This is a genomic window from Allobosea sp. P1_A7, from assembly GCF_056406775.1.
The window spans coordinates 1-50543 of sequence record NZ_JBFTZN010000078.1 but is presented as its reverse complement, the minus strand read 5'-3'; the positions used below and the strand labels follow the sequence as shown (position 1 = coordinate 50543).

Genomic DNA, 50543 nt, shown 5'->3' with positions numbered 1-50543 from the left:
ATCCAGCAGGAACTCGGCCTCGGTCTGCTCTTCATCAGTCACGATCTCAAAGTGGTCAGGCAGGTCAGCCATCGCGTCGCGGTGATGTATCTCGGCCGGATCGTCGAAGAGGGCGAGGCCGATCTGCTGCTCTCCAATCCGGCACATCCCTATACCGAGGCCCTGGTCTCGGCCGCGCCGGTGCCCGGCCGCCGCACGCGCCCCCGAATCGTGCTGCAGGGCGACCCGCCGAATCCTGCGGCGCGCCCCTCGGGATGCGCCTTCCACCCACGCTGCCATGCGGCGCGCGAGCGCTGCAAGGTCGAGAGCCCGTTGCTGAAGCCGATGCCGGACGGCCGGCTTGCTGCCTGCCATGTCGCGCATGACCAGGCCAACTTCCTGAAGGCGGCGAGCTGATGCTGCGTTTCTTCTTTCTGCGTCTCGGGCGCGCGGCGCTGACCGTTGCCCTCGTCGTTACTTTCGCCTTTGTCGTGCTCAGGCTTTCGGGCGATCCGGCGCTGATCATCATGAGCGTGGATGCGCCGCCCGAGGCCATTGCCGCCTTCCGCAAGGCCTGGGGCCTCGATGATCCGATCTGGCTGCAATATCTGCGCTATTTCTCGGCGATTGGGCAGGGTGAGCTTGGCCAGTCGATGCGCGACGGCCGGCCGGCTCTCGAACTCGTCGCCGAGCGCATTCCGGCCACGCTGGCGCTGACCCTGCCGGCGCTTGCGCTCAAGCTCGGCATCGGCATCCCCGCCGGCATCTATGCCTCCCTGCATCGCGACAGCCTGATCGACCGCATCGTCATGGTCACGGCGGTCGCGGGCTTCACGGTGCCGAGCTTCGTGCTCGGCCTGGTTCTGGTGCTGATCTTCTCGGTCCAGCTCGGATGGCTGCCCTCCGGCGGCCAGGAGAGCTGGCGCCACGCCATCCTGCCGGTGTTGACGCTCGGCATTGGCGGCGCCGCAGTGCTTGCCCGCTTCACCCGCAGCGCCATGCTCGAGGTGCTCGGCCAGTCCTATATCCGCACGGCCAGCGCCAAGGGCGTGCCGTGGCCTGCCGTAGTGCGCGGCCACGCGCTGCCCAACGCCGCAGTCCCGACCGTCACCATCGTCGGCTTCATGGTCGGCAGCCTGATCGCCGGCGCAGTGGTGGTCGAGAGCGTGTTCTCATGGCCGGGCGTCGGGCGGCTGCTGGTGGTGTCGGTCGCCAACCGCGATCTTGCCATCGTGCAGTGCATCCTCCTGCTGGTCGCGATCACCATGGTCAGCGCCAATCTGATCGTCGATCTGCTCTACGGTGTGCTCGATCCACGCCTGCGCAGCGGCGCCAAGGCGGGAGGGCATTGAGATGGCCGATATCACAGCCACCGGCGCCACCCCTACCTCCGTCGACAAGACTGCCCCGCAACCGAAGAACCGCATCCCGCTGCTGGTCTGGTTCGGGCTGATCTGGATCGGCTTCATCCTGATCGTGGCGCTGACGGCGGACTGGATCACGCCCTATCGTTTCACGGCCTACGATCTGCGCAATCGGCTTTCGCCGCCCGGCCATGTGCTGCACTGGCTCGGCACGGACGAACTCGGCCGCGACGTGCTCTCGCGCCTGATCATTTCGATCCGCATCTCGCTGCTGGTCGCCTTCGGGGCGACCGTGATCTCGGCGGTGTTCGGCACGGTGATGGGCTTTCTCGCCGCGCATTTCCGCGGCTGGGTCGAGCAGTTCGTGCTGATGCTGGCCGATTTCCAGGCGGCGATGCCCTTCCTGATCCTTGCGTTGTCGGTGCTTGCCTTTTTCGGCAATGCGCTGCCGCTCTTCATCGGGCTGATGGGGCTCTACGGCTGGGAGCGCTATGCCCGCATCTCGCGCGGCCTGGCGATCTCGGCAGGGGCGCAGGGCTATGCCGGGGCTGTGCGCCAGATCGGGGCAAGCCCGGCACGCGTCTACCTGCGCCATATCCTGCCGAATATCGCCTCGACGCTGATCGTCTCGATGACGCTGACCTTTCCTGAAGTCATCCTGCTCGAGAGCGGGCTCTCCTTCCTAGGGCTCGGCGTGCAGCCTCCGATGACCAGCCTCGGCAATATGGTCGGCTATGGTCGCGAATATCTGACCCGTGCCCCCTGGATCATGCTCGCGCCAGCCTGCACCATCGTGCTGACGACGCTGGCGGTGAGTCTCGTCGGCGACTGGCTGCGCGACCGGCTCGATCCGACCCTGCGCTGATCCTGGAGAGACAACATGCATCCCAATGGCGTCCGCGGTTTCGGCATCACGGCTCCGCGCCCCAAGAGCGACCTCTCCGATTTCGCGGCGATCCTCGACAAGGTCGAGACGCTCGGGGTCGAGTCCACGGAATTGCCGATCTTCGACATGGACCTGATCATCGGGGGGCGCATCCGCCGTCCGCATCTCGATCTGCTCAAGCGAGCCTGTGCCGGGCGCAAGCTCGCCTATTCCGCGCATGGTCCGCTGGCGATCAATTTCTTCGATGATCCGGCCCGCCTGCCGCGCCATTTCGAGGTGCTGAAAGCCTCGCTGGAGATCGCGGCCGAGGTCGGCGCCGTGCATTACGTCATGCATTCCGGGGTCATGCCGGCCCAGCCCGGCGAGGTGGTCGAGGCTGCCTATGACCGCCAGCGCGAATGGCTGTCGAGGGCCGGGGATGTGGCGCGCGAGCTCGAGCTCCTGCTTTGCGTCGAGACCATGTTCGGTGGCCACCACGGCAGGATGCACGCCTCGATGCCGTCGCGGCTCGCCGAGGAACTCGTCGAGATCGGCCACTCCCATGTCTGGGCGACGCTCGATTTCAGCCATTCCTACCTGCGCACAGGCTATTTCGGCGGCGACTATCTCAGCGAGATCAAGGCGCTTGCCCCTCTCGCCAAGCATCTGCATGTGCACGATTCCTTCGGCCGGGCTGATGCGATCGAGACCTACAGCCTGAGCGAGAAGCTTGCCTTCGGACACGGCGACCTGCATCTGCCGGTCGGCTGGGGCGACATTCCCTGGCAGGAGCTCATGGAGGCCTGTGTCTTCCCGGACGGTGTCCTCTTCAACATCGAGCTCAATCCGCGTTTCTGGTACGCCGCCGATGAGTGCGTGGCTGCAACACGGGCGCTTGCGATGCAGGCGCTGACCAGCGGCCTGAGGAAGAGCGCATGAGCAAACCCGCCAAGGCTGCAGCCGCCCGCGTCGTCATCGGCGTCTTCGATGGCCTGCGCCCGGACTTCATCACGCCCGAGCTGATGCCGAACCTGGCGCGTTTCACAGGGCAGGGCACCTGGTTCCGCGAGGCGCGCAGCGTCTTTCCGTCGATGACGCGCGTGGCCACCACGTCGATCGCAACGGGTGCGCCGCCAAAGGTGCACGGCGTCGTCGGCAACGCCTTCCTGTTCCCTGAGGTGACCCGCGAGCACGCGCTCGACATGAGCCGCGCCGACGATATCGCACTGGCGGAGGCTGCGACCGGTGGAGGCCTGGTCGAGGCCGAGAGCTTCGGCGATGTGCTGGCGAAGGCCGGCAAACGGCTCGCCGTGGTCCATACCGGTTCGGCCGGCTCTGCCTATCTGATCAATCCGCGTGCCAGGGCCAACGGCCACTGGACCTTCTCGATCCTCGGGCGCGAGCACAGCCAGACGCCGGACGCGGTGGACGAAGTCGTCGCGCGCTTCGGGGCGCTGCCGCCGCGCAGCCTGCCCCGCTTCGAGGAAATCGATTACGCGGAACGGGTGCTGCGCGAGCATGTGCTGGCCGAGATGAAGCCCGACGTCGCGCTGATCTGGTTCAATGAGCCCGACACCTCCTTCCATTACCGCTTTCTCGGCTCGCCCGAGACGCTTGCGGTACTCAGACATGTCGATGCCGCCTTCGGCAGGCTGCTTGAATGGATCGAGGGGCAGCCCGATGCCGAGCGCTATGCCGTCGTCGCGGCCTCGGATCACGGCCAGATCTCGACCAAGGGCGAGCTCGCTCTCTCCGAGTTGCTGCGTGGGCAAGGCCATGCCGGTCGCCGTGCCGCCGAGCGCACGCTGGCCGGCGCCTGCTTCTCGATGACGGGCGGCAATATGGGGGAAATCCGCATCCTCGAGGGAGGAGCGGCCCGGCGCGACGCGATTGCCGCCTGGCTCCGGGAGCAGGACTTCCTGGGCATGCTCTTCGCGAAGGCCCGCAACGAGGTCGAGGGCGAGGTCGAGGGAAGTTTTGCGCTCTCGCTGGTCGATCTCGATCACGCGCGCCAGCCCGATCTCATCTATGTCCTGCGCTCCGGCGACGAGCCCGACAGCTATGGCAATCCCGGGCTCGGGCTCCTGACCAAGTTCGATGTGCCGGTTGGCGGCGGCATGCATGGCGGGCTCAACCGGCACGAACTCAACACCGTCCTGGCCGTCCGCGGTGGCGGCTTTGAGTCCGGGACGAAGGATGACCGCGCCTGCGGCATCATCGATATCGGCCCCACCGTGCTCGGCCTGCTCGGCCTTTCACCGGCTCAGACGATGCTGGGCCGGAATCTGGCGCAGCCGGCGACGGAGCAGCGGACCCGTTCGTTCGAGACCGGCACCGGCGGGTTCCGTCAGCGCCTCGAACGCGTCGACCGCGAGGGATCGCGCATCATCCTCTCCGGCGCGCGAGGCTGACCTCGGGGGCGGGAGCACGTTCCGCTCCTGTCCGAAGCGCATCGAAGCGAGGCGCCCGGCCCCTTCGACATGCTTGCCGTCGTGCCGGTCATCCCAGCCACCGGGATGAGCGGGCAGCTAGAGTTCGCGCTCCGTCTCACTCTCCTCCCGCACCGGAGCGACCAGGAGATTGGGGCCGAGGGGGCGCCCGGCTGAGGGATGCTTCGGCCCCTCAGTTCGCATGGCCATAGGCATCGGCGGCGTCGTCCGCGCCAGGATCATCCGCCCCAGCATCATCCACACGCCGCTCATCATGAGCGGAGATCCAGGCGGAGAGCCCGGGCAGGCGCTCGCCGGACGCCGCGAGTTGGCGCAATGTCGCCCGCACGGCGTGACGCGCAAACCGATCCTGTGGGGCGGGAACGGTGGAGGGGGCGGCTCCTGCGGCAATGGCCGCGAGCACGCTCTCCTTCAACCGGACCAGTTCGACATCGCCATAGCGCATCAGCAGGTCCTGGAACTGCTTCTGGGCCGTCGCATAGAACGGTGTCGGCCGGCCCATCGCATCCTTGACCGGATGCGCCGGCACGAGATGAGCACAGGGCACGAGGCCTGCCGGTACGAGCTCGGTGGCGGCATGCGTCCGGCCGGAGCGCATCAGCTTGGGCAGGACATGGGTATGCGGCCCCTCGGGGCTCTTGCCGTCTGCCGGGGGGATTGGCTGGTAGACTTCACAACGGCCGAAACGGGTGATGAAGACGCGATGCGGCCCGGCTGCGACGATGGCGGCCATGGTGGTGTTGCCGGCCTCGAAAAGCGGGCGGCCGCATGCGGCGCGCAAGGCTGCGATCAGCCCCGGGGTGCTGGTTCGGATGCAGATGTCGACCTGCAGGGTATCGAGGCCCATGTCGAAGAGAAGGCCCTCGCGATCCTGCTCGCGCAGCGCGTCGCCGTCGGGGCCGAGCTCGGTCAGAACCGTGCGCCGGCTCATCGCGCAGGCGGTCTCGGGCAGGCAGAGCGCGAGGCGGTGGCTCCAGCCCTGGCCGGTCGCGGATTCCGATGCGAAGGGCGTCACGCCGGTCAGATTGCGAAAGCCAATGCCGCCGCGCGCAGTCGTGGCCGCAAGGAGATGAGTCTTATCAGTCAGCTGAACGGGTTCGTTCGAATCGCGCATGAACTCGGCGATGGCGCCAAAGGTGCCGAGATTCCATTGCGAGGCTGGATCGGCGAGATGAGCGCGCAGGAGCGCACGAATGTCGTCAGGGGCTGTCATGTCACGACTGTTCCGATGTAAGGCGCCGCCAAGGCAGCAGGTAGGGTGCGCCGGCTTCCGAACCGCGGGCCGCGGTAATGCCGAAGACGGCAGCAAGGTTGGCGTCGTTGAGGACGATTCCGGGCGAGCCATCGGCAATGAGCCTGCCGCGATCGAGCAGGATCAGGCGATCGCAGAAACGCGCGGCCAGCGTCAGATCATGCAGGATGACCGCTACCCCGGTGCCGCCGGCAGCCGTCCGGTGCAGAAGCTCCATGACCTCGAGCTGGTGTAGCGGGTCGAGCGCCGCGAGAGGTTCGTCGGCGAGCAGGATCGGCGCCTCGACGGCGAGCGCACGCGCCAGCAGCACGCGCATGCGCTCGCCGCCCGAGAGCGTCTCGACTGTCCTGTCGGCGAACGCCGTGGCGTCGGCCGCTGCGATGGCGCGCGTGATTGCGGCGCGATCGGCCTCGTTCTCGCCGGCAAAGGGCTGGCGATGCGGCAGCCGCCCAAGCCCAACGAGGGCCTCCGCGCGCATCGACCAGTGTACCGCGCCGCCCTGCGCAAGGAAGGCGATGCGCCGCGCCAATTCCTTGCGCCCGAGCGACTTGGCGGTCAGCCCGTCGTAGCGCACCTGGCCGGAATCGGGCGTGACCAGGTCGGAGAGCACGCGCAGCAAGGTCGTCTTGCCAGCACCGTTGGGGCCGATCAGCCCGACCATTTCGCCTGCCGAAAGCGCGATATCGATGTCGCGCAGGATCGGCTTCCCGCCGAGCGTGAGCGAAACTCCCGAGGCTTCGATCTTCATCAGACCTCCCGCCGCAGGCGATGGATCAGGTGGAACAGGAAGGGGGCTCCGATCAGCGCCGTGACCACACCGAGCTTCAGCTCGGGCCGGATCGGGGCGAGGCGCAGAGCGGTATCGGCTGCGAGCGTCAGGATCGCTCCGCCAAAACCGCTGACGAGCAGCAGCCGGCCCGGTCGGTTGCCGACCAGCGGGCGCAACAGATGCGGCACGACGAGGCCGACGAAGCCGATCGCGCCGGTGACCGCGACCGCGCTGCCGACGGCGAGTGCAGCTCCGCCGATTAGTCGGGCGCGCAGCCAGGTCAGGTCGAAGCCGAGACTCTTGGCCGTGTCCTCGCCCAGGGTGAGAGCGTCGAGGGCAGGTGCGGTCGAAAGCAGCAGCAGCCAGCCGAGGAGCATCGGCGGCAGCACGAGCCAGACATGGAGCAGGCTGCGATCCGCGAGCGAACCCATCAGCCAGAATACGATTTCCAGCGCGGCGTAGGGATTTGGCGCGAGGTTGAGCGCAAGCGCGGTCATCGCACCGGCGAAGCTGTTGATCGCAACGCCCGCGAGGATCAACGTCATCGTTCCGGCGCCGCGCCCCATGAAGGCGTAGAGCAGAAGCGTTGCCAGTGCGGCGCCGGCCATGCCGCCCAAGGGGAGGGCGAGCGCCATCGTCGCCGACAAGCCGCTGTAGAAGACCACGACCGCGCCGAAGGCGGCGGCGCTTGAAATTCCGAGGATTCCGGGTTCGGCAAGCGGATTGCGCAGCAGGCCCTGCATGGCGGCGCCGGCAAGCCCGAGACTGAAACCGACGAGCGCGCCCAGCAGCGCGCGCGGCAAGCGCAGCTCGACAAGGACGAGCGCCGGCAGGGTCTTCCGTCCGGCGAGGGCGTCGGCGAGGGCCGCCTTGATGTCGAGTGGGGCATACCCCACCGCCATGGAAACGAGCATCATGGCCAGCATCAATAGGGCCAGCATGACAATGAGCCGCGCCAGCTTCGGCGTCGTCGCTCGTACCGTTTCCTGAACCGCCAATGTCATGAGCGCGATCCTTGCGTACGGGAGGCGGCAAGCAGCTCGATCGCATCGAGCACGGCCGGTCCGGCGCAGGTCCAGAGTTTCGAGGGGAGGGCGACGAGCCTGACCCGCTCGCCGAGCTTCGTCAGGAGCGGATGATGAAGGATCTCATGGGCGAGCGAGGGCGGCCCGCCCGGCGTGGTGTTGAGGATCAGCATGTCGGCCTGTCCGAGCGCGACGGTCTCCAGCGCGATCTGGCCGTAATTGTCGATGCCGAGTTCGGCGGCGAGATTGGTCAGGCCGGCGCGGGTCAGGATCTCGTCCACCAGCGAGCCGCGCCCGACCGTGAACCCGTTCGGCCGCAGGACCAGCGCCCTGGGATGGCCCGCGCTTTGGTTGGCGGCGAGCGTGTCGAGGCGCCGGTCGATCGCTGCGATCAGGGCCGCGCCGCGTTCTGGCTCGCCGAGCAGGGCCGCCATCTCGGCGATCTGGGCACGCATTTCAGCGAGATTGCGCGGCACCCCGAATTCGCGGACGGGAACACCGGCCTTCTTCAGCAGCGCGACCGTGCTGCGCGTCGTGTAGGCGCCAGCGATGATCAGATCGGGCTTGTAACTCAGCACCTCCTCCACCAGACCGTGATTGGCCGGGATGGTCTTGGCAATCTCGGCCATGTTGGCGTTGCGCGGGTCCTGCGAGAGCCAGGTGTTCGGCGGCCGTCAGGCCGCCGAAACCGAGCAAGAGGCCAAGCGCCAGAACGGCGCCGCGAGTCATCGCGCGGGCCGCCCAAGGCTTCACAGCGTTACCTTCAGGCCGCCATAGGCGCTCAGACCCGGCACCAGGAAGCCGACGGGGTTCTCGTAGCGCTTGTCCAGCAGGTTATCGATGCGGCCGAAGACACTGAGCCTGTCCGTCGCCTTGTACTCGGCGGCGAGATTGACGATGGCCGCACCCGGCGCCCGCATGCGCGAGATCGAGAAGTCACGGTTTCCGTCGACGCGCTCACCCACATAGATCAGCGTCGCCGAAAGGGTGAGCTTGTCAACCGGGGTCCAGCTCGCCGTCACGCTGGCCTTGTGACGGGGACGGCGCAGCAGTTCCTGCCGGGCGATGTCGTCCTTGGCGATGGTGAAGGTGTAGTCGGCCCGCACCTTGAACTGCGGCGAGATTTCGAGCGCGGTAAAGGCCTCCACCCCCTTGGTCGTGGCCTTGCCGATATTGGCATAGGAGTTCCGCGCCACGTTGGTGACGATCAGGTTCTCGATGTCGTTGTGGAAATAGGTGGCGCCGAACCGGACCTTGTCATCGAGGAGAGGCTGCTCGAAGCCAAGATCCCAGCCGCGGCTTTCTTCCGGCTTCAGGTTGGGATTGCCGAAGAAGTTGAAGGCCGGGCGAGAATCGCTGAAACGCTCGCTCAGGGTCGGGGCCTTGAACCCCGTGCCATAGCTCCCCTTCAGCTTGGTTTCGATTTCCGGCACGATATAGGCTGGCGCGAAGCGGTAGGTCGTGTGGCCGCCAAAGGTCTCGTCATCGTCGTAGCGGATGTTCGAGACCATGAAGAGCCGGTCGCCGAAATTCGACTGGAGTTCGGCAAAGGCGCCCGTATTGCCGTTGGATGCCGTGAGCGCGCGGGTTTCCAGCCGTTCGCGCTCGTATTGCAGACCCATCACCAGGGTCTGCCCCTTCATCAGCTCAAGGTCGCCGCGCCAGTCGACCTTGGTGCGCTCGCCGAGATTCTCCGTCGGCAGGCCGAGGATACCAATCGCATTCGGCGTGCGGCCGGTGCGGTCCTGATTGCTGTAGGACAGGCCGAAGCGATTGACGAAGCGCCCACCAAGCGGATCCCAGACGACCTCTCCGCGGGTGAAGGCCTGCTTGTAGTCCTGGCTGCTGCGGAAGCTGCTGGGCGTGCTCGGAAAGCCGGAATCGCCGGTGAAGAGCAGGTAGCCGTCAGTGTAGCGGCCGACCCAGTTCAGCGACAGCGTATCGGACAGCGCGACGCCGAACCGGGCCGAATAGGTCCAATTGTCGTAGGAATTCGGGTTGACGCGGCGCCCCGACGGCACGAGCCCGGGAGGCGTCACCGGGGTCGAATCCGATTTGAAATGGGCGATGCTGAGGGCGTAGTTGAAGCGGTCATCGCCGCCGCTGAGGCCGACCGACTGGTTGAAGGTGCCGTATGAGCCGGCCTCGGCTCGGGCCGTGAGCTTCGGCGGACCCTCGCCACGCTTGGTGGTGATCGAGATGACGCCGCCCAGCGCGTTGGCGCCGTAGAGGCCGCTTTGCGGTCCGCGTAGCACTTCGATGCGCTCGATGTCGTCGGTCAGCATCGAGCCGAAATCGAAGGAGCGGTTCGGGGTCGACGGGTCGTTGGCCTCGATGCCGTCGATCAATACCTTGACGTGGTTGGAGTTGGTGCCGCGGATGAAGACCGAGGTCAGCCCGCCCGGCCCGCCGGTCTGCACGATATTGAGGCCGGGAACGGCGGCGAGCGCCTGCGGCAGGGTCCGGCGCTGCTCGCGCTCGATATCACCGGCAGTGATGACGGTCACGGAATTGGCGATCTCGCGCGCTGGCGTGGGTCGCGTCGTCGCGCTGACGACGATTTCGTCGAGGGCAATCGATTCGGTGGCTGACTGGGCGGATGCCTGGTTGGCGGGGAGGGAGCCGGCGGAGACAAGGAGCGACAGGGTGATGAGCAGCCGGCTGCGCCGGGCAACCTTGGGAGGACGGATCACGATGGAACCTCGGGCGTTGACGTCTGTGGCACGTCACCGCGAACGCGAGGCCCCGTCCGCTGCCCTTAGCCAGCGTGCAGTTCAACAAGCGATCGAAACACCCCGTCCGAACGTGTTCGCGTGTGACCACGGCTGACGGCAGGTCTCCTGGCTCGCGGGTCGGTGCCTTGTCGCCGCCTTCCCAGGTCCGAGGGCCCCAGTGGCGTGTGGCGAAAGGCTCGCCGCTTACAGTTGCGGGGGCAGCCACGGCATTGAATGGCGAACCATCCGCACCGCATTCCCTTTTGATCCCCTAAGGGAACCGTCGCTGGCGAGGTAAGGCCGGAACGGCCGCTGCGTCAATGATCGTTGGTGCGGGTGTCCCCAGGCGAACGCAGGTCGTCATCCCTCAAAATGCGCCAGCTCGGTCCCTCGAGATCGCTGAACTGGCCGGTGCGCATGCACCAGAAGAAGGCCGCCAACCCCAGCAGTCCGAGACCGAGTGCCAGGGGGAACAGGATCACCAGGATATTCATGACGCCACTCCCGTATTCTGCCGCGGCAGGCCGCGTCCCGCGCGCAGCGCGTTGAGCGTGACCACCAGTGACGAGCCCGACATCGCGACGGCTGCGACGAGCGGCGTCGCGAAGCCCGCGACGGCAATCGGCACCGCGACGGCATTGTACAGCACCGCAAACCAGAGGTTTTCCAGCATGAGGTTGCGCGCCCTGCGGGCGATGCGCAGGCTGTCGGCGACCGGCATCAAGCTGTCGCCGATGAAGACAATGTCGGCCGAGGCCTGCGCCAGGTCGGTCGCGCTGATCGGCGAGATCGAAACATGGGCCTTGGCAAGGGCCGGAGCGTCGTTGAGCCCGTCGCCGATCATCAGCACCTTGCGCCCCTTGGCGCTGAGCCGGTCGAGCGCCTTGAGCTTCTCGTCGGGACGCAGGCCGGCTTCGGCCTCCGTGATACCGAGGGCCGAGGCGACCGGCGCGACAGCTTCGCTTCGGTCGCCGGAGAGAATGCGGATCTCGAGGCCGAGACCGCGTAGCGCGGCGATACAGTCGCGCGCCTCCGGCCGGATCTTCTGATCGACCGCGAAGATGGCGCATTCAGTGCCATGGCGCCAGGCGATCAGGGAGGCTGAGGGATGGCGCGCGGCGACGATGGCGGCTTCCGCCCCGGCCTCGCAATAAGCGACGCTGCCGAGACGGGTCTCGATCCCATCCACAATCGCGCTCAGGCCTGCGCCGTGATTTTCGCTGACATCGCTCGCAGGAGCAGGATGGCCGGCGGCACGGGCGATGGCGCGGGCGAGAGGGTGGCGGCTCGCGGCTGCCAGCCTGCCCGCCGCCTGCAAGGTTGCGGTATCGATCTCAGCGCCATTGACCAGATCGGGGTCCGGCAGGGTGAGGGTGCCGGTCTTGTCGAAGACAGCGACATCGGCTTCGGCCAGGCGCTCCAGCGCATCGCCCTGTTTCAGCATGACCTTGCGCTTGAACAGGGCAGACGCAGCAACGACCTGCACGGCCGGAATCGCCAGCCCCAGCGCGCAGGGGCAGGTGATGATCAGGACGGTGATGGCGATGATCAGTGCTTCGGGCCAGGGCAGGCCGAAGGCCATCCAGCCCAGCAGGGTCGCGAGCGCCGTGGCGTGGACGAGAGGGGCGTAGACCCTTGCCGCCCGATCGGAAAGCTTGACATAGCGGGAGCGGCTTTCGACCGCGCGCGCCATCAGGGCATCGATCTCGTCGAGCAGGGTGCCGCTGGCTGCGGCTTCGACCTTGACGGTCAGGGCCCCGGAGAGGTTCACGGTGCCGGCATAGACCTGCGCGCCGGCCATGACGGCATGCGGCAGGGTTTCACCGGTGACGAGGCTCTGGTCGATTTCGGAGGAGCCGGTCTCGATGATGCCATCGACACTGACGCGCTCGCCCGGCTGGATCAGGACGCGGTCGCCGGGCACGATGGCCGCGATCGGCGTCACCATCGCCTCGCCATTCGGCATCAGCCGGGTCGCGGTTTCGGCCTTCAACGCGGCAAGATTGCCAGCGAGGTCGCGCGTGCGGCGGCGCATCAGCTGGTCGAGATAGCGCCCGATCAGCAGGAAGAAGATCAGCATCACCGCGCCGTCGAAATAGGCATGCTCGGCGTGGTTCCAGGTCACCACCACCGACATGCCGAGCGCGAGCACGATGCCGAGCGTGATCGGCACGTCCATGTTGACGGCGCGGGCGCGCAGAGCCCGGAGCGCACTCTCGAAGAAGGGGCGGCCGGCATAGGCGGCGGTTGGCAGGGCAATCAGCGCTGAGAGCCAGTGAAAGAAGTCGCGCGTGACCGGATTGATGTCGCTGCTATTGCCCGACCAGACCGAGACGGAGAGCAGCATGATGTTCATCGAGGCGAAGCCGGCGACGCCGAGATAGCGCAGCAGCCGCCTTTCCTCGCTTGTGTCGTCCTCACGGCCGGAGGCGGGCAGGAAAGGGTAGGCCTTGAAGCCGAGCCGGGAGAGGCGCTCGATCACGGCCTCTGGGCGCAGTACGCCTTCCGTCCATTCCACCGTGACGCGCTTCAGCGCGAGATTGACCCGGGCGCTGAGGATACCGGTCTCATGGGCAAGGCCGTTCTCGATCGCGTGCATGCAGCCGGCGCAGCGGATGTTCTCCACCGCGAGTTCCATGCCCGCGACGCCGCTTTCGCGATGGCGGATGAAGACGGAGAGATCCTGCTGCGCGGCCATGAGCCTCACTCCTTCAGCATCATGCGGCTGCGGGAGGAGAAGGCCGGGTCCCGATCGCGCTTTGCCTCGACCACCAGGGTCCAGGCGCCGGCATGCAGCCCCGGCACCGTCGCGGAATAGTGGCCCGGGGCAGTTTCGGTCAGCGTCACCTCGCGGTCCTGCTGCCGCGTCGCCGGGTGCTGGAGCTTCGCCTCGACTGCGAGCCCTGTGACAGCTGCGCCCGCCTTGTCCTTCAGCAAGAGCGAAACGACCGCGTCGGCGCCGGCACGCACGACCTCGCTCTGGGCCAGCCAGCCGCGTGCGGCCTGGGCCTGCATGCGCGCGATCTCGCCGTTGAAGCGCTGGCTGGTCTCGTAGGCGCTCTTCACATCGGCGCCGGGCATCGTCCGGATGGCCGAGACCATCATCACGCCATTGACGCCCGCGACCACGATGAAGAAGCCGATCATGCCGAAGAGCACGGCACGCCCGCTGAGCTCGAAGGGCCGGCGCCGAGTTGGCGCCGGTGGGGCTGGAAAATCGATCGGCATGATGAAGCCTCCGCAACAGGTCATGATGCGTTCTCTAGGGAGCGATGAAATGATCCCCGGCGGTCACGACCTCTCCGGCGAACAGGTCGGATGCGGTGAAGGTGATCGTCTGGGATTTGTCGAGAGGAATGCCGGCCGGCACTGTCACCAGCGCGCGGATCTCGCGCGAGGAATCGGGGTCGACCGTGATGATCGGGCGAAGATCGGCCGTCGCCTGGGTTCCGACGGTCTCGACCCGGATACCGGGCAGGCCGGAGACGGTGAGCGCGAAGGGACGGGAATCCGGGCGTTTGTTCAGCAGGCGGATGGTGTAGGCGTTGCGGATCGAGCCGTCGCTGAGCGTCACGAAGAGCGGGGTGCGCTCGTGCAGCACGGAGATTCCCGCCGTGCTGCGGGTTGCGAGCTGGTAGATCATGGCTCCGCCGACGAGCCCGATCAGCGCGGTGTAGATCAGGGTGCGGGCGCGGATCAGGCGATAGACCGGCTTCTGGCCAGCGATACGCCGCTTGACGTTGTCGTCGGTGTCATAGGCGATCAACCCGGCCGGGCGGTTGATCTTGAGCATGACCGTATCGCAGGCATCGATGCACAGGCCGCACTGGATGCAGTCCATCTGCGAGCCATCGCGGATGTCGATACCCGTCGGGCAGACCGCGACGCACTGGTAGCAGTCGATGCAATCGCCAGCCGGCTCGTTGGCGGCACGCAGGCGCGTGGCCTGCTTGACCGAGACGCGCGGATCGCCGCGATCGTAGCGATAGGTGACGTTGAGGGCGTCGTCGTCGGTCAGCGCTGCCTGGATGCGCGGCCAGGGACACATGAAGGTGCAGACCTGCTCGCGCATGATCCCGGCGAGCGCATAGGTGGTGAAGGTCAGGATGCCGATCCAGACATAGGCCGAGAGCGGAGCCGTGAAGGTCGCGAGTTCCCGCACCAGGGTTGGCGCATCCGCGAAATAGAGCACCCAGGCGCCGCCGGTCCACCAGGCGATCACGAGCCAGACCAGGTGCTTGCCGGTCTTCCGGGCGAGTTTGTCGGCGGTCCAGGGCCCCTCGTCGCGCTTCATCCGCTCGCGCCGGTCGCCCTCGAAGGCGCGCTCGACGGCGAGGAAGAGGTCGGTCCAGACGGTCTGCGGGCAGAGATAGCCGCACCAGACCCGGCCAGCGACGGCATTCATCAGGAACAGCATGAAGGCGGCCAGGATCAGCAGGCCGGTGAAGTAGTAGACCTCCTGCGGCCAGATCTCGATGAAGAAGAAATAGAAGCGGTTATTGGCGATGTCGGCGAGCACTGCCTGGTTCGGCAGGTTGGGGCCGCGGTCCCAACGCAGGAAGGGCAGGAGATAGTAGATGCCGAGGCAGAGGACGAGGATGAGCCACTTGGCGCGCCGGAACGGGCCCGACACGCTCTGTGGGTAAACTTTCTTCGACGGCGCGAAGAGCGGAGCGTCTTCGCTTTCCGCGAGTGCCATGTCATTGGCCTCCGCCGAGCGAGTGGACATAGACGGTCAGCGCCTTGATCGTGGTCGGGTCGAGACGCTGGCCCCAGGCGGGCATGACGCCGTTGCGGCTGTTGGTGATGGTCTCGGTCAGGGACGCGAGATCCATGCCGTAGAGCGAGATGGCGTCGGTCAGGTTCGGCGCGCCGAGCTCTTGATTGCCCTTGCCGGCAGGCCCATGGCAGGCCGCGCAATTATCGGCGAAGAGCTTGCGGCCGAGTGCGAGGTCAGCCTTGGGGGCAGTCGACAGTCCGGCCAGTTCGCGCACATGGTTGGCGACCGCGCTGATCTCGTCCCTCTTCAGCATGCCGTCGCGCCCGAAGGCCGGCATCTGGCTGACGCGGGTGTCGTTGTTGCCGGCGACGCGGATGCCGTGCTGCAGCGTGGTCTGAATCGCGGCAAGCGAGCCGCCCCAGAGCCACTCGTCGTCATTCAGGTTGGGATAGCCCTTGGCGCCGCTGCCGCCGACGCCGTGGCAGGCGGCGCAATTGTCGCCGAAGGCGGCCTTGCCCTGTGCCATGGCGACGCGAAACAGGGCGGGGTCGGCCTTGATCTGCTCGAGCGAGGCGTCGGCGAGGCCGCTGGCCAGCGCGGCGCGATCCTTGCGCATGACCGCGAGATCGTCCTCGATCTCCTGTCGCGAGGCGTAGCCGATGACGCCCCTGGTCGCGTCGGTCAGCAGCGGCCAGGCCGGGTAGATGACCCAGTAGCCGACCGACCAGATGATCGTGGCGTAGAAGATGCCGAGCCACCAGCGTGGCAGCGGGGTGTTGAGCTCGCGGATGCCGTCCCACTCGTGACCGGTGGTCGACTGGCCGGTGGCGGCATCGAATTCCGAGGCAGGGTCGTGATGCTTGTTCATGGCTCAGTCCTCCCGCAGGGGAGTGCGGGCGGCCTCGTCGAAGCGCGCGCGGTTGCTCGGCCAGAGCGCGTAGAGGCAAATGGCCAGAAAGGTGCCGACGAAGTAGAGTAGGCCGGCGGATTGGGCGAAGCCCGCGAGCCAATGGTAGGTCGAATCCATGGTGCCCTCGCTCAACGGATGTTGGCCTTGGTGTCGTAGAGCTTGAAGTCGACGAGCGTGCCGAGGACCTGCAGGTAGGCAATCAGCGCATCGGCTTCGGTGACCCGCTTGGGATCGCCGTCGAAATCGCGAATCTGGACCTTGGGGTAGCGCGCTTCGAGTTCGGCCGCCTTGGGGTGGTCGGGCGTGGCCTGGGCCTCGAGGTCGCTCGCGGCTTGCGCGATCATCTCGTCGGTATAGGGCACGCCGCCGCCGCGATTGGCGCGCAGGTGATCGGCGATGTCACCGAAACGAAGCTCGGTTTTCGCCAGGAAGGGGTAGCCCGGCATGATCGACTGCGGCACCAGCGCGCGCGGCTGGTTGAGGTGGCCGAGATGCCATTCGTCGGAATACTTGCCGCCGACGCGGGCGAGATCCGGACCGGTCCGCTTCGAGCCCCACTGGAAGGGCTTGTCGTACATGCTCTCGGCTGCCAGCGAGTAGGGTCCATAGCGCTCGATCTCGTCGCGCAGCGGCCGGATCATCTGGCTATGGCAGTTGTAGCAGCCCTCGCGGACATAGATGTCGCGGCCGGCGAGCTCCAGCGGCGTATAGGGCCGCATGCCTTCGACCTTCTCGATCGTGTTGCGGAGGTAGAAGAGCGGCGCGATCTCGACGAGACCGCCGACCGAGATGACCAGCAGCACGCCGATCACCAGGATGATCGAGTTGGTCTCGAAGATCTTATGCTTGAGCCAGAGCGACTTGCGCGGAGCCGGGTTTTCAATGCTCGACATCTGAGCGTTCCTTACTGCGCGGGGACGAGCTGCGGCTGCAGTGCATGGTCATCGCTCGGGGCGTCGACCGTGCCGTGCCTGACCGTCATCCAGAGATTGAAGGCCATGATCAGCGCCCCGGTCAGGAAGAGCCCGCCACCGAGCGCCCTGATGACGTAGTAGGGCTTCATCGCAGCCACGGTTTCGATGAAGGAGTATTCGAGGAAGCCGAGCGAGGTGTAGGCGCGCCACATCAGGCCCTGCATGATCCCGGAGACCCACATCGCCGAGATGTAGAAGACGATCCCTAGCGTCGAGATCCAGAAGTGCCAGTTGACGAGCTTCAGCGAATACAGCTCACGCCGGTTCCAGAGCCACGGCACGAGGCAGTAGATCGCGCCGAAGGAAATATAGGCGACCCAGCCAAGCGCGCCGGAGTGGACATGCCCGATCGTCCAGTCGGTGTAGTGCGAGAGCGAGTTCACTGCCTTGATCGACATCAGCGGACCTTCGAAGGTCGACATGCCGTAGAAGGCGAGCGAGACCACCATCATGCGCAGCACGGGGTCGGTGCGCAGCTTGTCCCAGGCGCCTGACAGCGTCATCAGCSCGTTGATCATGCCGCCCCAGGAGGGCATCCAGAGCATGATCGAGAAGGTCATGCCGAGGGTCTGCGCCCAGTCGGGCAGGGCGGTGTAGTGCAGGTGGTGCGGCCCGGCCCAGATGTAGAGGAAGATCAGCGCCCAGAAATGGATGATCGAGAGACGGTAGCTGTAGACCGGGCGACCGGCACGCTTCGGCACGAAATAGTACATGATCGCGAGGAAGCCGGCGGTGAGGAAGAAGCCGACCGCGTTATGGCCGTACCACCACTGGAACATCGCATCCTGGACGCCGGACCAGACGACATAGGATTTCGGTGAGAGGATCGAGACCGGCAGCGCCAGATTATTGCCGATATGCAGGACGGCGATGGTCAGGATGAAGCCAAGATAGAACCAGTTCGCCACGTAGATGTGCGGCTCTTTGCGTTTGGCCAAGGTCGCGAGGAATACCAGCAGATAGACCACCCAGACGATGGTCAGCCAGAGATCGGCATACCATTCGGGCTCGGCGTATTCCTTGCCCTGAGTGATGCCGAGCAGATAGCCGGTGCCGGCGAGCACAATGAAGAAGTTGTAGCCGAGGACGACGAACCACGGCGCGATGTCACCGGCCAGACGCGCACGCGAGGTGCGCTGCACGACATAGAAGGACGTGCCGATCAGCACATTGCCGCCGAAGGCGAAGATCACCGCCGAGGTGTGAAGCGGGCGCATCCGGCCGAAATTCGTCCATGGCAGGTCGAAATTCAGGTCGGGGAAGGCGAGCTGAAGCGCGATGATCAGGCCGACTGTGAACCCGGCGATGCCCCAGACCATCGCGGCCACGGTCGCGAACTTGACCGGGTCCATATTGTAGTTCGGCTTGCCGTCGATCTCCTGTGGCGCGGGGCTCGGCGCCGGACTGAAGCAGCGATTGCCGATCAGGAACACCGCGACGAGCGAGGCGACCGCCGCAAGGCTGATATGGAAGGCATAGGCCGGATCGGGCGTCAGGGCGGCGATGATGAGCAGCGGCAACACGCAGCCCGCCGCCAATACGAGGCCTCCCATTTCTCCCGTCGTCGCGCGCCTGATCGGATACCCTGTCGCCGCCATGGCCAGCCCTCGTTTGCTGCAGCGCATCAATGCTGCCAATCGAGAGCGTTAGCGAAGCGGAGCGGGACGGGCCTTGATGCAGATCAACGCAACCTGAGGAGGGTTCCTTTGTTGCGCTGCGGAATCAGCAAGGGCGCCGTCCAACCGGCGCCCTTCAAGCTGCGGGAACTGCGATCAGGCCGCTGCGACCAGTTCCATATGGTCGGTGTTGAGCAGGCGCACGCCATCCGGCACGATCAGGATCGTCTTGTCCTTGGCGAGCTTGGTGAAGGTGCGGCTCACCGTTTCGATCGTCAGGCCGAGGAAATCAGCGATGTCCTGGCGGCTCATCGGCAGCGGCACGGTCACGGACGGCTTGCCGAGCTTGGCCCAGCGGTCGCGCATGGTGAGCAGGAAGCAGATCACCCGCTCTTCTGCGCTGCGGCGGCCGAGCAGCATCATCTGCTCCTGGGCCAGCGTGAGTTCATGGGTGGCGAACTCATGCAGGCGACGCAGCAGATGCGGCTTGGCATTGACCAGCGAGGCATAGGCCGAACGCGAGAAGGCGCAGGCCGAGACCGAGTCGACCGCATCGGCGGAAAAGCCGAAGGCATCGCGCATCGCCAATCCAAGGAAATCGCCCGGCAGCGCAAAGCCGATGATCTGTCGGCGTCCGTCCGGCAGCAACTTGTAGAGCCGCACCATGCCTTCGACGATGTTGTAGACCGAATGCGCGGGATGGTCCTGAACGAAGACCGTTTCCTTGGCATCGAACGAGGTGTGATGGGAGAGAGCGTTGAGCTCTTCGAGCTCCTCGACGGATAGCGACGCGCACACGCTCGCGAGGCGGACCTTGCAGGCAAGGCATCCGCTGTCCCGTCTTGAATCGTTGCCGCAAGCGGCCTGCTGGCAGTCCACGCGTTCGTACCTCCGTGAACAAGGGAGCATCACACCTTGTTCCCAGTCATTCAAACCCTAGCCGGGACGGCGAGGGCGCTCCTTGATCTGCATCAATGCAGACGATTGGGTGTTCAACTCTGCTGACATATCTCCGCTCAGCAGTTCGGCAATCGTAATGGAAGATATTTTCGAGGCGGTACGCGTCACATCGCAGCAGGCACAGGCAGCCTATGCATTGATGGCGATGGCGAATCCGGGCCTCAGTATCAGTGACTGGGCGGCTTACTTACGCCGCTACGACAAGGAGACAGGCCAGGAGCGCGGCCTGATTGCTCTGTATGACCGGCGTCGCTGCATCCACGGGATCTTCGCTTATGAGATCGCCCAGCCGCTTTCCCGGGAGGCGACGCTCAATGTCTCCGAACTGGCCTCGGTGCGCCTGCCCGGGACCGTCCTGATCGATGCCCTGATGCGTTTCGCCAATACTCTCGCCGGAGAGCTCAATCTTCCGGCCATCGCGCTCGAACTCGAGCCCTCTGCCGTCTGGGCGCAGGACCAGGTGGCCATGGAGCAGCGGGGCTTTGCGCTCGAACGGGTCAGGATGCGGGGACGGACCTGGTAACAGCTCACGAAATCGTCGCAGTGACACCAGGGGAATCTGGGTAGGGTCGCGCAGTGCCGCGGGAATCCGTTCACCGGGCGCCTGATTCGAGCCTATGGAGCCCCGGATGTCCGATCTTTCTGCCTTCCCGATAACCCAGCGCTGGCCGGCCCAGCATCCCGACCGCATCCAGCTCTATTCGTTGCCGACGCCGAATGGCGTGAAGGTGTCGATCATGCTGGAGGAGACCGGGCTGCCCTATGAGCCGCATACGATCAATATCGGGCAGAACGAGACCTGGACTGCGGAATTCCTGTCCCTCAATCCGAATGGCAAGATCCCCGCGATCATCGATCCCAATGGCCCGGGCGGCAAGCCGATCGGCCTGTTCGAGTCAGGGGCGATCCTGATCTATCTCGCGGAGAAAGCAGGCAAGTTCCTGCCGTCCGATCTGGCGGAGCGCTACGAGACCATCCAGTGGGTGTTCTTCCAGATGGCTGCGGTCGGGCCGATGTTCGGTCAACTCGGATTCTTCCATAAGTTCGCCGGGCGCGAATACGAGGACAAGCGTCCGCGTGACCGCTACGCGGCCGAGAGCAAGCGTTTGCTCGGCGTGATCGAGACGCGTCTCGCCGGTCGCGACTGGATCATGGGTGATGCCTACACCATCGCCGACATCTCCCTGCTGGGGTGGGTCCGCAACCTCGTTGGATTCTATGGTGCGGGCGAACTCGTCGACTATTCCAGCCTGAAGCATGTGCCGGCCTGGCTGGAGCGTGGGCTCGCACGCCCTGCCGTTCAGCGCGGACTCGAGATCCCGAAACGGCCCTGAGGGCTTCGATGCAGCCGCAATCGCTGCGGCTTCATCCTGCTCTGATTCGTCAGATTTCCCTGAATCTTACGCCGGCTCCCTCATGTCGACTTGGAGCACTCGCCTGGTGATGTGGAGATGGGCGCGGACCAGGAAACGCTCAGCCAAGACGGAGAGCGCCAGCGGAGAAGCCACGGGAGCTCGCTCGATTATTGTCGACAGTATTTCATTATTTGGCGGCTGAAGCTTGCCTTCCAGTCGACTGCATGAAACATATGTCGACAATAATTCTCCGGCGGCGCTAGGCGACCAGCCGGATCGGCGTGAGGAAATGCCCGTCCATGGCTCGATTCAACAACAATGAACGCCCCGCTCCGGATGGCGTGCTCGTCGATATCGCCGATTACGTCCTGAACTATCGTGTCGACAGTTCGCTGGCATACGAGACCGCCCGCAACTGCCTGCTCGACACGCTCGGCTGCGGGCTCGAGGCCTTGGAATACCCTGCCTGCACCAAGCTGCTCGGCCCGGTCGTGCCGGGGACCGTGGTCCCGAACGGCGCGCGCGTGCCCGGCACGCCCTATCAGCTCGATCCGGTCCAGGCCGCGTTCAATATCGGCACGATGATCCGCTGGCTCGATTTCAATGATTGCTGGCTCGCGGCGGAATGGGGCCATCCGTCGGATAATCTCGGCGGCATCCTGGCTGTGGCCGACTGGCTGTCACGGACCGCGGTTGCCTCCGGACGGCCGCCGCTGACCATGCGCGACGTGCTGACCGCGATGATCAAGGCCCATGAGATCCAGGGCTGTCTCGCGCTGGAAAATGCGTTCAACAAGGTGGGGATCGACCATGTCATTCTGGTCAAGGTCGCTTCGACGGCAGTGGTCGCAGGGCTGCTCCGCCTGAACCGCGACGAGATCGTCAATGCGCTGTCGCTTGCCTTCGTCGATGGACAGGCCCTGCGAACTTATCGCCACGCACCGAATGCCGGCTCGCGCAAGAGCTGGGCGGCCGGTGATGCGACGAGCCGGGCAGTGAGGCTCGCCCTGATCGCCCGGACCGGCGAGATGGGCTATCCCTCGGTCCTGACGGCGAAGACCTGGGGCTTCTACGACGCCTCGTTCCGCGGCCAGGAATTCAAGTTCCAGCGGCCTTACGGCTCCTATGTCATGGAGCATGTGCTGTTCAAGATTTCCTATCCGGCCGAGTTTCATGCGCAGACGGCAGTCGAAGCGGCGATGACGCTGCAGGCTCATCTCCAAAAGATCGGGCGCAGCAGCGACGACATCGCTTCGATCCGCGTCCGCACGCACGAGGCCTGCATCCGGATCATCGACAAACGCGGGCCGCTGCATAACCCGGCCGACCGCGACCACACTCTCCAATACATGGTCGCCGTGCCGCTGATCTTCGGGCGTCTCACCGCAGGCGATTACGAAGACGATATTGCCGCCGATCCGCGCATCGACGCGCTCCGGGACAAGATCGAATGCGTCGAGGATCCTGCTTTCACCCGCGATTATCATGATCCGGAAAAGCGCTCGATCGCCAACGCGATGACCATCACGCTGAAGGACGGCACGGTGTTGCCCGAACTGGTGGTGGAATACCCGATCGGCCACAAGCGCCGCCGCTCCGACGGCATCCCGCTGCTCGAGGCCAAGTTCCGCACCAATCTCGCACGCCGCTTTGTCGAGAAACGCCAGCGCCAGATTCTCGATGTCTCGCTCGATCAGGCGCGGCTCGAAGCCATGCCGGTTCACGACTACGTCGACCTCTACGCGAACTGAGGCCCCATGCCCTATCTCGTTGCCTCCGATTGTCCTTCGCAGCCGGCCGGCGAGCGCTTTCGCGCGCTGGTCGGGCAGGGTGGCATCCTCCGGTTGCCGGGCAGCCATAACGGCATGGCGGCCCTGCAGGCGAAGGCCGCCGGTTTCGAGGCGCTCTATCTCTCGGGCGCGGCAATGACGGCTTCGATGGGGCTGCCCGATCTCGGCATCATCACCGTCGACGAGGTTGCCTTCTTCATCCGGCAGGTGGCGCGAGCCAGCGGTTTGCCGGTGCTGGTCGACGGCGACACCGGCTATGGCGAGGCCCTCAACGTCATGAACATGGTTCGCGCCTTCGAGGACGCGGGCGCGGGCGCGGTCCATATCGAAGACCAGTTACTGCCGAAGAAATGCGGCCATCTCAACGACAAGAAGCTCGCCGACGCCCATGACATGGCGGCAAAGGTCGCGGCTGCGGTGAAGGCCCGCCGGCATCTTTACGTCATCGCCCGCACCGATGCCGCGGCGAGCGAGGGCATGGAGGGCGCGGTCGCACGCGCAAAGCTCTATCTCGAGGCCGGTGCCGACGCGATTTTCCCGGAGGCGCTGACCACCGCCGAGATGTTCAGGGAGTTCGCGCGCCGTGTGCCGGGCGTGCCGCTGCTCGCCAACATGACCGAGTTCGGACGCACGCCGTTCTTCACCGCCTCCGAGTTCGAGGCGATGGGCTACCGCATGGTGATCTGGCCCGTCTCCTCGCTGCGGGTCGCCAACAAGGCGCAGGAGCGGCTCTACGCCGCGCTGGCTCGCGATGGCGGCACTCATGGCATGGTCGAGCAGATGCAGACCCGCGCCGAACTCTACGCGACCATCGGGCTCCATGACTACGAGGCGCTGGATGCCTCGATCGTGGCGACCATCACGCCGGAAGCCATGCCGCAGCACGAGCGGAGCGCCTGACGACCAGCATGCGAGCCGGCGCGGGGCCGGCGACCAAGTTCCGCGCGTCGCGCGGCAAGACACGACCAGCCAGACAAGGCGGCGGCAACCCACGGGAGGAAACGAGATGTTGAGGCGTCTGATGACGACTGGCGCGCTGGCGCTGGTCCTGAGCACGGGCATGGCCACTGCCGAGCCGGCCAAGGTGATGATCCCGGCCAATCCGGGTGGAGGCTGGGATGGTGCCGGCCGCCACACGATGGCAGCTTTCGCGCAGTCGAAGATCTTCACCGATGGCGCGTCCTTCACCAACAAGGGCGGCGCTGCCGGCACGATCGGGCTTGCCGAATTCGTCCGCACCTCAAAGGGCGACGACAACGCGCTCCTGGTGACGGGCGTCATCATGGTCGGCGGCGTCATCACCAATCAGACGCCTGTGTCCCTGAAGGACACCACTCCACTGCTGCGCCTGACCAATGAGTACAACGCGATCGCCGTCCCCGCGAATTCGCCGATCAAGACGCCTCAGGATTTCATCGCCGCGATGAAGGCTGATCCCGGCGCGCTCTCGGTCGGCGGCGGTTCGGCCGGTGGCGCGGACCATGTCATGCTGGCGCTGCTCGCCAAGCATGCCGGGGCTCCCGTTGCGAAGATCAATTTCGTATCCTTCTCGGGCGGAGAGATCCTGGCGGCTCTCGGTGGCGGCAAGATCAAGGCAGCGATTTCCGGCGCCTCGGAATTCCGTCAGTTTGCGGAGACCGGTCGTATCCGCATCATCGCGGTCTCGGGCCCGACGCGGGTCGACGGGCTCAATGCGCCGACGCTGAAGGAATCCGGCATTCCGGTCGAGATCGGCAACTGGCGTGGTTTCGTCGGCGCGCCGGGCATGAGCGAGGCAGCCAAGAAGACCTGGCTCGAGCGCTTCGCCAAGCTGCACCAGACCCCGGTCTGGAAGGAAACCCTGAAGACCCAGGGCTGGGAAGACGCCTATCTCCCGGGTGACCAGTTCGCTGCCTTCCTCAAGGCAGAGGATGCGAGCTGGTCGAGCGCGCTCAAGGAAGTCGGCATCCTGAAATGACGGCCTGCCGGACCGGCGCGTGACCGATGGTTGCGCGCCGGTCCCGACGCGTGTTCTCGAGGAGCCCGAACGATGTCGGTCAATCCAAGCAGACAGGATGCGCCCCGCAAGCCGCGGCCATGGTGGCTGGGGCTCTGCGTGCTCGCGATGGGGGCACTGTGGCTCAACGGTGCACGCGGCATTGCCTCGACCACGAACTATATCGGAGTCGGGCCGGCGGCCATCATCCTGGCGGTCGGAATCGGGCTGACCGTCCTTGGCGTGGTCCTGATCGCCCAGGCGAGACGTGGGGATCTCGTCGCGTCGCCAGACGGGGAGGAGGAGGCGCCCCCTTCGCGTTCGGCCTTCCTGCTCGCGCTGGCAGGGGTGAGCATCCCGCTCCTGACGATCCGCTGGCTCGGCTTCCCGTTGACCGCGATGCTTGCCTTCACCCTGGTGACCCATGCCTTCGGCTCGCGCCGGACCGGGCTCGACCTCGCGGTCGGAGCGACGCTCGGCAGCGTCGCGTGGTTCGGCTTCTCCCGCCTCGGCATCAGCCTTGGCCCCTTCCTGCCATTGCTTGGGTGAAGTCATGGAAATCCTGAGCCAGCTGATCGGCGGATTTGCCGTCGCGCTGCAGCCGATGAACCTGTTCTGGGCGCTGATCGGTTGCGCGCTCGGTACCGCCGTCGGCGTGCTTCCCGGGATCGGGCCGGCGCTGACCATCGCGCTGCTGATGCCGGTCACGACGCAGGTCGCGCCCGCCTCGGCCTTCATCATGTTCGCCGGCATCCTCTACGGCGCCCTCTATGGTGGTTCGACGACCTCGATCCTGCTCAACACGCCCGGCGAGAGTGGGGCGGTGATGACTGCGCTCGAAGGCAACCGCATGGCTCGCAATGGGCGCGGCGCAGCTGCGCTCGCGACGGCGGCGATCGGCTCCTTCGTCGCGGGTACGATCGGCACGCTGGCCTTGACCTTTCTTGCGCCGGCAATCGCGGAACTCGCCTTCGTCTTCGGGCCGGAGGACTATTTCGCCCTGATGGTCTTGTCCTTCACCTCGGTGGCCGTGGTGATGGGCCGGTCGATGGTGCGTGGCTTCACCGCTCTGTTCTTCGGCCTGGCGCTGGGCACGATCGGCATCGACACCCAGACCGGGCAGACACGCATGGTCTTCGGAACGCTCGAACTGCTCGATGGCGTCTCCTTCACCGTCGTGCTCGTGTCGCTTTTTGCGATCGGCGAGGCGCTCTATGTGGCTAGCCGCAGCGGCTCCGTGCCGGAGGCGATCAACCCGCTATCGGGCGGGAGCTGGATGACCCGGCAGGACTGGGCACGTTCCTGGAAACCGTGGCTGCGGGGCAGCGTCATCGGCTTTCCGATCGGCGCATTGCCGGCAGGCGGCACGGAGATCCCGACCTTCCTGTCCTATGCACTGGAGCGCCGCCTGAGCAAGCATCCGAAGGAGTTCGGACATGGTGCGATCGAGGGTGTCGCCGGCCCGGAAGCCGCCAATAATGCGGCCGCAGCCGGCATTCTCGTGCCGTTGCTGACGCTCGGCCTGCCTTCGACGGCGACGGCCGCGGTGCTGCTCGCCGCCTTCCAGAACTACGGGCTGCAGCCCGGACCGATGCTGTTTGCGACCAATCCCGATCTGCTCTGGGGCCTGATTGCGTCTCTCTATATCGGCAATCTGATCCTGCTCGTGCTCAACCTGCCGCTGGTCGGCATCTGGGTGCGCCTACTGCTGATCCCACGGCACTATATCTATGGCGGCATCGTCGTCTTCGCGCTGGTCGGCGTCTGGGGGCTGTCGACCTCCTGGATGGACCTGCTGCTGATGTGCGGCCTCGGACTCATCGGTTATGTGGCGCGGGTCTATGATTTCCCGATCGCGCCCGTGCTGATCGGTCTGATCCTCGGGCCGCAGGCCGAAATCCAGCTGCGGCGTGCGCTTGCGGTCAGCCAAGGTGACTGGGGCGTGCTGGTCAGCACGCCAATCGCCACGACGCTGCTCTCCATCGCGCTTCTCGTGCTGGTCGTACCGCCGATCCTGGTCCGGCTTCGGTCGCGGCCGAAGACCGAGCCCGCGATTTCCACCGGCTGAGCGCTARTCGCTGGCTCCGGCGCGGCGCTTTGCCGGCCGGATCGCCTCGGCCGCGGACAGCGCCGCCTGCAGGGCAGTCCTGGCGGCGCGGATGTGTCGCCGCATCAGGATCTCGGCCAGCTCGCCGTCGCGATGGCTGATAGCTTCGGTGATGCGCACATGTTCGCGCCAGGCCTCGCGCCCACGCCCCCGAACGGTCGAATGCAGACGCCGGCACAGGCGCAGCCGCGGATAGAACTGCTCGCACAGCAATTCGGCGAGGATCGGATTGCCGCTGCCGTTGGCTATGCGCCGATGGAAATCCGCCTCGGGCTCGTCCTGCAGATAGGCGCCGAGCGGATTGCGCTCGATCTCGTCGCGATGGCCGGCCACGAGTTCTTCGAGTGCCCTGATCTCCGCATCGCTCATATTCTCGGCGGCGAGGCGGGCGGCCATACCCTCGGTGGCCTCGCGCACATCGAGCAGCGCGAGGAACTCCGCGGCGCTGGGCTCGGCGACGCGCACGCCTTGATTGGCGACATAGGTGACGAGCCCGCGCTCCTGGAGGCGGCGGATCGCTTCGCGCACAGGCGCCCGGCTGGCGCCGTAGCGCCGCGCGATGACGGGTTCGCTCAGCTTCTCGCCGGGCGCAAGTTCACCGGCGACGATGGCCTGTGAAAGCGCATCGTAAAGCCGGACGGTCAGGCCCGTCGTAATGACGCTGTCCTGGCTGTCGCTGTCTGACATGGTCGCTGGCGCTTTCCCGGAATCGGAACGATGGCAGCATAGCGCAAGGGGCCGGGATTTTCCTTGATGATCCGGCTCTTGACCACGCGCCTCCCGCGCATGGATTAGCCGAGGACCCGCCTGATCTTGGCGAGCGAGGTGGCTTCGTCCTCATGATAGTCGATCATGGTCTTGAACCGGCCTTGCGTGTCCATCAGGTAGACTGACGCGGTGTGGTCCATGGTGTAGCTGCTCTCGGTCGGGATGCGCTTGGCATAGGCCTTGTAAGCGCCGATCGCGGCATCGACCTGCTCGCGACTGCCGGAGAGGCCGACGATCCGGGGATCGAAGGACTGCAGGTAGAGCGCCATCTGCTCCGGTGTGTCGCGTTCCGGATCGACCGTGATGAACAGGATCTGCAGCTTGTCCGCGTCGGGGCCGAGCCTGGAAAGCCAGTTGGTCATATCGAGCAGCGTCGTCGGGCAGACCTCCGGGCAGTGGGTGAAGCCGAAGAACACCGCCATGGGCTTGCCGCGGAAATCGGCGTCGGTGACGGATTTTCCCCTGTGGTCGATCAGCGAGAAGGAGCCACCGACCTGAGGGACACCCTGGCCCGTCGCCAACTCCGTTGATGGGCGCCCTGGACCGTCAACCTGCCACCACCCCAACAGAATTGCGGCGCTGACGAAGGTGATGACGCCGACCAGGAGCCAGGCGCCATAGCGAATGAACTTGAGAGCTTGCATGCTTGATGTCGGGTCTGTGGGCGTTCGCCGGATTATCGCTTGGCAAGAGAGGCCGTGGTCTCGACCTCGGCGGCTTGGTCGCCGCCGTACGGGTCGGCCAGCGCAGCTTCCGGCCGGCTGATCTCGATCTTGCCGGCGACCATGGTCTGCATCCGTTCCGGCCCGAGTTTCTGCAGGAGGCTGCGAAAGCTCTTGTGCATGCCGCCATCGAGATAGGCGTAGCTCATCGCTGGGACGCCATGGCCGACCAGTTCGGCAAAGCGCTGCTCGTCGCGGGCCTGGCGCTGCGCCACGACCGCGGCGATGGTCGGCTCGACCTCATAGGCAGGGCAGGGCGCATCGGGGCTGAAGGGCCGAGATCCCGCGCCGGGATTGAAGACATAGCGGCGGCCACAGGCGGCGAGCGCCGGCGGCTGCCGTGTCGCCTCGAAATGGTCGGAGCCTTCCTTGAGATTGCGCCAGAAGGCGATGTTCGGGTTGCTGCGATGCCGGGCCATGTTCTGCGGCGTCATGCGGAAGGGCAGTGCCTGGACCTGGAAGCTGCGCTGTCCGCCTGCAAAGGCCTCGCGCGCCAGGCCGTAGATTTCGGTGACGCCCTCATCCGTCATCGCGTAGCAGCCGGCCGAGGTGCAGGCGCCATGCACCATCAGGGCCGAGCCGGTATAGCCCTGCGCCTGCTCGAGAGCGTTGGGGTAGCCGAGATTGAAGGACAGGTAGAACTGCGAACGCGGATTCATCAGGTCCGGGGTGACGGTGTAGAACCCTTCCGGAGCCTGCCGGTCGCCTTCGCGCTTCTTGGGGCCGAACTGCCCTGACCAGCGGCACATCGGATAGGTCTTGAGCAACGCGTACTGGCCGCTGCGATCCCGCTTCCAGACTTCGAGTTCGCTTTCCTGCTTGAAGAGGCGCACCAGGATCGGGTCGGTCTGCGTCATGCCCTTGCCCGACATCTCGGCCACGAGACGGGCCGGCAGAGGCTGGAGATGGCGTGTGTCGCCTTCGCCGCTGACACAGCCGCTCAGCGCAACGGCACCGAGCGCCAATGCGAGGGCGAGACCGAGGAGCGGGCGAGGTTGACGTGCGGACATGCGGGGAAGCGTGGATGATCAAGGCTGACAGGAGGTGAAGAAGCGAGGTTAACGCTTTCCTACAGGCTGACCCCGGAGCAGGATCAAGCCCCGATCACGCTTACGTGCGCGGCTTCGGCGCCGGCTGAGCGCTCGGAAGGGCGGCGAGCAGCATCAGTCCGACCCCTGCCGAAATGGCGATATCGGCTCCGTTGAAGGTCGGCCAGTGCCAGCCCTGGTAATGCAGGTCGATGAAATCCGTGACGGCGCCCTGCCGCCAGCGATCGAGTGCATTGCCGAGTGCGCCTCCGGCCAGCAAATCCGGCCAGGCCTCGAGCGTGTCGCGGAAACAGCCCGAAGCTGACGCCGTAATTGAAGCCAAGGCGCAGATTCAGGAACGGGGCGATCTCGATCGGGCGTGGGGGCACCATGACGAAATCGAGGATCAGCCATTTCGTGACCTGATCGAGAGCGAAGGCCAGCGCTGCCCAAAGCAGGGCTCGTCCGAGATGACGATGCATCACGGCTGTCCGAGCGTGACGACGCGGATTCGTTTGAATGAGACCATCTCTGCCTCCGGCTGGTTATTTCAGACGCATGTACTCTCGAAGCTAGGCGCCGAAACGGCGCCTAACGGCTCTCCGCCCCCTCGACGAGGGGCGCCTTGCCGCGCTCGCGCCACATCCGCCAGGCCGGAGTCAGCAGGATGGCGGCGCTCAGCAGGGCGAGCGTCACGGCGATCGGGGTCGAGAGCAGCGCCGTCGTCTTGCCGCCGGAGATGGTCAAGGCGAGCCGGAGCTGGCTCTCGATCATCGGGCCGAGCAGCAGGCCGAGCACGATCGGGGCGCTCGGATAGTCCAGCCGCTCCAGCACATAGCCGATCAGCCCGACGCCGAGCAGCACCCAGAGGTCGAACAGCGAGTTGTTGACCGAATAGACGCCGACGGTGACGAAGAGCAGGATCACCGGCGCGAGCACGATGCGCGGCAGCCGCAGCACCTGGCCGAAGATCCGCGTTGCAGCCAGGCCGCCGACGATGGCGAGCAGGAACGACGTCACCAGGAATTGCAGCATGAAGCCGTAGACGATGTCCGGATGCTCGCGGAAGAGCTGCGGGCCGGGCCTGAGGCCGTGCACGAGCAGGCCGCCGAGGATGACGGCGGCGACGCCGGAGCCCGGAATGCCGAGCGCCAGCGCCGGGATCAGCGAGGCGGCGTTGTCGGCACCATTGCCGCATTCGGAGGCTGCGACGCCTTCCGGATTGCCATGGCCAAAGGTTTCCGGATTGCGGGCGACACGCTTGGCCTCGTTATAGGCGAGGAAGGACGACATGCTGCCGCCCGCGCCCGGCAGGATGCCGATGATGATGCCGATGATCGAGCTGCGGATCCAGACCGGCGTGAAGAAGCGCCATTGGCTGAGGGCCGAACCCTGGCGATGCAGCTTGAGCTTGTCGCCGCTCATGCCGGTCTTCACCGCCTCCTCGATGATCTGCAGCACGGGCGGCACCGCAAATAGCCCGGTGAGCAGCACGATGGCGCTGAAGCCGTCGAGCAGGTCGAGCTGGCCGAAGGTGAAACGTTCGGTGCCGTTCGAGATATCCTGGCCGACGGCGCCGATCAGCAGGCCGATGCCGCAGGCGATCAGCCCCTTYGGCAGATCGTCGCCGAGCAGCGACGAGACTGTCGCAAGACCAAGAATGCCGAGCCAGAAATACTCGATCGGCCCGAACATGAGGCTGAAGGAAACCAGCGGCGGCGAGAGCAGGATGAGCGAGATCGAGGACAGGACGCTGCCGATGACGCCGGACAGGAGCGCCACCTGAAGCGCGTAGGCTGCCTGACCCTTCTGGGTCATCTTGTAGCCGTCCAGTACGGTCGCAACCGAAGCCGGGGTGCCCGGCACCCGCATCAGGATGGCCGGAATGGCGCCGCCATAGGAACCGCCATTGTACATACCGGCCATCATGCCGAGTGCAAACATCGGATCGAGCCCGAAGGTGAGCGGGATCAGCACGGCAAGGCCGGTCACCACGGTCAGGCCCGGCAGGCAGCCGACGATCAGACCGGCGATCAGGCCGATGAACATCGCAAGGATGTTCATCGGGGCGAAGACAAGCGGAAGGGCGTGGAGGAGCGCGTCGATCATCTCAGCCGTCCCAGAAATGGGGAAAGGACATCCGGCGGGATCGGACGTTCAAGCGCATAGACGAAGATCGCCAGGATCGAGACCACGCAGACCACGGCGACGATGGCCGAGAGGCGCCAGCGCTGGAAACCGACGGCGGCTGGCAGCAGCACGCAGAGCGCGAGGCTCGGCAGGATGAAGCCGATGAGGCTGACCGCCGCGAAATAGGCGACAAGCGCCGCGATACCGACGGCGAGGCGAGGGGCGTGCTCGGCGAAACTGCCTTGCATCGGATTGCCCCGCTGCCGCCGGAGGAGTTCGCGCAGGGCGATCCAGCAGCCGATCACGGCCATGCCGATGCCGATCGCAACCGGATAGGCCGCGCTCTCGGCAGGATAGGTCGAGGCCGTGGCGATCACCGTGACGGAGGTCGCCACCAGAATGGTGGCGAATCCGATTTCTGCGAGGCTTCGCGACCGGCCCTGCGGGGCAGATGCCTCGGGCGTCACTTCCATGGGGTTGCCTTCCAGGTGGCCTCGAGATCGGTCGAGGCGCGGTCGAGGAAAGCTTTGAAGTCTGACGAGGCGAGATATTGCAGCGGAATCTCGGCCTTCTTGGCGGCATCGAGATATTCGGGGTCCTTCAGCGCCTGGTCGATCGCCTTTTCCAGCTTGGCGATGACATCGGCCGGGATGCCCTTCGGGGCCGCGATGCCGCGCGAGGCGCCGACGACGACGTCATAGCCGCCTTCGCGGAAAGTCGGTGCATCAGGCAAATACGACGAGCGCTCGGCGCTCATCACGCCGATGACCTTGATGGTGCCTTCGCGCGCGATCTGCAGGGCCTCGCTGAGATTCATCGTCGCGGCCGGGACATGGCCGCCGAGCACGGCCTGGCGCACCGGTGCCGTGCCGCCGAAGAAGGCGGGGGTGAATTTGGTATCGGCGAGGCGCTGGAAGTTCAGGAGCGCGATATGCTCCGAGGAGCCGCTGGCGCCTGAGGTGCCGATGACGACGGCGCCCGAGGCCTTCTTGGCTGCGTCGACCAGGTCCTTCAATGAGGAATAGGGGCTGTTCTTCGGAACGACCAGGACACCGGGATCGTAGACGAGATTGGCGACGGGCTGGAAGTCGCTCATCTTGAACTTCGACTTGCCCTCGACCACCAGCGCGTTGATCGCCGGCGCGTTGATGAAGCCGATCGTGTAGCCATCCGCCTTGCCCTGGGCGACCGAAGTCCAGCCGATCTCACCGCCGGCACCGGGCTTGTTGACGACGCCGATACGGGCGCCCGGACCGAGATATTTCTCCATGTAGCGGGCGATCGAGCGGGCGGCGACGTCTGTCCCGCCGCCTGGCGCGAAGGCAACGATCATCTCGATCGGTTTGTCCGGATAGTCGGCACGGGCCGGAGCGCCCGCTGCGGTGAAGAGGAGCGCGGTTCCTAGTGCGGCAACGATCGACAACGACTTCATGGTCGACTCCTTCAAGGGGCTGGGGCAGGCGTTGGAGAGGTGGTCAGCAATGCGCGTTCGACGAACCCGAGCCTGTCCTGGCCCCAGAACAGTTCCCCGTTCACGGCGTAGGTGGGAGTGCCGAAGATGCCGAGACGCTCGGCTTCAGCGAGATTGTCGTTCCAGGCCGCGATAATCGTCGGCTGCTGGGGATTGGCGACGAGCGGTACCGCGACTTCGCCAAGCGTTTCGCGGGCGATCGCCTTCAGCGTATCGAGATCGGCAATATCCTGGTCTTCCGCCCAGAGCGCGCGCTGGATGGCAAAGGAGAAGCTGCGCGCATCGAGGCCGGCGCGGTCGATGGTGATCACGGCCTGTGCCGCCAGTTCGATCGTCCGGCACGGGTAAAAGCGCGGCTTCAGGTTGAGTTTCATGCCGAGATGGCGGCGCCAGCGGTCGAGTTCGACCGCATGATAGGCCTGACGTGGATCGGGGCGGGTCCTGAGCGGAATGCCACCATTCGCTTCGATGATCCGGATCGGCCGTAGCCGGAGACGCGCGCCTGTGCGTTCGACGATGTCGTAGAGCCTGGGCGCGCCGAAATAGGCCCAGGGCGAGGAGATGCCGTAGAAGGCCTCGACCAGCGGGCGCTCACCTGCCGGCATGGCTGGCCTCCAGCTCGGTGTCCGCATCCTGCCATTCGTCGCCGAGCAGTTCGGGCGTGTCGTAGGCCATCAAGGCCCGGTAATGCGTCTCGCGATCGGCGACGAAGAGTGCGCGGGCGATGCCGCGGGCCAGCCGCTCGGCGCCGTCGCTGACCGCCGGAATGTCGCCCGAGAGCTTTCCGTGGCTCAGCATCGCGGGATAGTTGAAGCAGTGTATGCGCGAGAGGGCCGGGCAGGTGCCCGGCACTTTCTCCTGAAATTCGAAGGCGGGGCCGAGATCGGGCGCGTGCAGCAACTCGGCGCTGTCGCTCCCTGGCGGCGGCGTATAGCGATCCTTCCAGAAGCGGATGTAGGGCGCGACCGCTGAGAGTTCCGGCCGCTGCGCGGGATCGACCGAGAAGCCGGTCGCGAAGATCAGGAAGTCGAGATGATGCACGCCCTTCGACGTGGTCAGCACGATATGGCCATCCTGCTCCGCGAGATCGAGCAGCGGGCTGCCGAGATGGAAGCGGGAATTGGCATGGCGCGAGACCCGCAAGGTGCTGTCGCGCGGCGGCGGGGTCTGCGCCTTCAGCGCGTAGTCGAGGAAGCGCCATTTCCAGTCGTCCGGCAGCCCCGCGAAGCCATGCACCACGCCCTGGCTGCCGATGCCGGTGAACTTGTTGATCCGCGGCAGATCCTTGCGACGCACGATAAGATCGAGACTGGCAACGCCATGCTCCAGCGCGGTCGCCGCATTGTCCATGGCCGAGGCGCCGGCGCCGATCACGCCGACCCGCAGGCCTTTCAATGCCGCAAAGTCGATATCGTCCGCGCTATGGGCCCAGAATTTGCGGTCGATGCCATGTGCGATCGGTGGCACCCAGGGGCCGCCCAGCCCATCGCGTCCGGTGGCAAGCACCAGATGCCGCGTGAAGATGGTGCGTGTTCCCTCAGCATCCGAGATGTCGAGGGCCAGGATGTCGTCGGCCAGCGGCGTCACCGCGTCGAGCGAGGTCGCGTTCGCGATCGGGAGGCTCAGCACGCGCCGGTACCAGACGAGGTAGTCCATCCACAGGCCGCGCGGGATCTTGCCGAGGGCGTCCCACGTCGTGCGGCCGAACTGCGCCTCATACCAGGCGCGGAAGGTCAGTGCGGGCAGGCCGAGTGCGGGGCCGGTGAGCTGCTTGGGCGAACGCAGCGTTTCCATACGTGCATAGGTCACCCAGGGGCCTTCCTGGCCGGCGGGGGCGCGGTCGATAACGGTCACGTTGGAGAGGCCGAGCCCCTTGAGCGCGGCCGAGGCTGCCAAGCCGCACATGCCGGCTCCGATCACGACGACGTCGCGAACACGCTGGCCGTTGAACGCGCGCTGCGGCACCCAGTCCTTCGCCGGCCATTCCAGCCATTCAAGGTCCTGACGGAGGCGTTGCTCCAATGCGGGGAGGCCCATCGGGGCCGGCAATGCGGCATTCATGCCGTTCTTCCGATTGCTCTGGCTGCGACTGGGGCCGGGCCGAAGATATCGGCCAGGAGTCGGTCACGTGCCGTGGGAGGGTGTTTGACGAAGCCGGGCAGCGTCTCGCGGGCGAGGGCCTCCAGCGCGCCGACGAGACCTTCGACGAGGGGCGTCAACGGACGGCCATAGGGCGTGACCACGCCCCAGAAGAAGGAGATGGGCACGTCGAGCTTGCGGATCGCGACGCCCTCGAGCGGCATGCCATAGGCGATCACCGGTTCGAGGATCGCGATGCCGAGGCCGGCGCGCGCGGCCATCAGCGCCGTGTTGGAGGTATTGGCATCGAGGACCGAGGCCGGCCTGACGCCAACCTGCTCGAGGGCGACGTCGACACGTCTGCGCCAGCGGAATGGGTTGGCCATCGTGATCAGGCGCCGCCCCTCGATCGAGGCGAGCGGAATCGTGCCGGACGCGGCAAGAGGGTCGTCGGCGCGGATAGCGGCCACGCAAGGTGCTTCGCCGATCCAGTGGATTTCGAGGGCGGGGTGATCGACCGGCAGGCTGGTCACGCCGATCTCGGCGACATGGGTCGCGACCGACTGGACGACCTGCTCGGCCAGCGCCGCACGAATATGGACCTGTTCCGGCAAGGCATCCTGGCCGAGCCGCGCCAGGGCTGCGGGCAGCATGCCGGCGGCGAAGGAGGCGATCGCCGCGATCTCGAGCGAGCGCGGCTTGTCGGCGGCGATGGCCTCCGCACGCTCGCGCAGCTGCCGAAGCCAGGTGATGACGGGCTCGACTTCCTGGTGAAAGCGCAGTCCGCGCTCGGTGGGGGTGACGCGCGGGCCGCTGCGGTGAAGCACGCTGAAACCCAGCGTCTCCTCGAGCTCCTGGATCAGCCGGGTCAGGGCTGGCTGCGAGCGGCCGAGCAGCCGCGCCGCGCCGGTGATGCTCCCGGCGGATATGACGGCGGCGAACGCTTCAAGCTGGCGCAGATCCATTGGATGGTACCATTCCCATTTTGAATGCTAACTATGTCATGATGCGCGTCAAGCATGAAAGCGTGCATGAGAATGCGATCCCCAGCTTGAGTGAGCCGTAGGCTCCGTCCGGTGGATCTTCAGAAATGGATGCCGTCGAAGACCCGTTCCTGGGCATTGCGGATATGGGCCTGCATCGCCTCGCGCGCCCTGACGCCGTCGCCGTCGCGGATGGCCTCGAAGACGGCCGCATGCTCGCGCTGAACCATGGCGAGATGCTCGGCCGATTGCAGAACGGAGAAGCTGCGGGCGAGGTCGATGACGAAATCGACCTGAGACCTCACAGCGGCCAGAGCGGCCTCGAAATAGGGGTTCTGGGTTGCCCGTGCGATCGCTGCGTGAAAATCGCTGTCCTGCTGGACGCCGATCCGGCCCGTCTTGATCGCGAGGTGGATCGCGTCGAGTTCCTTCTGGATCGCGGCGATATCGGCCTCGCTGCGATGCAGCGCGGCCGCATAGGCAACCTCGCCTTCGAGTGCGATCCGGAACTGATAGACGCGTCTGACATTCGAGATCGTGCGAATGCCTTCGTCCTTGCTCAGGGGAGCGCGGGGCGGCGGCGCAGTCAGCTGCGGTTGCACTGCCGCGATGAAGCTGCCGGCGCCTTGCCGGGAATGGATCAGGCCGTCATCGCGCAGGCGCCGCAATGCCTCGCGCACCGTCGGCCGCGAGACGCCAAACTCCTGGCTCAGTTCGTTCTCCGAGGGCAGCTTTCCATCGGCGAAGACTTCGCCGCGCCGGAGGCGCTCAAGCATGTCTGCATAGAGTACGTCGCTCAGTTTCGGGCGGTGAGACACGGGCGCCTTCTGTTCCAGGTCATCACGAACTTGGCAAGTTCACTTGTAAACAGATTTACATACTTTGCTGCACCTGCAAAGCGACCTGGCTCTACGACTATCGAATCGCGCTATTTTTGAGCGTGCAGGGGCGCATAATCACGCAAGRCGTGCGTTGACAGACAAGTTTTCAACTCGCTACTTGTAAAGGGACCGGCGACCTTCGAGGCCCGGTGCGGGGAGATCGTTTCATGACCACGACGCGTCGTGCCATCCTCCAGGCCGGGCTTGCCCTGCCGTTCATGTCGATGCCGGGGCGCGCGCAGCGTGCGAGCGGTATCCTGCGCTACGGGCTTTCCGCCTTTCCGCCCAATCTTCAGCCCTGGGTCAGCACCGGGGCGTCGGCCGGCACGGTGAAGATGCTCACGCATCGCAGCCTCGTTTCCTATGACAGCAAGGGCGAGTTGCGAGGCGAGTTGGCCGAGTCCTGGTCGCGCGACAGCGATGGCGCCTGGGTCTTCAAGCTGCGGCAGGGCTGCGTCTTTCATAATGGCGAACCGGTCACGGCCGAGGACGTGAAGTGGTCGATCGAGCAGATCGCCGGCGAGAAGTCGACCGCCTATATGCGCACCCAGTTTCAGGGGATCGAGCGCATCGAGATTCCCGACCCGAAGACCATCCGGCTTGTCACCACGCTGCCGCAGGCGACGTTGCCGAGCTGGTTCGGCAACTACAACACTTTCGTGATCTGGCGGAAATCGGCGCCGAACGAGCCGGTCGGAGCAGGCCCCTTCAAACTGGCCGGACAGGAGCGCGGGACCTCGCTCGATCTCGTCGCCTTCGACAAGTTCTACAAGCCGGGTTTTCCGAAGGTGAAGGGCATCAAGTTCGTCGTCTATGCCGACGAGAACCTGCGCTTCGCCGCGCTGCAGTCCGGCGATGTCGACATGATCGAGTATGTGCCGTGGCAGTCGATGTCCGCGGTCGAGGCCGACTCCAGGCTGAAGCTCGATTCGGTCGAGGGGCCGTTCATGGACATCCTCTTCAACGGCACCAAGCCGCCCTTCAACGATCCCCGCGTGCGCCGGGCCATCGCCCATGCCGTGAAGCGCGACGATATCGTCAAGGCCGCCTTCTTCGGGCGCGGCAAGCCGCTCGAGGGCCTGCCGATCGTCGAAGGCACGCCCTGGTATGACAAGGAACTGGCGCATGGCTGGAATTATGATCCGGCCCGGGCAAAGGCRCTGCTCGCCGAGGCCGGGTTCGCCAACGGCTTCCAGTCGACGCTGCTCGCCACCTCGCAGTTCGGCATGCACAAGGATACGGCCGAGGTGGTGCAGCAGCATCTGGCCGCCGTCGGCATCCAGTGCGAGCTGCAGCTGCCGGATTGGTCGACCCGGGTGAGCCGCGGCACGCGCGGCCAGTACGACATGGCGATCCACGGCGTCTCGTCGGACAACAACGACCCTGATGGCCTTACCGTGGTCCTCGACACTTCGTTGTCGCCGACCCATGGCCGCTCTTTCAAGGTCGATGCTCCGCGCACGATTGCGGCACTCGCCAAGGGGCGTTCCGAGTTCGATCAGGCCAAGCGGGTCGAGATCTACAAGGAGATGCAGCGCGCGGCGCTCGAGGAGGTACCCCTGGTCGGCCTCGCCTGGCGCTCGCAAGGCTATGGCATGGACAAGAGCGTGATGGGCTTCACCAACCTGCCCGGCGCGCTCACCACCTCATCGGGCGCGACGCTCGAAGAGACCTATTTCGGATGAGCGTGACCTGGTTCGCGCGCCGCCTTGCGGTTTCGCTCGGCCTCGCCTGGGTCGTTGCAACGATCGTCTTTCTCGCCCTGCACATGGTGCCGGGCGACCCCGCCGAATTGCTGCTTTCGACGGGAGGGATCTCACCCGATCCAGCGGCTGTCGCGGAGTTGCGTGAAAAGCTTGGGCTCGAGCGGCCGCTGCTTGCGCAGTATGGCGCGTTCCTCGCCGGCCTCATGCAAGGCAATCTCGGGCATTCCCTGGTCGATGATTATCCGGTGCTGAGCGAGATCGCGCTGCGCCTGCCGCGCACGCTGGAGCTCATTCTTGCCGGCACCTTGATCGGTATCGCGGTCGGCGTGCCCTCCGGCGTCTATGCGGCCCTTCATCGGGGCGGGCGCTTCGATCGCATCGCTTCTGGCGTCACAGCGCTCCTGCTGGCCGTGCCGGTTTTCGTGGTGGGCACATTGCTCGTGCTGCTGATGGCGCAGACCCTGCGGCTGATGCCGGCCGGCGGGTTCGTGCCCTTCACACAGGACCCGGTCCAGCATCTCAAACTGCTTACGCTTCCGGCCATCGCAGTCGGCAAGGGGCTGGCCGCCATCCTGTTCCGGATGACGCGCGCCTCGATGCTGGATGCACTCGCCAATGACTATGTCCGCACCGCTCGCGCAAAGGGCCTCTCGCAGGCGCGCATCCTGGTCGTCCATGTGCTGCGCAATGCGCTCAACCCGGTGCTGACCGTACTCGGCCTGCAAATGGGAACCCTGCTGGGCGGCACCGTGCTCGTCGAATACGTCTTCAACTGGCCGGGCCTGTCGACGCCGCTGCTGCGGGCCGTCGAGGCGCGCGACTATCCGATGGTGGTCGGTATCATTCTTACCATCTCGGTTCTGTTCCTGTTGATCAACCTTGTGGTCGAGATTCTTCACGCGATCGTTGATCCGAGGGTGCAGGCGGGATGAAACGGCTCTGGCTTCCCGGCGCCTTTGTCGCGCTGATTATCTTCATCGCTCTCGCCGCTCCGTTTCTCGGCCTGCCGGATCCGGTCAGGCAGGACATTGCCCGGCGGCTCGCTGCGCCGAGCGCAGGCTCCTGGCTCGGCCGTGACGAATTCGGCCGCGATGTGCTGTCGCGCTTAATCTGGGGCGCGCGCACAAGTCTGGGCGTCGCCTTCGTCGCTGCCTTGGTTGCGGGAACAGTCGGCACCGCGATCGGCCTGATCGGGGGCTGGGGCAAGGGGCTTGGCGCGTTCCTGACGGTGCGCAGCGTCGAGATCATCATGTGCTTTCCGCCGGTGCTGCTCGCCCTGCTGGTCGTCACCTTGCTCGGGCCGGGCGCGGCGACGCTGGTCCTGGTCCTGTCGGTTCTCTATCTGCCGGGCTTCGCACGCGTGGCCTATGCCGAAGTGCTCGCGGTGCGGTCGCGCGAATATGTCGAGGCGGCGCGGGCGTTCGGCGCCACGCCCCGACGTATCCTGCTCCGCACCGTGCTTCCCAATATTGCCGGCCCGCTCCTGGTGCAGCTGTCCCTGACAGTGGCGGCCGCTGTCGTCATCGAAAGCGGCCTGTCGTTTCTCGGACTTGGCGTCGTTCCGCCGGCGCCCTCCTGGGGACTGATGATCAGGGGCGCGCGCGCTACGATGGAGCAGGCGCCGCTGCTGCTGCTCTGGCCCTGCGCGGCGCTGACGCTGACCATCCTCGCCATCAACCTGCTCTGCGATGCCCTGCGCGACGCGGTCGATCCCCGAACCGCCGACCGCTGAGAGGCAGAGCCTTCCCATGACGATCCTCACCGCGAACTCCCTCGCATATCCAGGATGAAGCCAATGGCCACCAAGACTACTCCCCTCGTTCACATGGGCACGATCACCGGCGGAGAGGCACGGGAGATCCTCGAAGAGAACCCCGTCATCCTGCTGCCGATGGGCAGCCATGAGGATCAGGGCCCGCACGCACCGATGGGCGACTATCTTCTCGCCGAGAAGATCGCCGAGCTCGCGGCCATCCGCGCCTCGGAGCGCGGCGTGCGCACGCTGGTTGCTCCCGTCCTGCCCTTCGGCGGCGCCGACTGGTTCGGTCCGATGGTCGGTGGCATTGCCATTTCGCAATCGACCTTGACGGCGGTGATCGCCGAGATGGTGGATTCACTGCATCGCAATGGCCTGACGCGCATCATCGTGATCAACGGCCATGGCGGCAATGTCGGCCCGATCTCCGACGTGGCGCGCGAGCTTTACCAGCGCGAGCAGATCGTCCTGCCGAGCCTTTATCTCTGGCGCATCGCCTACGGGCTGCTGCCGGGCATTCTCGGCGCGGAGAAGGCGGCTGCGGTCGCTGGACATGGTGCCGATCCGCTGACCAGCCTCGGGCTGCACCTGTTCCCGGAGCTGATGCGCAAGGACCTGATCCCGGCTGGCCAGCCGCTGAAGCGCGATCCCGTGCTCGACCTGCAGTTCACYGGGCTTGGCACGGCGAGCTTCGAGGGCGCCGAGGTGGCGATGCCCAATGAGTATGACGAGGTCTACAATCTTGGCGTCGCCAAGGGGGATTCGAAGCTGTGCTCGGCTGAAACGGGGGCTGCGCTCTCCGAGAAGCTCACCGAGATCTGCGCCCGTTTCGTGGCCCATTTCGCCAGCAAGGTCGACGGCTGAGCCTGCCCCGCTGATATCCCTACGGCGGCGCATGGGTCTCCAGCGCCGCCGCGCCATKACAAGCCGGTGGGCGCTGGCTACGACATTGCGGCTGCCTCGCATGCGGCCATGACAAGAGGGGAAGCTTCCATGCCGACACGTCGTCTTGTTCTTCAGACCGGGCTTGCGACCATCGCCGCTCCGGCTCTCGTCAGGGCCCAGGGGCTCAGCGGCTCGATCACGCTGATGTCCTATTCCGGGATCTTCCAGGACAACTACGTGAAGGCGGTGGTCGAGCCGTTCCAGCAGGCCTTTCCCGGCGTGAAGGTGAACTATGTGCCGGGCGGCACCTCGGCCCAGATGGTCGGCAGCGTCCGAGCCCAGAAGGCTGATCCGCAGGTCGATGTGGCAATCATGGATGTCACCACCTCCAGCATCGGCAATATCGAGGGACTGTTCGAGAAGCTGACGCCCTCCGAAGTTCCGTCGCTGAACGAACTCCATCCGGAGGCCCGCGCGGCCGGAGGCGATTACGGCCCGGCCGTGACCTTCGACCATCTCGTGCTCGTCTATGACACGCAGAATCTGAAGCCGCCGATCGAGAAGCTCGCCGATCTCTGGCGGCCGGACCTCAAGGGGCAGGTCGCGCTTGCGGCGCCGCCGAACATCCAGGGGCTCGCGCTCACCGCAATGGTCGAGAAGATGGAGGGCGGCGACTACCGCAAGTCGATCGATGCGGCGATCAAGAAGCTGCGCGCTCTCGCCCCTTCGGTGAATACGTTCGAGCCCAATCCCGATGGCTATTCGCTGATCCTGAACGGAGTGGTGAAAGTCGCGACCGGCTGGAACGCCCGTGCGCAGCTCTATGGCGACCAGACCGGCGGCAAGATCGCCGCGTTGCTGCCGCCTGAAGGATCGGTCTTCCAGATCAACACCATCAACCTCACTGCCGGCTCGAAGAACAGGGCCGCCGCGGTTGCCTTCGTCAATTTTGCGCTGGCGCAAGCTGCGCAGAAGGCTTTCACCGAGCGGATGTTCTATGCGCCGACAAACGCCAAGGCAGCGATCGACGCCAAGGCGCTGGCGCGCACCGCTGCCGCCCCGGAAAGCCGGGGCCGGATGATCGGCGTCGACTGGAACGAGGTTCTGAAGATGCGCGACCAGTGGAACAATCGCTGGCGGCGCGAAGTCATCGCTGCGGCAGGTCGCTGAGCCGGGATCGCAGCCTGCCATGAGCTATCTCGAACTCGCCGGCCTGCAGAAGCGCTACCGCGATTCCGTCGCCGTCGATGACGTCGCGCTTTCGGTCGAGAAGGGCGAGGCCGTCGCTCTCCTCGGCCCCTCCGGCTGCGGCAAAACCACGACGCTGCGCATGCTTGCCGGCCTGATCGATCCCGACGCGGGCTCGATCCGCCTCGACGGTGCCGAGATCACGCGCCAGCCGGCTCATAAGCGCAACATGGGCTATGTCTTCCAGTCCTATGCGCTGTTTCCGCATCTGAGCGTTGCCCGCAATKTGGGCTTCGGTCTCGAGGAAAGGCGCGTGCCGCGCCCTGAGACGTCGCGGCGCGTCGAAGAGGCGCTCGGCATGGTGCGCCTTGCCGGCCTCGAGGGCAGGCGCCCCCGCGAATTGTCAGGCGGTCAACAGCAGCGCGTGGCGCTGGCGCGGGCGCTCGTCATTCGCCCGTCCGTGCTGCTGCTCGACGAATCCCTGTCCAATCTCGACGCCAAGCTGCGTGACGCGATGCGCCACGAGATTCGCGACATCCAGCGTTCGCTCGGCATCACCACGCTCTTCGTCACGCACGATCAGGTCGAGGCGCTGACGATGTGCGATCGGATCGCGGTGATGAAGCGCGGGCGGATCGAACAGATCGGCACGCCGGAGGATATCTACGAGCGGCCCGCGACCCGCTTCGTCGCCGACTTCGTCGGGCGCGCCAATGTGCTGCCGGCCTTGCGAAATGAGGCGGGCGCCATCAGCGTCTGGGGAGTGACCTTGCCGGCCACCGCTCCGGCCGGCGGCGAGATCGACGTCTTCGTGCGGCCGCAGCGCATCCGGCTCGCCTCAACCGGTGAACCGTCCGGCGAGGGCATGGTTCGGCTGACCGGCCGGGTTCTGCGCAGCGTCTTCGTCGGAGATCATGTCGAGGTCATCGTCGAGGGGGCAGGGGGGCAGCTCAGCGTCGAGATGYAATCCGGCACGAAGCCGCCAGCGGCCGGGACCGAGGTCGCCGTGCTCTGGCAGGCCGGAGACACGCTGCTCTTCCCGCGCGAGGCAACATGACCGCCGGCTCGCGCCTGCCTTGGCTGGTCGTCCCGGCGGCGCTCCTTCTTCTCGCCGTCTATGTCTGGCCGACCCTTGGCCTGTTTCGCACCGCCTTCAACGAGGTCGGGCCGACGGGGGCGATGATCGAGGCCTGGTCGCTCAAGACGACCAGCGAAGTCCTCGCTGATTCCTTCACGATCGAGCTGACGCTCAACTCGCTCTGGCTCTCTCTGAGCGCGACACTGATCGCGCTGTGCATGGCCTATCCGGTCTCGCTGTTCCTGTTCCGGACGCAGTCGCGCTTTCGTGGCCTGCTGGCCGTGATCGCGATCATGCCGATGCTGGTCTCCGGCGTGGTGCGTGTTTTCGGCTGGCTCGCCATCCTGGGCGATCGTGGGCTCGTCAATTCCCTTGCTCAGTGGCTTGGGCTGATCTCGACGCCGATGCGCCTCGTCTTCAACTGGACGGGCGTCACCATCGGCCTCGCCGAGAGCATCATGCCCTACATGATCCTCGCGCTGCTCGCCGGTTTCGGCCGGCTTGACCGCACGCTGGAGGAGGCGGCGCGCAGCCTGGGCTGCACGCCGCTGCGCACGTTCCTGCGGGTGACCTTGCCGCTGAGCCTGCCGGCGCTCGCGCTCGCGGCGGGCCTGGGCTTCGTGCTCTCGATGTCGGCCTATATCACGCCAAAACTGCTCGGCGGCGGTCGGGTCTTCGTGCTGGCGACGGAGATCTTCGAGCAAGCGACGACGAACACCAATTGGCCGGTCGCCGCCGTACTGGCGATCTATACGCTCGTGCTGCTGCTGGCGCTGCTGGTGCTCTCCAATGTCGCGGCGCGGAGGCTGCAACGATGAATGGCGCCGGACCCGTCCTCTCGACGCTCGCAGGTATCGTCTACGCCCTGATCCTGGCGCCCATCGTTGTCGTCGTGGCACTCGCCTTCTCGGCGGACAATTTCATCCTGTTCCCTCCGTCCGGCTATTCGCTGCGCTGGTTCCAGCAACTCGCCGGCAACACACCGCTGCTGAATGCCGTCGTCCTCAGCGCTCAGATCGCCGGCGTGGTCACGGCGCTGTCGCTGCTGCTTGGCGTGCCGGCGGCGCTGGCGCTCGACAAGGGGCGGTTTCGCGGCCAGGAGGCGCTGAAGAACTTCTTTCTCGCACCGTTGCTGCTGCCCACCTTGATTGTCGGCCTCGCGCTTCTGCTGTTCTTCACCCCGCTCAGGCTGACTGCGACCTTGCCCGGGCTTGTGCTCGGCCACATGACCGTGACCCTGCCTTTCGTGATCCGGATGATGACGACGGCGTTCTCGACGCTGCCGGATGATATCGAAGCGGCTGCCGCGACGCTGGGCGCGAAGCCCTGGCGGGTGATCTGGCGCGTGACGCTGCCGCTTGCCACGCCCGGCCTGATTGCCTGCGGTGCCCTGTCCTTCCTGCTGTCCTTCGACGAGACCGTGATCTCGCTCTTCCTCTCCGGTCCGCGCGCTTCGACGCTGCCGGTCGAGATGGTGCGCTATGTCGAAGGACGCACCGATCCGCTCGTCGCGGCCCTGTCGGTGATCCTGATCGTCGCGACCCTCATCATCGTCGTTCTGGTCGAACGTCTCGTCGGCGTCGCGCGCGCCGTCGGCCAATAGGAGAGAACCATGCCCGACTACCGCATCGAACCCATGCCGCAGCAGATCTCGCCGGCCCTTGCCGAGAAGCTCAGCCGCGTCGAAACCGCCACCATCGGCCATTCCCAGCACTGGGGATTCATGGACCGCGGCATCCAGCCCTTGCTGCGCAACAAGCGTATCGCCGGCGCAGCCGTGACGCTTGCCATTCCCGGGCAGGATTCGACGCTGCTGCACCACGCGCTCGGGCTTCTGCGCCCCGGCGACATCCTCGTGGTCGATCGACTCGGCGATGACAAGCATGCCTGCTGGGGCGGCGGCGTCACCGTGGCGGCCAAGGCGGCCGGCGCGATGGGCGGCATCGTCGATGGCCCCTGCACGGATCTGACCGAGATCGAAGACAGCGATTTCCCGATGTGGTGCCGCGGCATGTCGCCGATCACGACCCGGCTCTACAATCTCGGCGGCACGCTGAACCTGCCGATCTCCTGCGGCAATGTCGCGGTAAGGGCCGGGGACATCATCCTCGCGGACGAGTCCGGCGTGCTGGTGCTGCCGGCAGGAGAGGCCGAGGCGATTGCCGACGCGGCGCTGGCCCGGCAGGAGCGTGGCGAGCGCACTCAGGCGCGCGTCAAGGCCGGCGAGAAGCTTGGCGACATCWCCGGCGCCACCAAGATGGTGCTCGAGGCGCTGAAGCAGAACGGCTGAGGACAGACACGATGAACGCCCAGCTGCGCGGCCCGCGCGTCGCCAATTTCACCTGCGAGAAGCTGTCGGCCACCGGCTCGCGCGGCATGGTCGTCACCAATCATCCGCTCGCCTCGGCCGCGGGATCGCACATGCTGCTCGCGGGCGGCAATGCCATCGATGCGGCCATCGCCTCGCTGTTCGCGCTCACCGTCGTCGAACCGATGATGGTCGGCGTGCTCGGCGGCGGCGTTGCCCATATCCGGCTGGCTGACGGTCGTCATCTCGTGCTTGACGGTTTGTCGACCGCGCCGGGCAAGGCCAGTGCCGACATGTATGAGGCGCTGTCGCACGAGGTCGGCAAGGCGCGAGATACGCGTGACCGCGAGAACCTCGTCGGCCCCAAGGCCGTCGCGGTTCCCGGTGCGCTCGTCGGCTGGTGCGAGGCATTGGCGCGCTTCGGCACGCTGCCGCTCGCCGATGTGCTCCAACCTGCGATCCGGCTGGCCGAACGCGGGTTCGTGGTCAGCCCCTATCTCTCCGATTGCATCGCGGATTGCGCGCCGGATCTCGCACGCGATCCGGGCCTTGCAAAACTGTTCCTGCCCGGCGGAAAGGCGCTGCCGGCGGGGGAGCGGCTGGTTCAGGGCGATTATGCCGCGAGCCTGCGGCTGATCGCCGAAACCGGCCCCTCGGCGCTCTATGATGGCCCGCTCGGCGCGGCGCTAACCTCCTTCATGGCGGCCAATGGCGGGCTGATCGACCAGGCCGACCTCGCCGCCTTCAAGGTAATCGAGCGCGAGCCGGTTCGGGGTCGCTATCGCGGCTTCGAGATCCTCGGTCCGCCGCCGCCATCCTCGTCCGGCGTCCATATCGTGCAGATGCTGAACATCCTCGAGGGCTACGATATCGGTGCGCTCGGCTTCGGCTCGAGCGATGCCGTGCATCTCGTTGCCGAGGCCCTGAAGATCGCCTTCGCCGACCGGGCGGTGGCGACTGCGGACCCGGCCTTCGTCAAGGTGCCGATCGAGCGTCTGACGGCCAAGTCCTACGCCGATGAGCGCCGCGCCGATATCGACATGGCCCATACCAAGGCCTGGGCGGCCGGTCTCAGCGCCGGGGAATCCGCGAACACCACTCATGTCACCGTAGCGGATGCGGCTGGCAATGTGGTTGCGACCACCCAGACGATCAACGGCCTGTTCGGCGCCTGCACCCAGATCCCCGGCACCGGGATGCTGACCAACAACTATATGTATAATTTCGATCCACATCCCGGCCGCGCGCTCTCGATCGCGCCAGGCAAGCGGGTCTTCACTTCGATGGCGCCGATGATGGTCCTGCGCGATGGCAAGCTTGCCTTCGCGCTCGGCCTGCCCGGCGGCCTGCGCATCTTCCCCTCGGCACTGCAGGCGATCGTCAACCTGATCGACCACGGCATGAGCCTGCAGGAGGCCGTCGAGGCGCCGCGTGTCTGGACGGAGGGTGGAGCCCTCGAACTCGAGAGCGCGATCCCGGATTCGGTCGCCAGCGAACTGACTGCGCGCGGCCATCAGATCGCACGCGTGCAGCGTGTCGCCGGCGGCATGAATGCCATCGGCTTCAATTCCGACGGAACGCTCACCGGCGCCGCCTGCTGGCGCGCCGATGGCACGCCCGTCGCGATCTCCGGCGGGCTGGCGCGCGCCGGCGTCCGCTTCACCATTGCCTGATTTCGTTCAAGCCAATCGGACCATCATCATGTCAGAAACCATCGTCGTCCTCGATCCCATGGCGCCTGAACGCGCCGACAAGCTCAGGGCGCTCCTGCCGCCGGGTTTCGTCCTCACGCATGGCACGGCGCGCGGCGACGACCACATGAAGGAAATCATCGCGGAGGCCGAATACGCGATCGCGGGACAGGTCGGCGTCAATGCCGAGGTGCTGAAGGCGGCGAAGAAGCTCAAGCTGCTCCACAAATGGGGCGTCGGGGTCGATAATCTCGACACCCAGACCGCCAAGCAGCTTGGCATCAAGGTTGCCCGCACCACGGGCAGCAATGCCGTGCCGGTCGCCGAGTTCACGCTCGGGCTGATGCTTTCGGCCCTGCGTCATATTTCCTTCGGCCATGCCGAGTTGAAGAAGGGGGACTGGCGTGGCGGGCGCTTGCCGGGCGACACCTTCACCCTGTCCGGCAAGACGGTTGGCATCGTCGGCTTTGGCGCCATCGGCCAGAATGTCGCGAAGCTGCTGAAGGGCTTTGGCTGTACGATCCTGTATTCGAAGCGCCAGCCGCTCTCCGCCGCAGAGGAAGTCGAGCTTGGCGCGAAGCACGCTTCGCTGGCAGAACTGCTGGCGAAGTCCGACGTCGTCTCGCTGCATTGCCCCCTGACGCCGGAGACGGCGAACATGATCGACAAGTCTGCCTTCGCTGCGATGAAGAAGACGGCGGTGCTTATCAACGTGGCGCGCGGCGGCGTCGTCGCCGAGAACGACCTGATCGAGGCCTTGCGCGCGAAGGAGATTGCCGGCGCCGCGATGGACGTCTTCGAGATCGAGCCGCTGCCGGCTGACAGCCCCCTGCTCGGGCTCGACAATCTGGTGGTGACGCCGCATCTGGCGGCGATCGCATCCGACAATTTCGCCCCGACGGTGAAGCGGATGTTCGACAACATCGCCCGTGTCTCGCGCGGCGAGCCCGTGCCCGAGCGCGACAGCGTCGTCTGAGCCCGCGCGGGGCTGGAACAGGGAAGGCGGACATGACGAAACGCCTCGGCATCGGCTTGATCGCCCATGACCGCAAGAAGCCCGATCTTGCGGCCTGGGTGACGCGAAACATCCAGGTTCTGAGCGCGCATCGGCTTGTGGCCACGGCGACGACGGGTTCTGTGCTGAAGCAGAGCCACCCCGATGTCAGTGTCGAGACAGTGAAGAGTGGCCCGCTCGGCGGCGATCAGCAGATCGGAGCGATGATCGCCGAGGGGAAGATCGACGTGCTGATCTTCTTCCCCGATCCGCTTGCCGCCATGCCCCATGACGTGGACGTCAAGGCGCTGCTTCGCCTCGTTCTGGTCTACGATATCCCGGCCGCGTTCAGCCCAAGCACGGCCGACGCATTGATCATGTCGGACGTGTTCTCTCCCGCACGGCGGCGGTAGTCGGCTTCGGGTTCGCCCATCTCGCGATGGTCAGCGCCTTCGACACGCGCTCCATGTAGAGAAACAGCACCGGCGTGATGAAGAGCGTCAGCACCTGCGAGATCAGCAGTCCGCCGACCACCGCGATGCCGAGAGGTTGACGCAGCTCGGCGCTGGCGCCGGCGCCGAGTGCGATCGGCAAGGTGCCCATCAGCGCCGCCAGCGTCGTCATCAGGATCGGGCGGAAGCGCATCAGACAGGCGCGGTGGATCGCATCCTGAGAGGGCACGCCCTCGCGTTGCAGCACGAGCGCGACATCGATCATCATGATCGCGTTCTTCTTGACGATGCCGATCAGCATCAGCATGCCGATGATCGCGATCACCGACAGGTCGAGGCCGAAGAGACGCAGCGCGGCCAGGGCGCCGATGGCCGCCGATGGCAGGCCGGTCAGGATCGTCAGCGGATGGATGAAGCTCTCATAGAGGATGCCGAGCACGATATAGATCGTCAGGATCGCGCCGGCGATCAGCAGGCCCTGGTTGGCGAGCGAATCCTGGAAGGTCTTGGCGGTGCCGGCAAGCGTCGTCGAGAGCGTCGTCGGTAACCCAAGCTCCGTCTTGATGGTGTTGATCCTGGTCACGCTGTCGCCGAGCGCGACGCCCGCAGGGAGGTTGTAGGAAATGGTCACCGCCGGAAGCTGGCCGAGCTGGTTCACCGTCAGCTGCCCCGCCGTGCGCTCGACGCGGGTGAAGGAGCCGAGCGGGACAAGCAGGCCATTGCTGGCGCGCACGCGGATCGCGTCGAGCTTGTCGGCCGTCCAGCCAAGAGCGGGGTCGAACTCGACAACCACCTCATAGCTGTCTCCGGTGGTGAAGATGGTCGAGACCTGACGAACGCCAAAGCCGGAATACAGCGTCGAGCGCAGGGTGTCGGCGCCGATCTGCAGTGAGTTTGCCTTGTCGCGGTCGATGACCAGGGTCGCTTGCAGGGCGTTGTTCTGGAGATCGGTGGTGACGTCGGTGAAGGTCGCGCGATCCTGGCTCATCTCATCGGCGAGCTTCAGCGCCCAATCGTTCATCTGCGTCTGGTCGAGGCCTTGCACCACGAGCTGATATTGGCTCTTGGAGGCGCGCGCGCCGATATTGAGGTTCTGAACCGGTGTCATGAAGGCGTTGATGCCGGCGACCTGTGCGAGCTGCCTGCGCAGGTCGGAGAGCACGGTCTGCAGCGCAGGACGTTCGGTTCTCGGCTTCAACTCGACGAAGAGGCGCCCGGCATTGAGCGCGCCGCTGCCGCCACCGCCGCCTCCGCCTCCGACTGAGGACGCGACATGGCTGACATAGGGCGAGTTGCGGAAGACGTCGGCAACCTCCTTCTGCAGCCTTTGCATCGCGGGGAATGAGATATCCTGCCTCGCTTCCGTCGCGACCTGGAGCTGACCTATATCCTCTTGCGGGAAGAAACCTTTGGGCGCGGTCTGGAAGAGCCAGACCGTGCCGATCACTGTTGCGAAGAAGGCAGCAAGCATCAGCGGCTGCACACGCAGACAGAGAGTCAGCGCGCGGTCATAGCCGCGGAGCACGCTCTCAAAGCCGCGTTCGAGCACATGGCCAAGGCCGTGCTCGGGAGCGTGCTGGTCGGCGTTGGTCAACAGC

The 50543-nt window shown here is 65.8% G+C and carries 50 protein-coding genes and 1 riboswitch; of the genes, 24 read left to right on the top strand and 26 right to left on the bottom strand.

The annotated features are described in order from the left end of the window. From AC1D34_RS15680 to AC1D34_RS15660, 5 genes are all read left to right on the top strand, one after another. The coding region (locus AC1D34_RS15680; RefSeq protein ID WP_476824686.1) for an oligopeptide/dipeptide ABC transporter ATP-binding protein at nt 1-396 on the top strand (396 nt) is incomplete at its 5' end. Further along, nucleotides 396-1331 carry an ABC transporter permease gene (locus AC1D34_RS15675; RefSeq protein ID WP_441505894.1) on the top strand — a complete coding sequence of 312 codons (936 nt, stop codon included), beginning with the start codon at nt 396-398 and terminating at the stop codon, nt 1329-1331. The genes AC1D34_RS15680 and AC1D34_RS15675, both read left to right, overlap by 1 nt. Then, nucleotides 1327-2208, top strand: a complete 882-nt coding sequence (locus AC1D34_RS15670; RefSeq protein WP_476776344.1) for an ABC transporter permease — start codon at nt 1327-1329, stop codon at nt 2206-2208. The genes AC1D34_RS15675 and AC1D34_RS15670 overlap by 5 nt, the downstream gene beginning before the upstream one ends. Nucleotides 2209-2223: 15 nt before the next feature. After that, nucleotides 2224-3147 carry a sugar phosphate isomerase/epimerase family protein gene (locus tag AC1D34_RS15665; protein ID WP_441505891.1) on the top strand — a complete coding sequence of 308 codons (924 nt, stop codon included), beginning with the start codon at nt 2224-2226 and terminating at the stop codon, nt 3145-3147. Then, nucleotides 3144-4619, top strand: a complete 1476-nt coding sequence (locus AC1D34_RS15660) for an alkaline phosphatase family protein (protein WP_441505890.1) — start codon at nt 3144-3146, stop codon at nt 4617-4619. The genes AC1D34_RS15665 and AC1D34_RS15660 overlap by 4 nt, the downstream gene beginning before the upstream one ends. Nucleotides 4620-4830: 211 nt before the next feature. Here AC1D34_RS15660 and AC1D34_RS15655 read toward each other — a convergent pair whose 3' ends face one another. The 14 genes from AC1D34_RS15655 to AC1D34_RS15590 all read right to left on the bottom strand — a co-directional run bounded on the left by AC1D34_RS15655 (nt 4831) and on the right by AC1D34_RS15590 (nt 19547). Beyond that, entirely contained in the window at nt 4831-5871 is a 1041-nt protein-coding gene (locus tag AC1D34_RS15655) for a DUF6925 family protein (RefSeq protein ID WP_476824685.1), read from the bottom strand. Between the two features lies 1 nt (nt 5872). Beyond that, entirely contained in the window at nt 5873-6658 is a 786-nt protein-coding gene (locus tag AC1D34_RS15650) for an ABC transporter ATP-binding protein (protein ID WP_441505888.1), read from the bottom strand. Further along, on the bottom strand, nt 6658-7683 hold the full coding sequence (locus AC1D34_RS15645) for a FecCD family ABC transporter permease (RefSeq protein ID WP_476824684.1): 1026 nt from the start codon (nt 7681-7683) through the stop codon (nt 6658-6660). The genes AC1D34_RS15650 and AC1D34_RS15645 overlap by 1 nt, the downstream gene beginning before the upstream one ends. Further along, nucleotides 7680-8333 (bottom strand): ABC transporter substrate-binding protein, encoded by a 654-nt coding sequence (locus AC1D34_RS15640; RefSeq protein ID WP_476824683.1) that lies wholly within the window; start codon nt 8331-8333, stop codon nt 7680-7682. Before AC1D34_RS15640 ends, AC1D34_RS15645 begins: the two co-directional genes overlap by 4 nt. Nucleotides 8334-8453: 120 nt before the next feature. Beyond that, nucleotides 8454-10397, bottom strand: coding sequence for a TonB-dependent receptor plug domain-containing protein (locus tag AC1D34_RS15635; protein WP_441505885.1), 1944 nt, complete (start codon nt 10395-10397; stop codon nt 8454-8456). A 120-nt stretch (nt 10398-10517) separates the two neighbouring features. Then, nucleotides 10518-10718, bottom strand: a riboswitch (cobalamin riboswitch). 17 nt (nt 10719-10735) lie between these two features. Then, entirely contained in the window at nt 10736-10912 is a 177-nt protein-coding gene (gene ccoS / locus AC1D34_RS15630) for a cbb3-type cytochrome oxidase assembly protein CcoS (RefSeq protein ID WP_113515886.1), read from the bottom strand. Further along, a complete protein-coding gene (locus AC1D34_RS15625) occupies nt 10909-13116 on the bottom strand; it encodes a heavy metal translocating P-type ATPase (RefSeq protein WP_441505884.1) in 2208 nt (735 codons plus the stop codon). Before AC1D34_RS15625 ends, ccoS begins: the two co-directional genes overlap by 4 nt. A 5-nt stretch (nt 13117-13121) precedes the next feature. Continuing rightward, nucleotides 13122-13646, bottom strand: coding sequence for a FixH family protein (locus AC1D34_RS15620; protein WP_441505883.1), 525 nt, complete (start codon nt 13644-13646; stop codon nt 13122-13124). Between the two features lie 34 nt (nt 13647-13680). Continuing rightward, nucleotides 13681-15117, bottom strand: a complete 1437-nt coding sequence (gene ccoG, locus AC1D34_RS15615) for a cytochrome c oxidase accessory protein CcoG (protein ID WP_441505882.1) — start codon at nt 15115-15117, stop codon at nt 13681-13683. Between the two features lies 1 nt (nt 15118). Continuing rightward, on the bottom strand, nt 15119-16006 hold the full coding sequence (ccoP, locus tag AC1D34_RS15610) for a cytochrome-c oxidase, cbb3-type subunit III (RefSeq protein WP_441505881.1): 888 nt from the start codon (nt 16004-16006) through the stop codon (nt 15119-15121). Nucleotides 16007-16009: 3 nt separating this feature from the next. Beyond that, complete coding sequence (locus AC1D34_RS15605; protein WP_043235436.1) at nt 16010-16165, bottom strand: cbb3-type cytochrome c oxidase subunit 3; 156 nt, start codon at nt 16163-16165, stop codon at nt 16010-16012. An 11-nt stretch (nt 16166-16176) separates the two neighbouring features. Further along, the gene (gene ccoO / locus AC1D34_RS15600) at nt 16177-16941 is read right to left on the bottom strand and encodes a cytochrome-c oxidase, cbb3-type subunit II (RefSeq protein ID WP_441505880.1); all 765 of its coding nucleotides are present in this window, start codon (nt 16939-16941) and stop codon (nt 16177-16179) included. A gap of 11 nt (nt 16942-16952) precedes the next feature. Next, complete coding sequence (gene ccoN / locus AC1D34_RS15595; RefSeq protein ID WP_476824682.1) at nt 16953-18620, bottom strand: cytochrome-c oxidase, cbb3-type subunit I; 1668 nt, start codon at nt 18618-18620, stop codon at nt 16953-16955. A 174-nt stretch (nt 18621-18794) separates the two neighbouring features. Continuing rightward, nucleotides 18795-19547 (bottom strand): helix-turn-helix domain-containing protein, encoded by a 753-nt coding sequence (locus tag AC1D34_RS15590; RefSeq protein ID WP_441505878.1) that lies wholly within the window; start codon nt 19545-19547, stop codon nt 18795-18797. Nucleotides 19548-19599: 52 nt separating this feature from the next. On the opposite strand from AC1D34_RS15590, the gene AC1D34_RS15585 reads away from it, so the two are divergent. From AC1D34_RS15585 to AC1D34_RS15555, 7 genes are all read left to right on the top strand, one after another. After that, nucleotides 19600-20121, top strand: a complete 522-nt coding sequence (locus AC1D34_RS15585; protein ID WP_441505877.1) for a hypothetical protein — start codon at nt 19600-19602, stop codon at nt 20119-20121. 106 nt (nt 20122-20227) lie between these two features. Further along, a complete protein-coding gene (locus AC1D34_RS15580; RefSeq protein ID WP_441505876.1) occupies nt 20228-20932 on the top strand; it encodes a glutathione S-transferase N-terminal domain-containing protein in 705 nt (234 codons plus the stop codon). A 320-nt stretch (nt 20933-21252) separates the two neighbouring features. Further along, complete coding sequence (locus AC1D34_RS15575; protein ID WP_441505875.1) at nt 21253-22704, top strand: bifunctional 2-methylcitrate dehydratase/aconitate hydratase; 1452 nt, start codon at nt 21253-21255, stop codon at nt 22702-22704. Nucleotides 22705-22710: 6 nt separating this feature from the next. Next, nucleotides 22711-23643 (top strand): methylisocitrate lyase, encoded by a 933-nt coding sequence (gene prpB / locus AC1D34_RS15570; protein ID WP_441505874.1) that lies wholly within the window; start codon nt 22711-22713, stop codon nt 23641-23643. Between the two features lie 106 nt (nt 23644-23749). After that, nucleotides 23750-24700 carry a Bug family tripartite tricarboxylate transporter substrate binding protein gene (locus AC1D34_RS15565; RefSeq protein ID WP_441505873.1) on the top strand — a complete coding sequence of 317 codons (951 nt, stop codon included), beginning with the start codon at nt 23750-23752 and terminating at the stop codon, nt 24698-24700. A gap of 72 nt (nt 24701-24772) precedes the next feature. Beyond that, entirely contained in the window at nt 24773-25267 is a 495-nt protein-coding gene (locus tag AC1D34_RS15560; RefSeq protein WP_441505872.1) for a tripartite tricarboxylate transporter TctB family protein, read from the top strand. Nucleotides 25268-25271: 4 nt separating this feature from the next. Further along, nucleotides 25272-26786, top strand: coding sequence for a tripartite tricarboxylate transporter permease (locus AC1D34_RS15555; protein WP_441505871.1), 1515 nt, complete (start codon nt 25272-25274; stop codon nt 26784-26786). Between the two features lie 3 nt (nt 26787-26789). Here the strand turns inward: AC1D34_RS15555 and AC1D34_RS15550 are convergent, their stop codons facing one another. The 11 genes from AC1D34_RS15550 to AC1D34_RS15500 all read right to left on the bottom strand — a co-directional run bounded on the left by AC1D34_RS15550 (nt 26790) and on the right by AC1D34_RS15500 (nt 36824). Continuing rightward, nucleotides 26790-27512 (bottom strand): GntR family transcriptional regulator, encoded by a 723-nt coding sequence (locus AC1D34_RS15550; protein WP_441505870.1) that lies wholly within the window; start codon nt 27510-27512, stop codon nt 26790-26792. 104 nt (nt 27513-27616) lie between these two features. Then, entirely contained in the window at nt 27617-28237 is a 621-nt protein-coding gene (locus AC1D34_RS15545; protein WP_441505869.1) for an SCO family protein, read from the bottom strand. Between the two features lie 32 nt (nt 28238-28269). Next, nucleotides 28270-29325, bottom strand: a complete 1056-nt coding sequence (locus tag AC1D34_RS15540) for a L,D-transpeptidase family protein (RefSeq protein WP_476824681.1) — start codon at nt 29323-29325, stop codon at nt 28270-28272. Between the two features lie 100 nt (nt 29326-29425). Then, nucleotides 29426-29686, bottom strand: coding sequence for a signal peptidase II (locus AC1D34_RS15535; RefSeq protein WP_441505867.1), 261 nt, complete (start codon nt 29684-29686; stop codon nt 29426-29428). 248 nt (nt 29687-29934) lie between these two features. Continuing rightward, nucleotides 29935-31452: a tripartite tricarboxylate transporter permease gene (locus AC1D34_RS15530; protein WP_441505866.1), complete on the bottom strand. Its 1518-nt coding sequence runs from the start codon at nt 31450-31452 to the stop codon at nt 29935-29937. Beyond that, entirely contained in the window at nt 31449-31946 is a 498-nt protein-coding gene (locus AC1D34_RS15525) for a tripartite tricarboxylate transporter TctB family protein (protein ID WP_441505865.1), read from the bottom strand. Before AC1D34_RS15525 ends, AC1D34_RS15530 begins: the two co-directional genes overlap by 4 nt. Then, nucleotides 31937-32905 (bottom strand): tripartite tricarboxylate transporter substrate binding protein, encoded by a 969-nt coding sequence (locus tag AC1D34_RS15520; RefSeq protein WP_441489837.1) that lies wholly within the window; start codon nt 32903-32905, stop codon nt 31937-31939. Before AC1D34_RS15520 ends, AC1D34_RS15525 begins: the two co-directional genes overlap by 10 nt. Nucleotides 32906-32916: 11 nt before the next feature. Continuing rightward, the gene (locus AC1D34_RS15515) at nt 32917-33549 is read right to left on the bottom strand and encodes a 2-hydroxychromene-2-carboxylate isomerase (protein ID WP_441489838.1); all 633 of its coding nucleotides are present in this window, start codon (nt 33547-33549) and stop codon (nt 32917-32919) included. Further along, nucleotides 33536-35005 (bottom strand): NAD(P)-binding domain-containing protein, encoded by a 1470-nt coding sequence (locus AC1D34_RS15510; protein ID WP_476824680.1) that lies wholly within the window; start codon nt 35003-35005, stop codon nt 33536-33538. Before AC1D34_RS15510 ends, AC1D34_RS15515 begins: the two co-directional genes overlap by 14 nt. Continuing rightward, entirely contained in the window at nt 35002-35988 is a 987-nt protein-coding gene (locus AC1D34_RS15505; protein ID WP_441505863.1) for a LysR family transcriptional regulator, read from the bottom strand. Before AC1D34_RS15505 ends, AC1D34_RS15510 begins: the two co-directional genes overlap by 4 nt. A 119-nt stretch (nt 35989-36107) precedes the next feature. Further along, nucleotides 36108-36824 carry a FadR/GntR family transcriptional regulator gene (locus tag AC1D34_RS15500; protein WP_441505862.1) on the bottom strand — a complete coding sequence of 239 codons (717 nt, stop codon included), beginning with the start codon at nt 36822-36824 and terminating at the stop codon, nt 36108-36110. 230 nt (nt 36825-37054) lie between these two features. Here AC1D34_RS15500 and AC1D34_RS15495 point away from each other — a divergent pair, with 230 nt between their 5' ends. From AC1D34_RS15495 to AC1D34_RS15440, 12 genes are all read left to right on the top strand, one after another. Beyond that, nucleotides 37055-38572, top strand: coding sequence for an ABC transporter substrate-binding protein (locus AC1D34_RS15495; RefSeq protein WP_441505861.1), 1518 nt, complete (start codon nt 37055-37057; stop codon nt 38570-38572). Next, complete coding sequence (locus AC1D34_RS15490) at nt 38569-39525, top strand: ABC transporter permease (protein ID WP_441489843.1); 957 nt, start codon at nt 38569-38571, stop codon at nt 39523-39525. Before AC1D34_RS15495 ends, AC1D34_RS15490 begins: the two co-directional genes overlap by 4 nt. Then, nucleotides 39522-40325 carry an ABC transporter permease gene (locus AC1D34_RS15485; RefSeq protein ID WP_441505860.1) on the top strand — a complete coding sequence of 268 codons (804 nt, stop codon included), beginning with the start codon at nt 39522-39524 and terminating at the stop codon, nt 40323-40325. The genes AC1D34_RS15490 and AC1D34_RS15485 overlap by 4 nt, the downstream gene beginning before the upstream one ends. 63 nt (nt 40326-40388) lie before the next feature. Beyond that, on the top strand, nt 40389-41213 hold the full coding sequence (locus AC1D34_RS15480) for a creatininase family protein (RefSeq protein WP_476824679.1): 825 nt from the start codon (nt 40389-40391) through the stop codon (nt 41211-41213). A 129-nt stretch (nt 41214-41342) separates the two neighbouring features. Next, nucleotides 41343-42404 (top strand): extracellular solute-binding protein, encoded by a 1062-nt coding sequence (locus AC1D34_RS15475; RefSeq protein ID WP_441505859.1) that lies wholly within the window; start codon nt 41343-41345, stop codon nt 42402-42404. 19 nt (nt 42405-42423) lie between these two features. Further along, complete coding sequence (locus tag AC1D34_RS15470; protein WP_476824678.1) at nt 42424-43479, top strand: ABC transporter ATP-binding protein; 1056 nt, start codon at nt 42424-42426, stop codon at nt 43477-43479. Further along, a complete protein-coding gene (locus tag AC1D34_RS15465) occupies nt 43476-44318 on the top strand; it encodes an ABC transporter permease (protein ID WP_441489847.1) in 843 nt (280 codons plus the stop codon). Before AC1D34_RS15470 ends, AC1D34_RS15465 begins: the two co-directional genes overlap by 4 nt. After that, nucleotides 44315-45103, top strand: coding sequence for an ABC transporter permease (locus AC1D34_RS15460; protein ID WP_476824677.1), 789 nt, complete (start codon nt 44315-44317; stop codon nt 45101-45103). The genes AC1D34_RS15465 and AC1D34_RS15460 overlap by 4 nt, the downstream gene beginning before the upstream one ends. A 9-nt stretch (nt 45104-45112) precedes the next feature. Continuing rightward, complete coding sequence (locus AC1D34_RS15455; RefSeq protein WP_476824676.1) at nt 45113-45790, top strand: RraA family protein; 678 nt, start codon at nt 45113-45115, stop codon at nt 45788-45790. A gap of 11 nt (nt 45791-45801) precedes the next feature. Next, a complete protein-coding gene (ggt, locus tag AC1D34_RS15450) occupies nt 45802-47481 on the top strand; it encodes a gamma-glutamyltransferase (RefSeq protein WP_441505855.1) in 1680 nt (559 codons plus the stop codon). Between the two features lie 28 nt (nt 47482-47509). Beyond that, nucleotides 47510-48475, top strand: a complete 966-nt coding sequence (locus AC1D34_RS15445; RefSeq protein WP_441505854.1) for a 2-hydroxyacid dehydrogenase — start codon at nt 47510-47512, stop codon at nt 48473-48475. 32 nt (nt 48476-48507) lie between these two features. Further along, on the top strand, nt 48508-48906 hold the full coding sequence (locus AC1D34_RS15440) for a methylglyoxal synthase (protein ID WP_441505853.1): 399 nt from the start codon (nt 48508-48510) through the stop codon (nt 48904-48906). Here AC1D34_RS15440 and AC1D34_RS15435 read toward each other — a convergent pair. Continuing rightward, nucleotides 48869-50543: efflux RND transporter permease subunit (locus AC1D34_RS15435; protein WP_476824675.1), on the bottom strand; the 1675-nt coding region annotated here is incomplete at its 5' end. The genes AC1D34_RS15440 and AC1D34_RS15435 overlap by 38 nt on opposite strands.

Excerpts from the sequence above, each read along its gene's own strand:
- AC1D34_RS15675 (WP_441505894.1), top strand. The coding sequence starts at position 396 with ATGCTGCGTTTCTTCTTTCTGCGTCTCGGGCGCGCGGCGCTGACCGTT.
- AC1D34_RS15665 (WP_441505891.1), top strand. The coding sequence starts at position 2,224 with ATGCATCCCAATGGCGTCCGCGGTTTCGGCATCACGGCTCCGCGCCCC.
- AC1D34_RS15660 (WP_441505890.1), top strand. The coding sequence starts at position 3,144 with ATGAGCAAACCCGCCAAGGCTGCAGCCGCCCGCGTCGTCATCGGCGTC.
- AC1D34_RS15655 (WP_476824685.1), bottom strand. The coding sequence starts at position 5,871 with ATGACAGCCCCTGACGACATTCGTGCGCTCCTGCGCGCTCATCTCGCC.
- AC1D34_RS15650 (WP_441505888.1), bottom strand. The coding sequence starts at position 6,658 with ATGAAGATCGAAGCCTCGGGAGTTTCGCTCACGCTCGGCGGGAAGCCG.
- AC1D34_RS15645 (WP_476824684.1), bottom strand. The coding sequence starts at position 7,683 with ATGACATTGGCGGTTCAGGAAACGGTACGAGCGACGACGCCGAAGCTG.
- AC1D34_RS15640 (WP_476824683.1), bottom strand. The coding sequence starts at position 8,333 with ATGGCCGAGATTGCCAAGACCATCCCGGCCAATCACGGTCTGGTGGAG.
- ccoS (WP_113515886.1), bottom strand. The coding sequence starts at position 10,912 with ATGAATATCCTGGTGATCCTGTTCCCCCTGGCACTCGGTCTCGGACTG.
- AC1D34_RS15625 (WP_441505884.1), bottom strand. The coding sequence starts at position 13,116 with ATGGCCGCGCAGCAGGATCTCTCCGTCTTCATCCGCCATCGCGAAAGC.
- AC1D34_RS15620 (WP_441505883.1), bottom strand. The coding sequence starts at position 13,646 with ATGCCGATCGATTTTCCAGCCCCACCGGCGCCAACTCGGCGCCGGCCC.
- ccoG (WP_441505882.1), bottom strand. The coding sequence starts at position 15,117 with ATGGCACTCGCGGAAAGCGAAGACGCTCCGCTCTTCGCGCCGTCGAAG.
- ccoP (WP_441505881.1), bottom strand. The coding sequence starts at position 16,006 with ATGAACAAGCATCACGACCCTGCCTCGGAATTCGATGCCGCCACCGGC.
- AC1D34_RS15605 (WP_043235436.1), bottom strand. The coding sequence starts at position 16,165 with ATGGATTCGACCTACCATTGGCTCGCGGGCTTCGCCCAATCCGCCGGC.
- ccoO (WP_441505880.1), bottom strand. The coding sequence starts at position 16,941 with ATGTCGAGCATTGAAAACCCGGCTCCGCGCAAGTCGCTCTGGCTCAAG.
- AC1D34_RS15590 (WP_441505878.1), bottom strand. The coding sequence starts at position 19,547 with ATGCTCCCTTGTTCACGGAGGTACGAACGCGTGGACTGCCAGCAGGCC.
- AC1D34_RS15580 (WP_441505876.1), top strand. The coding sequence starts at position 20,228 with ATGTCCGATCTTTCTGCCTTCCCGATAACCCAGCGCTGGCCGGCCCAG.
- AC1D34_RS15575 (WP_441505875.1), top strand. The coding sequence starts at position 21,253 with ATGGCTCGATTCAACAACAATGAACGCCCCGCTCCGGATGGCGTGCTC.
- prpB (WP_441505874.1), top strand. The coding sequence starts at position 22,711 with ATGCCCTATCTCGTTGCCTCCGATTGTCCTTCGCAGCCGGCCGGCGAG.
- AC1D34_RS15565 (WP_441505873.1), top strand. The coding sequence starts at position 23,750 with ATGTTGAGGCGTCTGATGACGACTGGCGCGCTGGCGCTGGTCCTGAGC.
- AC1D34_RS15560 (WP_441505872.1), top strand. The coding sequence starts at position 24,773 with ATGTCGGTCAATCCAAGCAGACAGGATGCGCCCCGCAAGCCGCGGCCA.
- AC1D34_RS15555 (WP_441505871.1), top strand. The coding sequence starts at position 25,272 with ATGGAAATCCTGAGCCAGCTGATCGGCGGATTTGCCGTCGCGCTGCAG.
- AC1D34_RS15545 (WP_441505869.1), bottom strand. The coding sequence starts at position 28,237 with ATGCAAGCTCTCAAGTTCATTCGCTATGGCGCCTGGCTCCTGGTCGGC.
- AC1D34_RS15540 (WP_476824681.1), bottom strand. The coding sequence starts at position 29,325 with ATGTCCGCACGTCAACCTCGCCCGCTCCTCGGTCTCGCCCTCGCATTG.
- AC1D34_RS15525 (WP_441505865.1), bottom strand. The coding sequence starts at position 31,946 with ATGGAAGTGACGCCCGAGGCATCTGCCCCGCAGGGCCGGTCGCGAAGC.
- AC1D34_RS15520 (WP_441489837.1), bottom strand. The coding sequence starts at position 32,905 with ATGAAGTCGTTGTCGATCGTTGCCGCACTAGGAACCGCGCTCCTCTTC.
- AC1D34_RS15515 (WP_441489838.1), bottom strand. The coding sequence starts at position 33,549 with ATGCCGGCAGGTGAGCGCCCGCTGGTCGAGGCCTTCTACGGCATCTCC.
- AC1D34_RS15510 (WP_476824680.1), bottom strand. The coding sequence starts at position 35,005 with ATGAATGCCGCATTGCCGGCCCCGATGGGCCTCCCCGCATTGGAGCAA.
- AC1D34_RS15505 (WP_441505863.1), bottom strand. The coding sequence starts at position 35,988 with ATGGATCTGCGCCAGCTTGAAGCGTTCGCCGCCGTCATATCCGCCGGG.
- AC1D34_RS15490 (WP_441489843.1), top strand. The coding sequence starts at position 38,569 with ATGAGCGTGACCTGGTTCGCGCGCCGCCTTGCGGTTTCGCTCGGCCTC.
- AC1D34_RS15485 (WP_441505860.1), top strand. The coding sequence starts at position 39,522 with ATGAAACGGCTCTGGCTTCCCGGCGCCTTTGTCGCGCTGATTATCTTC.
- AC1D34_RS15475 (WP_441505859.1), top strand. The coding sequence starts at position 41,343 with ATGCCGACACGTCGTCTTGTTCTTCAGACCGGGCTTGCGACCATCGCC.
- AC1D34_RS15465 (WP_441489847.1), top strand. The coding sequence starts at position 43,476 with ATGACCGCCGGCTCGCGCCTGCCTTGGCTGGTCGTCCCGGCGGCGCTC.
- AC1D34_RS15460 (WP_476824677.1), top strand. The coding sequence starts at position 44,315 with ATGAATGGCGCCGGACCCGTCCTCTCGACGCTCGCAGGTATCGTCTAC.
- ggt (WP_441505855.1), top strand. The coding sequence starts at position 45,802 with ATGAACGCCCAGCTGCGCGGCCCGCGCGTCGCCAATTTCACCTGCGAG.
- AC1D34_RS15445 (WP_441505854.1), top strand. The coding sequence starts at position 47,510 with ATGTCAGAAACCATCGTCGTCCTCGATCCCATGGCGCCTGAACGCGCC.
- AC1D34_RS15440 (WP_441505853.1), top strand. The coding sequence starts at position 48,508 with ATGACGAAACGCCTCGGCATCGGCTTGATCGCCCATGACCGCAAGAAG.